This is a genomic window from Streptomyces sp. 8N706 (assembly GCF_052245415.1).
Taxonomy (GTDB): Bacteria; Actinomycetota; Actinomycetes; order Streptomycetales; family Streptomycetaceae; genus Streptomyces.
The window spans coordinates 1-55564 of record NZ_JBQQBW010000009.1; the positions used below are offsets into that span (position 1 = coordinate 1).

Genomic DNA, 55564 nt, shown 5'->3' on the forward strand with positions numbered 1-55564 from the left:
GAGTACGCCCAGTACGAGGACGACCCTCCGCCTTGCGATCGCACGCACCAGCCGCCGCGACCCCCGCCCTTCGGGCGGACGGCGCTACTTTCGAAACACGCTCTAGAACACCGCGCGGCGGAGTCCCGTCGGGAAGGGACGCCGGGCTCGGGCGTCAGCACTTCTTCTTCTGGCCGGAGGGCGTCGGAGAGGGGCCGGTCAGTGCGACCAGCGCCTGGTCGGCGTCCTTCTTCTCCGCCAGGGCCTCGAACCGGTCCCCGATGATCAGGTCGACGTCCTCGCCCTTGCGCTGGTCCGCCTGGGTGGAGGCGCCACCGAGCTGCGTGCCCAGCACCTTCATCCGCCCGTCGGCGACATCGGGCGCGCCGAGCAGTATCCCGGTGCCCTTGACCTTCTTGTCGTACGCCGCGGGCGCGTTGCCCACCTTGCCGACCTTGAAGCCGCGCTTCTTCAGCTCGTCCGCGGTCTGCTTGGCCAGACCGCTGCGCGCCGTGGCGTTGTAGACGTTGACGGTGATCTCGCCGGGCTGCGGCACGGGCTTGGCGGAGACCGTCGGAGCGGCCACCGGCCTGCATTCCGTACTGCCCGCCGCGCGGGTGGCGGTACCTCCGGAGAACACATCGATGAGCTGCAGCGTTCCCCACCCGACCAGCCCGAGGGCGGTCGCCGCGCCGATGACGGCGAACACGATCCGGCGGTGATTGCGGGGCCGGCGCATCCGCGGGTACCGGTCCCCCGTGATGCGGTACTTTCCGCCCATGCCTGGGGGAGTCAGCATGCTCATGGGCGCAGCGTAGCCCTGGCAGTCGCCTCTGCCTACTAAATGATCAACGCGTTGCGTGCAGCCCAACCCAAAAGGGTCAATAACCCTGAGGGAAGTGGCTCTGCCGCATCGCGGACCGGTCGCGTCAGTCCAGCTCGAGGACGCGTGCGTGCAGCACCTGGCGCTGCTGGAGCGCCGCCCGCACCGCGCGGTGGAGTCCGTCCTCCAGATAGAGGTCGCCCTGCCACTTCACGACATGGGCGAAGAGGTCCCCGTAGAACGTCGAGTCCTCGGCGAGCAGGGTCTCGAGGTCCAGCTGCCCCTTGGTGGTGACCAGTTGGTCGAGGCGTACCGGGCGTGGAGCGACATCCGCCCACTGGCGGGTGCTCTCCCGGCCGTGGTCGGGGTACGGCCGCCCGTTTCCGATGCGCTTGAAGATCACACGGAAAGCCTACCGGTCCTGACGCTCCGGGCGCAGCCATGGCGCAGAGTGCAAAGGTGGCGAACCGTGGCAAGAAGGCGGCGAGGGGTGGCGATGCCTGGGCGGAAGCCATACCTCCGCCGGCAGCGCGCTGAGAGGCGCGGCGGAGGCGACAGCCTCACGGACCGCCGTTCAGGCCCGGCCGCACGCTCGGTGACGGTTCGTCGGACTCCGTTCCGCTGTGCGGGTAGTGCCCGGCGGCTCGCGGTGCCGGGTGGCACGGCCTCGAAGCAGCGCTCTGGGCGTGTCGGTGCGAGTGCAGGCGTTGCGCGAGGGGGAGAGGGCGTAGTCGCAGGTGCGGCAGCGAAGGGATCGGCGCGGCGGGCCGTACGCCTGTCGCCCTGCGGCGTGACCTGTGGAGGCCGGCCGCATCCCGGCGGCACGGGCCGGTCCGCGTTGATGGGCCTGCGTTGACCCGCTCCGTACGCCTGCGGCCGAGGGGGCGTCAGGCGTGGTGGTCGTCAGTCGCGTGCGGAGCCGGTACCCGGTCTGACCGCTTCCAGCACGCTGACGCAGCGGCCGAGCAGTGCGATCAGGCTCTCCCGTTCCTCGTCGGTGAATTCGGCGGCGAGCGCCCGTTCGACCCGCACCGCACGAGCGTCCGCGTCGGCCATCACCGCGCGTCCCTCGTCCGTGAGCCGGGTCTCCAGGACGTTTCCGTGCCAGGCGTGGGGTGTGCGTTCGACCAGCCCGCGCTCCTGCAGATTCCTCAGCACCGTGTTCATCGTCGGCGGGGTGACGGCACACGCTCTGGCCAGTGCCGCGGCGGAGATACCCGGGTTCTCCGACAGGAACAGCAGCGCCGCGTACTGCGGCACCGTCAGGCCCGACGGCTTCAGCGCCGCGTGCTTGGTCGCGTTGAGGGCCTGCTCGGCGCGCTTGATGTACGAGCCGAGGCGTTCGGAGGCGGGCATCGTCATCCTCGCATCGTATTGACTCCCCCAGTCGTTAATACCTTGCCGACGATTAGAGCTCTAACTATCGTGTGTGTGCATCTGATCGCTCGACGCCCTCGGGAGAAGAGACCTCCATGCCCCGTGTTTCCCATCGCCGTTCCCTGGCCGCCCTGGGGCTGGCCCTGGCTACCGCTCTGTCCCTCGCACCGGCGGCACCGGCCGCCGCGGACGCCGGCTCACACCACCGCATCGGTCACCGGCACCCGTTCCGGACATCCACCGCCCATGTCCTGCCCGGCGACCGGGTCTATCCGGAGGGCATCGCCGCCGACCCGTACACCGGGGACCTGTTCGTCTCCTCGTACACCACCGGCACGATCTTCAGGATCGCCCCCGGGCACCGCGCCGCGGAGGTGTTCCTGCCCGCCGGTACGGACGGACGTACGACCGCCGGCGGGCTGAAGGTGGACCGCGCCGGGCGGCTGTGGGTGGCCGACCGGGGCGGAGTCTCCGTGTACGACGTCCGCACCCGCGGGCTGATCGCCCGGTTCGACGCCCCGGCGCAGGCGGAGGCGTGGGTCAACGACCTCGCCATCGCACCCGACGGGGCCGCCTACGTCACCGACAGCCGCCGGGAGCTGGTCTACCGGGTCACCCCCGCGCAGCTCCGAGATGCCGCGGAGACCGGCGGCCATGGACTGTTGCGGCCCCGCTTCGACCTGCGGGCTGTCGAGCCGCATACCGCCGACGCGTACACCCTCAACGGGATCGTCGCCGACCCTTCGGGCCGCTATCTGCTCACCGTGGACATGACCGGCGGGGATCTCTACCGCCTCGACACCGCCTCCGGAGCGATCCGCAAGGTGGCCCTGCACGGAGCCGACCTGACCCACGCCGACGGTCTCGAACTCCGGCACGGCACGCTCTGGGCGGCCCACAACGCCGGCAACACCATCAGCCGGTGGCGGATGTCCGAGGACGGAACGGCCGCTCGTGTGGTGCGGCAGGTCACCGACGCATCGCTGCAGACTCCGACGACGCTGGTCCGCCGGGACGGGCGGATTTTCGTGGTCCGCTCCCAGTTCGACAAGGGCGGCCCCATGGGTCCCGGCATGCCGGAGACCCCCTTCACCGTCGCGGCCGTGGACGGCATCTGAGCGCTCAAGTCCCGGCCACAGGGCGGGGGGCCGCGCTCAGGGCAGCAGCCGGGCGGCGCGCGTCCGGAGGTAACGCGCCTCCGGGATGCTGAGGGTGCGCTGAGCCGCCAAGTGGTAAGCGGCCCGCGCCTCTTCGGCGTCCCCCGCCTTCTCCAGCAGATGGGCGCGTACGGCATCGAGCCGATGATGGCCCGCCAGCCGGTCCGCGAGCCCGGCGACTTCCGCGAGACCGGCCCGGGGGCCGTGCACCATGGCGACGGCCACGGCCCTGCCGAGCTCCGCCATGGGCTCGGGGGAACGGCGGACGAGGATGTCGTACAGGGCGAGGATCTGCGGCCAGTCGGTGTCCGCCGCGCGCGCCGGTTCGTCATGCAGCGCAGCGATCGCGGCCTGCAGCTGGTACGCGCCTGCCGGTCCCTGGGACAGGGCCTCCTCCGCGAGGGCGGTGCCTTCCCGGATCGCCTGCCGGTCCCAGAGGGCCCGGTCCTGTTCGTCGAGCGGAATCAGTTCGCCGTGCGGGCCGGTGCGCGCCGGGCTCCGGGCGTCGGTGAGCAGCATCAGCGCCAGCAGCCCGCTCACGGAGCCCTCCCGGGGCAGGAGCCGACGTACGGCCCGGGTCACCCGGACCGCCTCCCGGGCCAGATCGGCGCGGTGCAGATCGCTGCCGGAGGTCGCCGTATAGCCCTCGTTGAAGATCAGGTAGAGGACCTGCAGCACGGCGGCGAGCCGCACGTCGCGGTCCTCGCGTCCCGGCTGCCGGAAGGGCACACCCCTGATCTTCTGCTTGGCCCTGCTGATCCGCTGCGCCATCGTCGCCTCCGGCACCAGATGCGCGCGAGCGATCTCGGCCGTCGTCAGACCGCCCACGGCACGCAGGGTGAGCGCGATCTGCGCGGCCGGGGTGAGGTCGGGGTGGCAGCACAGGAACAGCAGGGTGAGGGTGTCGTCCTCGGACGGGGCGCGGCTCTCACTGGGCGGTGGCGTCGTGAGGGCGTCCCGTGGCGTGAGGGACGCGGCCCGCACCTCGCGTCCGCGCCGCGCCTCCTCGCTCCGCAGCTGGTCCGTGAGACGACGGGAGGCCACCTTGATCAGCCAGCCGCGCGGATTGTCCGGGAGGCCTCGCTCCGGCCACTGCTCCGCTGCAGCAAGCAGGGCCTCCTGTACGGCGTCCTCGGCCAGGTCGAAGTGTCCGTACCGGCGGACCAGCGCGCCGAGGACCTGCGGCGCATGCAGGCGCAGCAGGTCCTCGACCTCGCTGGTACGTCTCACACATCGCCTCCGCCGTTGTCCGGGATGGGCCGGATGACCACCGGGTATTCGGGGGCGCCCTCGGGGACGGGGCACTGGGCGACGCGGGCGGCGATCTCGGTGACCCGCTCGAGGCTCTCGCAGTCCAGCACCCAGTATCCGGCGAGCAGTTCCTTCGTCTCGCCGTAGGGACCGTCGGTGATCACGGGGCGGCCGTCCTGGCCCGCGCTCACGAACCGGGTCTGCGCGGGCTCGGCCAGGCCGTTGCCGTCGACGAGCTCACCGGACTCGGAGAGGTCGTTGTTGATCTCCCCCATGAAGGCGAACATCGCCTGCAGGTCCTTCTCGCTCCAGGCCGGGCTGTGCGCGGAGGCCTTGCCGGCCATCGCGTCGTAGTCCGCCTGCGAGCCCTGAACCATCACCAGGTACTTCATGACTTCGCTCCCTCGGATGCGCTGTCGCCCCGTGCGGGCGACTCTCACAGGGGACGTCGCGACCGGTGACGCGATCTCGACACCTCGCGGAGGATTTCTCGGAACCACTCTCCGGGACTACTCCGGAGTACACCCGCCTCCCCGACAGATGGGCACGGCAGGGCCCCGGCTCCCGGGACCCGTCGCGGCGTGTCCGGCCCGCCGGGAGGCATGCGCCGGTGACGGCTCCGGCACCGCGGGCGGGGCCGGTCGAGGCGCGGTGGGCACCACCGGCACGGTCGGACGGGAGCCGAGGTGGTGGCGTGCTCCCGTACGGCCCCGGTGCCGGCCCTGGTGTCGGACGGGAGGGCTACGGTCTCGTCCATGAGACGCACGCGATGGGGGTCCGCGAGATGCATACGACGGGTATACGGCGGGTGACCGAGGAGGCCCCGGCCGGCATGACGCGCGCCGCGGACCTTCTGGAGCTCATGCGGCTGGCGGGCAGGCGTGGAGCGGTGCGAGCTGTTCTGGGCTGGCTGGGTCGGCGTACCGGCGGCGCGGTGGCGTTGGTGGCGGCCGACGGCTCGGTCCTCGCCTCGTCGCCGGACCGGCCGGGAGCCGCGGTGGCGGCCGCGGTCACGGAGCTGCACCGGCGCGGGATGCCCTCGGGCGTGGTCGGCGGGCCCGGAGGCCGGACCGTGCATGTGGTGACGCTCGGCCGGGAGCCGTATCTGACGCTGGACTGCCGTGACAGCCACCGGCACGGCACCCTGCTCGCCGACGCCGCGCGCGTCCTCGGTCTGTGCTGGCAGCTGGAGGAGGCCGAGCGCGCGGGGCGCCGGATGGAGTCGGTGGAGGCGCACAGCCGGGAGGCGGTACTGCATCTGCTGATGATCGGCAGCGTGGCCGCGGCGCACCGGATCGCGGGGGCGATGGGCCCCCGGCTGCCCAGCCCGGTGCGGGTGTACGTCGTGGAGTGCCAGGAACGGCGGCGGCCCACCGTCGCGGAGCGGCTGACACGGCTGGCGGACGGGCAGGCGTGGATCGTCCGGTGCCCGGTGCGGCTCAACCATCTCATCGCCCTCGTCCCGGCCGGGACCGACGAGTGGGAACGGACCATCGTCCAGGAGGTGCCCGAGTGCCGGGTCGGGGTGAGCGACGAGGTGGCACTGCGGGAGACATCGCTCGGTTACGAGCAGGCCTTCCACGCCCTGGCGGTGGCGCGCAGCGCACCGGACGGCCGGGCACGTTTCAGCCGGCACGTCGGCCTCGCTCCGCTGCTGGGGCCCGAAGGAGCGCGCTGGGCCGCGGAGTTGCTCCGCCCCTGCCTGGCGTACGAGCCGGCGCGGCAGGCCGACCCGGGGGCGGAGGAGCTGCTCGGGACACTCGGTTCCTGGCTGGCCTTCGGCACCATGGCGAGCCGGCATCTGAAGATCCACCGCAATACGCTCGCCGCCCGCCTACGGCTGATCCAGGGGCTGCTGGAGCTGGATCTCGCCGGGAGCCTGGCCGACCAGTCGGCGGCCTGGCTGGCGCTGCGGCTGAACACCCCGCACCCGCCGGAGACCGGCCGCCCCGCGGACCTGCCCACACTGCTCGCCGCCCCGGGCGCCCGGACCTGGGCGCGCGCCCAGCTCGGCCCGCTGGGGTCCGCCACCGGCACCGTACGGGCCTGGCTGCGCGCCGACGCCCGGCTGCCCGCGGCGGCGGCCGAACTCGGTATCTCGGCTCCCGGCGCGCGCAAACGCCTGGCCAGGGCGGAGGAGAAACTCGGGCGCTCGCTGCTGCATGCGCCGAGCGCCAAGTACGAGCTCTGGCTGGCGATGACGGCGTTGGGAGAGCTCTGAACCGGCGCCGGTCACGCCCACCACTGTGCAAGGAGAAACCAGAACGCCCTCCACAGTGCGGAAGGAAGCTCGCCCCGGTCCGGCAGCCCGTCTAACGTCCTTGCTGTGCGACGCAGTCGGCCCGTCGGGGAGCACGCCAGCCACGACCACGGGGGAGTCGCGGAGGCGTGCTCCCCGCCGGTACGGCCGTACCGGTCCTCGCAGTCGTCGTGCCCAGCTCCTCATCTCTTCTCCTTTCTTCCCGGCCTCCCGGACGGTGGGAACGGATGGGATCCCCGACGCCACCCGCACACGCACAGCCACCGTCGTCGTCGCACCGTGGTCTTCGCCCGGGCCCGCGGCCATGGCTTCGCTCATCCCCCGCCCCGCAGCCGGTGATCCGTACGGGCTTCCGCCGGAAGTCCCCTCTGGGTTCCGTGGGTTGGAGGTAGACGCCCAGCGAGGGGATGTCCAGCGCTTCGGCCAGGTGCCATCCGAGCGGGGCCGTGGTGGCCGAGAGCAGCAGCAGTTCGGTGTCCCGGCCGGTGGCGCGGGCCAGCCCCGTACCCAGCTCCCGGACGAAGTCGGCGGCTGCGCGCAGGAGCGCCCGTCTGCCGCCACCGGAGATGCCGCTCCCGGCGGGGTCCCCGCCCGGCCGGCCGCGCGGATCGGCCGGGAGCGGACACAGACGCAGCCCGGCGGAGTGCACGAGCGGGGCGAAGGACTCATCGGTGGCCAGGGCGACATCGTGTCCGGCTTCCCGGAGGCGGGCGCCGAGTCCGGTGTACGGGGCGACGTCCCCGTACGATCCGGCCGCCGCAAGGAGAATCTTCATGGCTGCTCCGGGGCGGGGCCGCGGCGTACGGCGTTGGCGTGCACCGCCGTCCGCAGGAAACCGGCGAGTCCCGGCCGTTGCTCGGACGGCGGGACGACCAGCGCGAAAGCGCGCGGGTCGGCGGCGAAGTCGTCGGCGATCCTGCCGTGCATATCGGTGGGGCATGGGGCGAACCAGCGCATGATGTGCTGCCGGTGCTCCTCGGCCACCTCCATCGCCGCCTCTCCGTCGGCGGGCTCGTCGGCGTCGAAGACCGCGGTCAGCCGGTGCCGCCACGCGGCGGCCTCGGCCATGATCCGTGCCCAGTCCTTCTTGGTGTGCGCCGCGGCCCTGGCCATGGAGCGCTGGTGCCCCTCGCTGTGCTGCCACTTCAGATGGGCGTCGGTGGCGTAACTGAGGTCGAAGGTGACCTCCCCGAAGACCTCGAACCGCTCCCGCGGAGTCAGCTCCACGCCGGTGCGCTGCACCTCCATGGCGCGCTCGGCGACGTCCAGCAGGCGTTGCAGCTTGGCCATCTGCTCGGTGAGCAGCCGGTGCCGGGCACGCAGCTGGTCCAGGGCGTTGGCCTGGGGGTCCTGGAGAATGGTGACGATCTCGTCGAGCGAGAAGCCCAGCTCGCGGTAGAAGAGAATTTGTTGCAGCCGGGCCAGGTCGGCGTCGCTGTAGAGGCGGTATCCGGCCGGGCTGCGGGCACTTGGCGGAAGCAGCCCCGCCTTGTCGTAGTGATGCAGAGTGCGCACGGTAATGCCCGCGAAACCGGAGACCTGCCCGACCGAGTACGCCATGGAACCGCCTCTCTCCTCGGCGTCCGTGCCCTCGTGGAGCGGACGCCCGGAAGAAGGCTGCACACTGACGCCGGGTGAGGGTCAATCCCCGCAGAGGACAAGGACGACGCCTGACGCCTCGACCGGATACGAGTCCGCTTCTGAAGAGGGTCGCCCGGGCCACGGTGATCCCTCCAGGGTCGGCCCGCTGCTCTCGACGAGAGCCCTGTGCGGTCCCGTCACCCTGCCGATCGGGCCGAGCCATGCGCCGTGGAGCTGCGCCATCCGGGGCGGCGCCTGCACGCCGCACCGCGGCAGGCCGTGCTGCTCTTCCTCGGAGCGGCAGATGTGGGTGTTGACGCGACCATGGGTGGGGCGCCCGGGGGAGCGGGAGGATGCGCGCCCGTGCGCGCACCTCACCGGCCGGTGCCCCGCAAGGTCGCCCAGCAGGTCGGTGGACGCCCTCGAGACCTCGGGCAGCCGGGCTGGGCTGTCGGTGGCTCTGCGGAGCGCCACGTCACTCCCCTACCGGGGCGCGATGACGGTACTGAGCGGGTCCGGGGCACGGTGGGGTCGCTCGCGGCAGCGCTCGTTCGGCGTCAGCGCTCCGATGGGCCGCAGAAGGGTGCAGAGTGGGGGTATGGGCCTCCGGCGTCGCCTTGCGGATCTGTGGCAGCCGTGGCAACCGGGTCACGCGCTCGTCGCGGTTCCGCTCGCGCTGATCGTTGCGATCACGGTCGTGGACGTCCTGGCCCCCGCCCACGTCCATCTCGGTCCCTTTCTGGTCGTCGCCCCCGCCATCACGCCCTGGTTGGCCGGGCCACGACTCACCGCGCTGGTCGGTGCCCTGGCCGTGGTGGCCCAGGCGATCATCGCGATTCTGCGCGACCGCGACGAGCTGTTCTCGACGAACCACCAGGTGCAGATTGCCGCCCTGACGATGATCTCGCTCCTCCTCGTGGTCTTCTCCCGCCAGCACGAGCGCCGCATCCGTGAGCTGGACCGGGTCCGGTCGGTGTCCGAAGCTACACAGCGGGTGGTTCTGCGGCCGCTGCCCCATCGGATGGGCCCGCTGCGGATCGCCTCCTCGTACGTGGCCGCCGAGGACGAAGCGCAGATCGGCGGGGACCTGTACGCGGCGACCCGCACCGGTGGCGGCGCGCGTCTGATCATCGGTGACGTCCGGGGCAAAGGCCTCACCTCCATCAGCGACGCCTCCGTTCTCATGGGCGCCTTCCGGGAAGCCGCACACCGGACCCCCACCCTGGTCGAACTCGCCGACACCCTGGAGAACAGCTTCTGCCGGCACCTGGCCGAGCACACCCATCACCCCGAGGCGGACGAGTTGCACGAGCACTTCGTCACCGCCCTGATGCTCGACATCCCCGATGAGGACCACCTGGTGCAGATGATCGACTGCGGACACCCTCCGCCCCTGCTGCTGCGCGGACACCGCGTGACCACCCTGCACGCCCGCCACCCCAAGCCCCCGCTGGGCATGTGCGGTTTGCCGAGGACCGGCTTCACGCTCGATCCGTTCACCTTCGAGGACGACGACACGCTCCTGCTCTACACCGACGGCGTCATCGAGGCGCGCGCCTCCGACCGGTCCTTCTATCCCCTCGCCGAGCGCGTCGCCCAATGGACCGGCAGCGGTCCCGAAGCACTGCTCCACCACATACGCGACGACCTCATCGCTCACGCCGGCGGGCGCCTGGGCGACGACGCGGCCATGGTGGTGATCCAACGCTCGCCCAAACTCCAGCCGGGCCACCACCTCAAGAAGATCATCCACCTCAACGGCGTCCCCCACCACGCCGACGAAGCACCGGAGACCGGAGCCACCGCGCACCCAGCTCGCCGCCAGGAATGATCACAGGCAGCGCCGGGTGTTTTGTCCACGGAGGTTCGTGAGGGGCTCGCGGCTGGTGTGTGCGACTGCAAGGCGGTGGGTGGCGGTGTGTGCCAGGCGCGTGGGCCGGGCGGGATGTGTCGGAGAGGGCCTGGGGCCGCCGATGCGTTCCCACGGGACCAACTGAGATGGCAGCTGTGCTCCCACTGACCAACTGAGACGAAAACTGAGACGGAGAACGACGAAGGCCCCGACCATGATCGGTCGGGGCCTTCGTCTGCCCTGCTGGGCGGGGGCGGAGGATACGAGATTCGAACTCGTGAGGGGTTGCCCCCAACACGCTTTCCAAGCGTGCGCCCTAGGCCTCTAGGCGAATCCTCCGCCGCAAACAATACAAGACCGGAAGGAGTGCTCGCGAACTCGTTCCCACCCCCTCCGATCCGCTAGGGTGGGGCTCAGCCCCTCACGCGGCGCTATCTCACCGAACTCCCCCAGGGCCGGAAGGCAGCAAGGGTAAGTGAGCTCTGGCGGGTGCGTGAGGGGCCCCTGTCGTTGGGGGCGGCTCGTTGTCAGTCGGGGCCGATATCGTCGTATGCGTGTCGTCCCTCGCGCTCTACCGCCGTTACCGCCCCGAGTCCTTCGCCGAGGTCATCGGGCAGGAGCATGTCACCGGTCCGCTGCAGCAGGCGCTGCGCAACAACCGGGTCAATCACGCCTATCTGTTCAGCGGCCCGCGCGGCTGCGGCAAGACGACCAGCGCCCGCATCCTCGCCCGCTGTCTGAACTGTGCGGAGGGCCCCACGCCCACGCCTTGCGGGGAGTGCCAGTCCTGCCATGACCTGGCGCGCAACGGGCCCGGTTCCATCGACGTCATCGAGATCGACGCCGCGTCCCACGGCGGTGTGGACGACGCGCGTGAGCTGCGCGAGAAGGCCTTCTTCGGGCCGGCTTCGAGCCGTTACAAGATCTACATCATCGATGAGGCGCACATGGTCACCTCAGCGGGCTTCAATGCCCTGCTGAAGGTGGTGGAGGAGCCGCCGGAGCATCTGAAGTTCATCTTCGCCACGACCGAGCCCGAGAAGGTCATCGGCACGATCCGGTCGCGGACTCATCACTACCCCTTCCGTCTCGTGCCGCCCGGCACACTCCGCGACTACCTCGGCGAGGTGTGCCGGCGAGAGGAGATCCCCGTCGAGGACGGTGTGCTCCCCCTGGTCGTACGGGCCGGGGCGGGCTCCGTGCGGGACTCCATGTCCGTCATGGACCAGCTTCTCGCCGGTGCGGCGGCGGACGGTGTGACATATGCCATGGCCACGGCCCTGCTCGGCTACACCGACGGCTCGTTGCTCGACAGCGTCGTCGACGCGTTCGCCGCGGGCGACGGCAGCGCCGCCTTCGAGGTCGTGGACCGCGTGATCGAGGGGGGCAACGACCCTCGGCGTTTCGTTGCCGATCTGCTCGAACGCCTTCGTGACCTGGTGATTCTCGCGGCCGTGCCGGACGCGGCGGAGAAGGGTCTGATCGACGCCCCGGCGGATGTCGTGGAGCGGATGCAGGCCCAGGCCTCGGTCTTCGGTCCGGCCGAGCTCAGCCGGGCGGCCGACCTGGTCAACGAAGGGTTGACCGAGATGCGTGGCGCCACGTCGCCGCGGCTGCAGCTGGAGCTGATCTGCGCGCGGTTGCTGCTGCCCGCGGCCTTCGACGACGTGCGCTCGGTGCAGGCCCGGCTGGAGCGCCTGGAGCGCGGGGCCCTGGCGGGCGGGCTGTCCGGGCCGGGCCCCGGCCCGGCGGTGGGGTACGTACCGGGGCCGGACGCCCACGATGCCGCCGCCTCGCCCTCCTCTCCCGCCATGCCCGTGGGCCCGGCGGGAGCCCGCGCAGCTCTGCCGGGACGGGCGGCCCAGGGCTCGGGCGGGCCGCAGGCGTCCCAGGGTGCGGCGCCGACTGCCCAGGCGCCGGCGGCCACCGACGCCGTGCCGGGGCACTCCGCGGAAGCCGGGTCCTCCGACGAAGCGGAGAACGGCGGGCCCGCGGGCGCGTGGCCTGCGGGGGCGCAGCCCGAAGCGCCGGGCACAGGCCCACGGCCGAGCGCGGCGCCGCAGACGGACGGCCCCGCGGCCGAGGCCCCCGCCGGGCAGCGGTCCGGAGCGTGGCCCGGCGCGGGAGGCCGAGGCACCGGGGCGGACAGTGGCCGCGGACCGGCCCAGCAGGAGTCCGCACCGGGCGGCGGCGCAGCCCCGCGCCCCGGCGCGTGGCCCACGAGCGCGCGGCCCGGTGCGCCCGGGAGCGGCGCGGCAGCACAGCCGGGCGGGTCCACGGGAGAGAACGGGGCAGCACCACGGCCGGGTGCCTGGCCGGCCGGGGGTACGCACTCCGGTTTCCCGGGCGGCGGACAGCAGCCCGGGGCAGGCAGCGGTCCCTTCAGCGGTGCGCCCGCTCCCGGCGGAGGAGCGCCACAGGCGGCGGGCGGTGCCGCACCGGGAGCGGCCCAGGGCGCCGTACAGATCCGGCAGATGTGGCCGGACATCCTCGAGGCGGTGAAGAACCGTCGTCGCTTCACCTGGATTCTGCTGAGCCAGAACGCCCAGGTGGCAGGGCTCGACGGCAGCACTCTCCAGCTCGCGTTCTCCAACGCGGGAGCCCGGGACAGCTTCGTCGGCGGCGGCAGCGAGGACGTACTGAGGCAGGCTCTGAGCGACTCACTTGGCGTGCAGTGGAAGGTCGAGGCGATCGTCGATCCCTCGGGTGGCGGTGGTGCGCAGGGCGGGGGACCGTCCGGTCCGGGCTTCGGCGGGGGCAGCGGCCCCACGGGTCCCCGTCCGAGCGCCCCCGCTCCGGCTCCGGTCCAGCCGCAGCAGCCGGTACGCCCCGAGGCGCCCGCCCCGGAGGCCTCCCCGCGGACCGCCGCGCCGGAAGCGAGGCCGCGCCCCGAGGCGCGGGCGCACCGCGAGCCCGAGCCCCCTCCGTTCTCCATCGAGGACGACATGCCGGCTGAGGACGACCCGGACCTCGACGACACGGCGCTGAGCGGCCACGATCTGATCGTCCGGGAGCTCGGCGCGACCGTCGTCGAGGAATTCATGCACGAGTAGGCGACGACAGGCCCGACAAAGTCCCGGAGCGGGCCCCGCAGGTACTGAGCGGAGCAGGTACTGAACAAACACGCGGGGGCTACGAGCGGGTCCTGAGCAGCGCGGGCGGGTGGACGCCTGGCACGTCTCGGCGGCCCGGCCGCCCTCTGCCGCCGGACCAGGGCTTCTTTCGTACGGCGTAGGGCGCGTTGCCCTGCGAGCACGTAGGCTCGGGCTACTGGAACAACATCGTCGAGTGCCAGGAGCGAAGCCGTGATTCCCGGTGGAGAGCAGCCCAATATGCAGCAGTTGCTGCAGCAGGCTCAGAAGATGCAGCAGGACCTCGCCGCGGCCCAGCAGGAACTGGCCGAGACCCCTGTCGAGGGTTCCTCGGGCGGCGGGCTCGTCAAGGCCACGGTCAGCGGAGCCGGTGAGCTCCAGGGCCTGGTCATCGACCCCAAGGCCGTGGATCCTGAGGACACGGAGACCCTCGCGGATCTCGTCCTCGCGGCTGTCCGTGACGCGAACAACGCCGCGCAGGAGCTCCAGCAGCAGAAGCTCGGCCCGCTCGCCGAGGGCCTCGGCGGAATGCCGGGACTGCCCTTCTGACCGGCCGCGGACAGGGCTCCGCGGCGGCAGTCGGCCGGTTCTGATCCGATCCTTAGTGCGGATCAACTAGCGTACGCAGCAGGAAAGAAGAAGGAGACGGCGTTCCGTGTACGAAGGCGTGGTCCAGGACCTCATCGACGAGTTGGGCAGGCTGCCCGGCGTCGGTCCCAAGAGCGCGCAGCGGATCACCTTCCACATCCTCCAGGCCGAGCCGGCCGACGTCCGTCGGCTCGCCCACGCGCTGACCGAGGTCAAGGCCAAGGTCCGGTTCTGTGCCGTCTGCGGCAATGTCGCGCAGGAGGAACAGTGCCGGGTCTGCCAGGACCCGCGCCGCGACCGGGCGGTCATCTGCGTCGTCGAGGAGCCGAAGGACGTCGTCGCGATCGAGCGGACCCGTGAGTTCCGCGGCCGTTACCACGTGCTCGGCGGGGCGATCAGCCCCATCGAGGGCGTGGGCCCGGACGACCTGCGGATCAGGGAACTGCTGGCCCGGCTCGCCGACGGCGCCGTCACCGAGCTGATCCTGGCCACCGACCCGAATCTCGAGGGGGAGGCCACCGCCACCTACCTCGCGCGCATGGTCAAGCCCATGGGTCTGAAGGTCACGCGACTGGCCAGCGGGCTCCCCGTCGGGGGAGACCTGGAGTATGCCGACGAGGTCACGCTGGGCCGTGCCTTCGAAGGGAGACGACTTCTCGATGTCTGACGCCACGCTCCACGACACCCAGCCGGACCCGGACGACTTCGCCGTTCAGATCGCAGACCAGGTCGAGAGCTTCATCGTCGCGGTCACGGAAGTGGCGAAGGGCGACGAGCCCGGCAGCGCGATCCCGTATCTCCTGCTGGAGGTGTCCCAGCTGCTCCTGGCGGGCGGCCGGCTGGGCGCGCACGAGGACATCGTTCCCGACGAGCGGTACGAGGCGGACGCGGGCCCGGAGCCTGACGACGTCGACGAGCTGCGTGAGCGCTTCGCCCAGCTGCTCGACCCCGCCGATGTGTACTCCGAGGTGTTCGACCCCTACGTTCCGCGCAGCGAGCCGGTGGCCTGCCGGATCTCCGACGACCTCGCGGACATCATCACCGATCTGCGGCACGGCATGGCCCACTACCGGGCGGGCCGGGTGACCGAGGCCCTGTGGTGGTGGCAGTTCTCGTACTTCTCCAACTGGGGCCCCACTGCCTCCGCCGCCCTGCGCGCCCTTCAGTCGCTGCTGGCCCACATCCGCACGGAGAGCCCGCTGGACGAGCTGGACGGCCTGGACACGGACACGGTCGCGGCGTCGGACGACGGGTCGCTGGAGGAGGAGGCGGGGCGGGTGATGGCCCAGGAGATCGCCGCCCCACTGGGCATGCGCACCGCCCGCCGTTGACGGCAGTCGGCTGAGCCCGTGACGGTCCGGAGCCCCCGGCTGAGGCCCGTACGACCCGGTGCGCCCGTAGGCCGAGCCCTGTGACGGCCGGAGCCCCGGTGGGCCGGGCCCGGAGCTCTCCTGCTGAGGCCCGTACTGCCCGGAACACCCGGATCCGGCCCTGTGACGGCCCGGAGCACCCTGAACCGCGCCCCCTCGTTCCTGGCCGGCTGGGCCACGTCACAGCGCGGAGCCCCGGCCGGCCGTACTCGGGCGGCCCGGAGCCGAGCCCGCCGCGTACCCCGGATGCGTGCGCCCATCGCACACGCCGGTGTGAACTGGGTTACGTTTCCGTGTGCTCTGTCCCCGAGCGGGCAGGGGCCTTCCCGGAGCGGGCCCGGGAAGCAGAGGGCCTCGGATGATCACGTAGTGAGCTTCGTGTCTCACGATGCGATATCACGATGGCCTTTCCCACCTGCTCGTTAGACTGAGCCGACCGAAGGATCCTGATTCGGGGTCCCCGGAAGACAGAGTTACGAGGAGCGCACGTGGGCCTTGTCGTGCAGAAGTACGGCGGCTCCTCCGTTGCGGATGCCGAAGGCATCAAGCGCGTCGCCAAGCGGATCGTCGAAGCCAAGAGGAGCGGCCACCAGGTGGTCGTCGTGGTTTCGGCGATGGGTGACACGACGGACGAGTTGATCGATCTCGCCGCGCAGGTATCCCCCATTCCTGCCGGGCGTGAGTTCGACATGCTGCTGACCGCCGGAGAGCGGATCTCCATGGCGCTGCTGGCGATGGCGATCAAAAACCTCGGTCACGAGGCGCAGTCGTTCACCGGCAGCCAGGCCGGAGTCATCACCGACTCGGTCCACAACAAAGCGCGGATCATCGATGTCACGCCGGGCCGTATCCAGCAGTCCGTCGACGAGGGCAATATCGCCATCGTCGCCGGTTTCCAGGGTGTGTCCCAGGACAAGAAGGACATCACCACCCTCGGCCGCGGCGGTTCCGACACCACCGCGGTGGCCCTCGCCGCCGCGCTGAACGCCGAGGTGTGCGAGATCTACACCGATGTCGACGGTGTCTTCACCGCCGACCCGCGGGTCGTGACGAAGGCCCGCAAGATCGATTGGATCTCGTTCGGGGACATGCTGGAGCTCGCCAGCTCCGGCTCCAAGGTGCTGCTGCACCGCTGCGTCGAGTACGCACGCCGATACAACATTCCGATCCACGTCCGGTCGTCGTTCTCCGGCCTCCGGGGCACGTGGGTCAGCAACGAACCGCGAGGGGACGACCAGCCGATGGAGCAGGCGATCATTTCGGGGGTTGCCCACGACACGTCCGAGGCCAAGGTCACGGTCGTCGGGGTGCCGGACAAGCCGGGCGAGGCCGCGACGATCTTCCGTGCGATCGCCGATGCGGAGATCAACATCGACATGGTGGTGCAGAACGTCTCGGCCGCGTCGACCGGTCTGACCGACATCTCCTTCACCCTGCCGAAGACCGAGGGCCGTAAGGCGATCGCGGCGCTGGAGCGGACGAAGAGCGCCATAGGGTTCGAATCGCTGCGCTACGACGACCAGATCGCCAAGATCTCGCTGGTCGGCGCGGGCATGAAGACCAACCCGGGCGTCACGGCGGGCTTCTTCGAGGCCCTCTCCAACGCCGGGGTCAATATCGAGTTGATCTCCACCTCGGAGATCCGGATCTCCGTCGTCACCCGTGCCGACGAGGTCAACGAGGCCGTCCGTGCGGTGCACTCCGCCTTCGGCCTGGACAGCGAGAGCGACGAAGCCGTCGTGTACGGAGGTACCGGCCGATGACTGCCGCCCCTGCGGGCCGTAAGCCCACCCTGGCCGTCGTCGGCGCCACCGGCGCCGTCGGCACCGTGATGCTCGGCATCCTCTCGGAGCGCGCCGATGTCTGGGGCGAAATCCGCCTCATCGCCTCGCCCCGCTCGGCCGGCAAGAAGCTGGTCGTCCGCGGCGAGGAGGTCGAGGTCGTTGCGCTGAGCGAGGAGGCCTTCGAGGGCGTCGACGTCGCGATGTTCGACGTCCCGGACGAGGTGTCGGCACACTGGGCGCCGATCGCCGCCGCCAAGGGCGCGGTCGCCGTCGACAACTCCGGCGCCTTCCGGATGGACCCCGACGTCCCGCTGGTCGTTCCCGAGGTGAACGCCCACGCGGCCAGGGTCCGCCCGCGCGGCATCATCTCCAACCCCAACTGCACGACGCTCTCGATGATCGTCGCGATGGGTGCGCTGCACTCCGAGTGGGGTCTGTCCGAGCTGATCGTCTCCTCGTACCAGGCCGTTTCCGGCTCGGGCAAGGAGGGCGTCGACACCCTGCGCGACCAGATCGCCAAGGTGGCGGGTACGGACCTGGGCACGCACCCCGGCGATGTACGCCGGGCGGTGGGCGAGTTCGGTCCGTACCCGGCGCCGATCGCGCTCAATGTGGTGCCGTTCGCGGGTTCGCTCAAGGACGACGGCTGGACTTCCGAGGAGCTCAAGGTCCGCAACGAGTCCCGCAAGATCCTCGGGCTGCCGGACCTGCGGGTCACCGCGACGTGTGTCCGTGTCCCCGTCGTCACGACGCACTCGCTGACCGTGCACGCGCGGTTCGAGAGCGAGGTCACGGTCGCCAAGGCGCACGAGATCCTGTCCGGCGCGCCCGGCGTGGTGCTGTGCGACAACCCCGCCGAGGGTGAGTTCCCGACCCCCGCGGACGTCGTCGGTACGGACCCGACCTGGGTCGGCCGGGTCCGGCGCTCCATGGACGACCCGCACGCGCTGGAACTCTTCGTGTGCGGCGACAACCTCCGCAAGGGCGCTGCGCTGAACACCGCTCAGATCGCGGAAGTTGTCGCGGCCGAGTTCGGCTCCGCGTAGCGGATCAGCGGCACCTCCGCGCACCATGTGAAGATTATGTGATCAAGTCGTTGGTCCATACCGCTTGAACTGGACCAACGATCTGTTCGACTATTCGCTCCCCACCCACTGCAACCGCGCAGTGGGTGGGGAGCGTCTTTGCTGCCATCGCTCGAAGTCGCTATGACAAATGGGGAATTTGGGAAGAACGGTGCGCATGAGGGCATTCAGAGCTTTGTCAAAAGCGGTTGCTCACGCGTACAACCCTGACGGGGGGAAGCGTGTCCAACAGGCGTGGCAGAGGTATTCGGCATGGCAGCGACCCATGGGGGCGGCGCAGCGGTCCTGCGTCCGCTCCGTCCCCGCGCGACCGGCGGCATGCCGGTGATCGCGCCGATGCCGGCCGCCCGTCCCACGCGTCTTCCGTCGCAGCGCGAGGGCTCTGACGAGGCGATGGCAGCGGGCACCACAGTCGACCACCTCACCGAGACCTACCGCGCCCACTACCGGTCGCTGCTCGGGCTGGCGGCTCTCCTTCTCGACGACACGGCCTCGTGCGAGGACGTCGTCCAGGAAGCCTTCATCCGGGTGCATTCCGCACGCAAGAGGGTCCGTGATCCGGAGAAGACCCTCGCGTATCTCCGGCAGACCGTCGTCAACCTGTCCCGCTCCGCACTGCGCCGCCGCATCCTCGGGCTGAAGCTGCTCTCCAAGCCGATGCCCGACATGGCCAGTGCCGAGGAGGGTGCGTACGAACAGCTGGAGCGCGACCAATTGATCAAGGCAATGCGCGGACTGCAGCGCCGGCAGCGCGAGGTCCTCGTGCTGCGCTACTTCGCCGATATGACCGAGGCACAGGTCGCCGAGACGCTCGGCATATCGCTCGGCTCGGTCAAGGCGTACGGATCGCGGGGGATCGCGGCGCTGCGCGTCGCCATGGAGGCCCCGGCATGAGTGACAAGAACCACGGACCGGACAGGCTGCCCGAGCCGCCCGGGCCGGACGGCCCCGAGGGCCCGGACGGGCTGGGCGGGGACGAACAGGCACTGAGGCGGCTGTTGCACACCGCCGTCGAGGAGATCGAGCCCGCACCGGACGCACTGGAGCAACTACGGCACGCCGTCCCGGCCCGCCGCGCCCGCAAGCGTCAGGCCCTCGTCGGCGCGGCGGCCGCGGTGATCCTCGCCGGTACGGCGGTGCCCGCGCTCGTCCATGTCGCGCGGAGCGACGGCGTGACCGAGGCTCATCCGGCCAACGCCGGGCACAGCGAGCGGACCCATGGGGGCGCCGAGGGCACCCAGTCCGAGACCGAGGACGGCACGAAGGAGCGCCGGCCGTCCGGCAAGGAGACCAAGGGCGGAGAGCGCGGCAAGGGCGGAACGAAGGACGACACCTCCCGGCAGCCGGGCGGCAGCACGGCCGGCGGCGGAGTCGATCCGTCCGAGACCATGGCGGCCACGTCGCCGACCTGCGCCCGCAACCAGCTGGCCGGCGGCATCGCCTCACCCGGCACGATGGACGGCTCGAGCGCCGTCTACGGCTCGTTCCAGGTCACCAACACCTCAGGAACCGCCTGCACGGTGGACGGCGGCGGGCAGGTCGTCGCAGCCGCACAGGGCGCCGCCGACAGTACGCGCATCTCCGTCCTCGACCACACGGCCGGAGACCCGGCCACCGGTCTGCCGGATCCGGCCACCCAGCCGCAGCAGGTGATCCTCCAGCCCGGCGTCGCGTACGAGGTCAAGTTCGCCTGGATCCCCGCGGACGGCGGGTCGGGCGGCTGTCCCGCCCCGGGCTCCTCACCCGACCCCGGCAGCTCCGGGAGCGCGGGAGAGCCTGAAGGACAGTCCGCGGCCGAGACGTCCGCCGACGAACCGGGCACCCAGCCCTCGGGCAGCGTGGAGCTCAGCCATACGCCACAGGCCGGAGACCCGGCCGCGGCGAACGCCACGATCACCAATGTCTGCGCGGGCACGATCTACCGCACGGGAGCGCTGGCGACGGCCTGAACTCGCCCTCCTCGGAGTCCGGTCGGACCACAGGAGGGGAGCGGCACGGGGCGGATCCATCGCCAGGGATCCGTCCCGCGGCCGTTGTCCGTGCGGTCCACAGCGGCGCGCGCCGCGTCGGTGGTTGGTGTGTCCGGGGGAGTGGTGGGAGACGTGCCCGGGCGGGCCGCTGGTTGGTGCGCCGGTCCCGGGCCGGGCTCTGGTGCCCGGGCCCCGCCCCGGGTTCTGGGCCCGGGCTCTGCTGCCCGCACGGCCCCGGGCGGGCGGCGGATCTCGTCGGTGGTTGGTGCATCCCGGGTGTCGGCCGCCACGTCCGCCTCGGCAAGTGCCGCCCTGTCCGGCTCGGCGATCCTTGGCGGATCTGGGGCATCGGTGGTGGGCGTGAGCGCACCCGGGGGCTCGGTGGTGGGCGCGCCCGGGGCGTCGGTGGTGGGGCGCATCCGCCTTGTCGATCGGCACGCTCGCCCCGTCCATCGCCGGTGCCTCGGTCGCACCCGGGGTCGGTCACCCCGCCCCTGGCCATACCCCGGAGGCCGCTGCTCCGCCCATGGCCCGTACCGTGGTGGTGTGTACCGATTCCTGCTGACCCCCCGCTGGTGGGGGATCAACCTCTTCGTCGTGCTCGGCGTGCCCTTCTGTCTCTTCATGGGCAGCTGGCAGCTCGGCCGTTTCGAGGCACGTGTGGAATCCCACCAGGAGCAGCAGCGGGACAGCGACGACCATGTGAGGGACGCCGCCGCGCCCTTGGCCGACCTGCTGCCGGTCACCAAGGCGACCTCCGGCAGGCTCGCCACCGCCACCGGTCGCTACGCCACCCAACTGCTCGTCCCGGACCGTCGATTGGGCGACAAACGCGGCTTCTACGTCCTCACCCTGCTGCGAACGGAAAGAGGCGACGCCCTCCCGGTCGTACGCGGCTGGCTCCCCGGGAACGCCGACCCCGCCACGGTCCCCCGGCCGCCGCGCGGCACGGTCACCGTCACCGGTGCGCTCCAAGCCTCGGAGAACCAGGGCACCGACGGGGTGCACACCGGAGGTCTCCCCGACGGACAGCTCGGCATGATCAGCGCAGCATCTCTCGTCAACCTGGTGCCGTACCGCGTGTACGACGCGTGGATCACCCTCCCCGAGGGCCGGACGCAGGGCGCGCTGCGCCCGGTGCCCCCTGCCGCCCCTCAGGGCACCGGCTTGGACCTCAAGGCGTTCCAGAACCTCGGGTACACCGGCGAGTGGTTCGTCTTTGCGGGCTTCGTCGTCTTCATGTGGTTCCGCCTCCTCCGCCGGGAGGCCGAGGCTCAGCGCGATCTGGCCCTGGGCCTCCTCCCGGAGCAGCCGGAACCCGAGAGCCCCGAACCCTCCACGCGGTCCGAGCCGGCCCCCGCTCAGTCCACCTCGGGCCCGGGCACTTAGTGCCGCGTCAGCCAGGGTTCACTCCGCTCGCTGCCCTGGCACGGCCTTTCCCTGAGCTACCTTCCCCGGCCGGAGGCTGGGGGAGGACTCCCAACCGCGTTGCTCGACCGGCCGCGTAGGCCCTCCCCTGGCCTTCGGCAATGGGCCCCCCAGAGGCCGATCCGGCGCTTGCAGCCGACCGCACCAGGTCACCTCGCCACCGGGCAAACCGTGACTAACGCGGCACCGGTAAGCCCTGCCTGGCCGATCGTGTCGGGCCCGCGATGCCTGGGGCAGCCCCCGCCGGGCTGGGCAACTACGGCACCTCCGCTGCGTTTGTCGGAGGAGCACTCCTCGGCCTTCGGCATGGGGCCCAGTACGAGGCGGTCCCGCCGGATTCCGTACGTGGGCCCCACCCCCGTGCGATGCTCCCCCAGTCTTCGGCTGGGTGGGGGTGCCCCCGGCCGAGGGCTGGGGGAGTGCCCCACATCCGACGCCGCAGGCTCGTCCCTCTGAAGACCGCCCGGCCAGGGCCTGAGCGCGAACCCGACCACACCCGGCGCTCGGGTTGGGCTCCGGAATTCAGCGAACGAACCGATCCGGCTCAGCACGCACGGAGATCCAAGGCCTCAGCCCGCCCGCAGGTACCTCTCCGCGAAGTCGATCTCGAGCCGCAGCTGCTTGATCCGCTCCTCCACCACCAGAGACCCGTGGCCCGCCTCGTACCGGTACACCTCGTGCGGCGCCCCTCTCTCCTCCAGCCTTCGGACGTAGTTCTCCACCTGGCGGATGGGGCATCGTGGGTCGTTCACTCCCGCCGAGATGTAGACCGGGGCCCGCACCTGGTCCACATAGGTCAGCGGTGACGAGGCCTCGAACCGCTCCGGCACCTCCTCCGGCGTCCCGCCCAGCAGCGTGCGGTCCATGGCCTTCAGCGCCTCCATCTCGTCGTGGTAGGCGGTGACATAGTCGGCAACCGGTACGGCCGCCAGCCCCAGTGCCCATGCGTCCGGCTGTGTCCCCAGCCCCAGCAGCGTCAGATATCCGCCCCAGGAACCGCCCGCCAGCACCAGCCGCTCAGGGTCGGAGAGCCCGGACTCCACCGCCCACTCGCGTACCGCCGCGATGTCCTCGAGCTCGATCAGCCCCACCCGGTGCTTCAGCGCATCCGTCCACTCCCGGCCGTACCCGGTGGAGCCGCGGTAGTTGACCCGAACCACCGCGAAGCCGTGGTCCACCCAGGCCGCCGGGCCCGCCGCGAAGGCGTCGCTGTCGTGCCAGGTCGGCCCACCGTGGATATCGAAGACGGTCGGGAACGGCCCCTCCCCGTCCGGCTTCTGTACGAGGGCGTGCACACGGCCGCCCGGACCATCCACCCACACGTCGGTGACAGGCACCGACTCCGGAGCCTTCATCCCCGGCGGGTCCAGAACCGCCCGCCCCGTCGTCGACCGGACCACCGGAGGCAGTGCCGCCGAGGACCAGAGGAACTCCACCGACCCGTCCGGGCGGGGCGTCGCCCCCGAGACCGTCCCGGGTGGTGTCTCCAGCAGCGTCAGCTCATGGGAGGCCGGCTCGTACCGCCAGAGCTTGCTGCGCGCCTGGTGGCTCTGCTCGATCAGCAGTGCCGGGCCATCCGGAGACGCTCCCGCCCCGCCCGCCTCGCGGGAGGACGTCCGCTCGGACGGCGGTGGGAACCACTCCGCGTCGATGTCCCCGGGTAGGTCGATGGCGAGGGCGGTCTCCTCGCCGCTCACCGGATCCCAGATCATCGGCTCCCAGCGCCCGCTCCGCTGGTGCCCGACCAACATCCGGGAGTCGCCGTCGAACGGGGCGAAGCCCAGGCAGCTGAGGCCGAGTTCCTCCGTGCCGCCCTTGGTGTCGTCCAGCTCTGCGACAACGGTGCCGTCCAGGCGTAGAACGCGCAGGGCCGAGTGCATCGCGTCCCCGTGCTCCGTGTGCTCCACCGCGATCAGCGTGCCGTCGTGGGACAGGTCGGCGACGCCCGCCGACTCCCGGTGCCGGTAGATTTCCACGGGCTCGGCACCGGGCCGTAGCACATGGACCGTCGACCCCTCCTCGTCCGTGGACCGTCCGACAACCGCCGTGCCGTCCCGGCCCAGCGCCAGCCCGGCCGGATAGGAGGGTTCGAGCCCCGGCGTGGCGGGCTCGTCCTCACCGCCGCCGAAGGGCTGCCTCAGCCATACGCCGAACTCGTCCCCGTCAGTGTCGCTGAACCACCAGATCCAGGCGCCGTCCGGCGACAGCAGGCCGTCCGTCGTGCCGTTCGGCCGCTTCGTGGCCTGTCGTTGCTCGCCCGTGGAGCGGTCCCACGCGTACAGCTCGTAGGTCCCCGTCGCGTTGGAGACGAACAGCGACCGGTCCGGTGCGTCCTCCGCCCAGTCCGGCAGCCCGACCCGCGGTGCCCTGAAGCGCTTCTCCCAGTCGGGCATCGGTCGCGGGGAGCCAGTGGTGTCGTCAGTCATGGCCCCATTCTGCGCAGATCCGCCGACAACGCGGTGCCGAGGCCCCCAACCTGTGGATAACTCCCGCGCCCGGCCCCCGTCCTGCCCTCGCGGCGTCCCCGCGACACCCGGGAGCGGCTCGGCCCGGAAGCGCCGAGCCCCGTCCACGATGTGATGCCGTTCCGCCGGTCTGCCTTCTCCGGTGGAGTGACAGGCCTATTGCGCCGACCACGGTCACGGCCGGGCTCCGAGGCCGTCCCAGCCGGGCCCGAAGGCCGCGCGAGGCGAGCGAAACCGAGGTGGACACAGAGAGCGACCGTATTCCTGCAGTGGGTGTCGAGGAAAGGTGATCACGCCCGGCCGGGCGCTCCACGCCTGTCGTTCTCGCAGGTCAAGAGGGAGAGGGGTCGCCGTGGGGCGATGATCCTCAGCAGGTGAGAAGCTGGACTCAGGGGAGCCGTCCACCGGGGAGTGAGCCCGATGGGAACCAGCATGCATGTGGTCTGGAGCAAGAAGGACCCTGGCAAGGTCGTCTACGAGACGTACGCGATCGTGACCACCGAGAAGGGCGACAGCCCCCAGGCGGCAGTCCGCAGCCGCAAGCACGAGGTCGTCGTACGGAGCCGGACGCACGCTGCGGAGATCGCGGCCGAGCACGGATACGAGCTCTTCGGGGAGGGCGAAGCCTGGGAGAGCCTGCCCGAGGAGTGACGCGTAGGGCGGGGCAGGGTGCCGGGCTGTGCCGCGGCGGTGTCCGGACGCCCGCCGACGCCGCACGGCGGCACCGCCGCATAGCCCGAAGCGCGGCGCCCCTACGTGTCCGAACGCCGTGGCGGTGTGTCAGCCGGGAAACGGCCTGCCGCCCGCAAGGACATGACGTACCGCGCGCAAGGCGTGCAAGTCCTCGAGCGGGTTGCCGTCCACGACCAGAACGTCGGCCCGGTAGCCCTCGGCGATCCGTCCGGTCTCGGAGGCGATTCCCAGGGCGCGGGCGGCATCCGTGGTGGCCATGTCGATGATCTTTGCATGCGGAATGCCCAGGTATGTATAGAACTCCAGGCTGTTGACGAATCCGTCGAATGCGGCGCGGGTCACTCCGGCGTCCGTGCCCGCGATCATGGGCACCTCGAGCTCGGCCATCCAGCGCATGGAGGAGAACAACTCCTCGGCCCTCTCCTCACCCACCCGCCGTGCAAACGCTCGCCAGTTGGGGCTGGTGGCCGTGCACACCTGGATCCCGTCGGCCTTTATCCTCTCGGCAAGGTCCTCGCGCAGATCGAAGCCGCCGTCTGCGGCCATCCACGTGCAGTGCTCGATGGTACGGACCCCGGCATCCACGGCCGCCTCGATGCCCGCGGTCCCGTGCGCGTGGACGGCAACGGGCAGTCCGGACCGCCCCGCCTCCTCCACGACGATACGCAGCTCGTCGGCGCCGAACTGGGAGTCCCAGATCGCCGGACCGCCTTTGGTGAGTCCGCCGCCGGTCGCCATCACCTTGATGACGTCCGCTCCCGCGCGTGCGTTGCGCCGCACCAGGTCACGGACGGCGTTCTCACCCTCGACTTCGCCCCCGAAGAACCAGCAGTGGCCACCGGGAGAGGTCAACGGTGTCATGGCGGAAAGGATCCGTGGCCCCGGCAGCTCCCCTTGCGCCACCGCGTCGCGCAGGCGTACGGAAAGCCCGTTCCGGTCGCCCAGATCCCTCACTGTGGTCACTCCGGTACCGAGCAGCTGCCGTGCCCGGACAGCCATGCCGTCCAGCAGGGCGTCGTCGGTGCCGCTCCGGACGCTCGCGACCGGATCCTCGCTCGCATCGAAGATCAAATGAGTATGGCAGTCGATGAGCCCTGGCAGCAGGGTGGCATCCGGGAACGACAGTGTGGCCGGCCCGGCGTCGGCGAACCGGTCGACGGCGGTACGAGGGCCGACGGCGGCGATCCTTCCGCCACGGACGAGGACAGCGCCGTCCTCGAGACACTGGCCGTCGGGGCCTGTGATGACGCGTCCGGCTTTGATCAATATCTCTGCCATGCTGCCACTTCTGTTGGTATGCAGTGTCGACCGTTCGGTCACTTTCTCGGGGGCTTCCGGTCACCGCCGCGCTTCACGTCATCGCCGTCATCGCCGCGCTTCAAGCGCCTGGGAGACGGCGACCAGTTGGCGCGCGTCGGCGTCAAGGCTGTCCTCGCTCGGCAGTGCCACACCGAACGCCGGTGAGTCAGCGGCCACACCGGACGCCTGGGCCTGGAGCGCCGACGGCAGAATTTCGGCCACGGACTCGGGTGGAGACTCCTCGCGGACGCCGAGCCGGGCCAGATGGGGGCTGAGGCGTACGAGACCGTCCCGGCATTCGATGACCCGGCGGTAATAGCGACGGTGCATGGCGCGTATATGCAGAAGCTCCCGCCACCGGGTGGTCGGCGAACGGTTCAGCGCGTCCTCGGGAAATGCGTCGTGCAGGGCGGTCCACAGTGGCCGCAGGGCCTGGTAGGCACGACGGTGCTGCCACCAGATCCGCAAGCCGGCCAGCCGTGTGGCCACACCGGAGTAACTCACCCCGACGACGAACAGAGGAATCGCGAGGGCGAGCAGCGCAGCGGCGCCCTTCCTCAGCCCTTCGGGGAAGTCGCCACCGCCCCACTGGACCACGTTGCTCAGCACACGGATCGCGTTGGCGACCACCATGCCGGCCAGGGAAACGGCCGTCAGCCTGAGCCCTGTGGACAAGGGACGCTCGGAGATACCTGCGTACCTCCAGGTCCACCTCAAAGTCGCCGCGAACGCATATACCAGGTACAGCCCGGCTGCTGTGAAGAACACCGCGACCGGTGTGACGCTCATGTCCGCCGTGGCATGGGCACGTCCGCGAACGGAGCTCGGCGTCGCCACGGTGGCCCAGGTGAGGACAGCCACGACAACGGCGAGCAGCACGGCTTCGAGCAGGGCGCGACGGTTTGCCCGCCGGCGGTCCGCCGCCGAGTAGAGGTAGAAGCACAACAGCCAGTAGACGGCACCGAGCAGGAGCGCGTTCGCGATCAGTCTGGCGGCTCCGAGACCCAACAGGGCGTCCACAGCACGGGCCTCGGCCCGCAGCCCCAAGGAGAAGGAAGCCGCCACGAACGCCATGCAGAGGGTGACCGCGAGGAGAACACGGTCGCGGGGCGCTCTGCAGAGCTGGTACACCTTCCACAGCACGCCGAGGTCGAGCAGCCCGGCGACCAGAATCAGACGCAGGGTCACAGCCACCCCCACCGGTCGCCGAGGGCCCGCTGGACGCGGTTGAGGGACCGGTCGCTCGCCGTGCGCGGGGCCACGTGGTCGAGCACGGAGGCCCACTCCAGAATGATGGTGGCGACAAGCTCCGCCTCGCGCTCCCGCTCGTCGTCGTACGAGGTCCGGCGGAGTGCTCGCCGGATCGCCTGCAGCGAGAGAGCGGGCATCTCCTGCCAGAAGCGGTCGTCTGCATCGTCGCTCCGGTGATCAGCGAGGATGTGGCCGACCTCGTGCAGGATGATGTGGTCCTGGTGGGGCTTGGTGGTTTCCTTCTGGAACAGGATGTAGTCAGCCGCCTCCGCGGCTATCCACGCCCCGTAAGGCCCGGGCACCGGCAGGGAGTAGGGCACCAGCCGGATCGGCCGGCCTCGGCGCTCCCCGAGAACACGGCATACCTTGTCCACTTGCAGGGGTGGCTGGATGTCGAGAGCCTGCAGTTCCCTCTTGCAGCGCCGCCGTAGCTGCCGTTCCTTCAACCGGCCCTCACCTGATAATCGAAGCGATCCGTGCAAGGCGGATTCCCCCTGTCGCATGTCAACTACTGCCCGGTTCAGTCATCTCCGGTCGATTGTTCTGCTTGTTTCCCCTTGAGCTGGTAGGCCGGACTTCATGAACCTGTTGGCCCATCACATTTCATGTGGCCCGCACGCATTGACGCGCGTAAAGATACCCTGCGGTTCGTCCTCACCACAGGGGCTGTGGATGGGCTCCGCTCGAGGCTGTTCATCGGACCGCGATCGAACGCGGCCGACCTGTCGGTGGCCGGACTCTGCCGCGAGTGGATGGCGCAATGCGCCAGCTCCAGGGGTGTGCGACCGAACGCGAGGCCGACCTGTGGCCGGCGTGGAGGGCAGAGTGTCGTCGCCCTGCCCTTCTGGGAGGAGCTCGACGTCGAAGCCGATCACCGCGGGCGACCACGTCGGCAGCTCACTCCTGAGCTGGACCTGCGCGACCGGTACGGCGGGGCGTAATATGCACTCTTTGGGTGTAATGGGATCATTAGGTCGATTGTTCACGCCAAGCTGTGCAGGTTGATGAACGTCGTGACAGGAGCCCGTGTGAACAGATCGCTTGCGTGGGTCAGCGAGGTGGATCCGCCGTGACTGCCGGGTCGACCGGCAAGGGCGGGGTGGACCGGTCCGAAGGATTCGGTGAGCGGTTGTTGGGCGTGCTCCTGGACCGGGCGCATGAGATGCCGCCGCAGCTGATCGCCCCGCTGATTGCGGAAGAGGTGGCCGGAGTCGGTGGGCGTGACGTCTCGATCCTCCTGCAGGACTACGGTCAGCTGACGCTGGTGCCGCTGCCGGGCACTGGGCTGACCGTCGGCGAACCCGAGCCCATCAGCGCCTCCCATGCCGGCACAGCCTTTCTGCGCGCGACCCCCGTCGAGGTGTCGCATGCCGACGGCGTTCGGATGTACCTCCCGTTGCTGGACGGCAGCGACCAGGTGGGAGTCATGGCCCTCACCCTGGACACCGTCGATGACGACGACCGGCGGCTCCTGCGCAGGCTCGCCGGCCTGGTGGCCGACATGCTGGTCACCAAGCACGGCTACACCGACCGGTTCTTCCAGGCCCGGCGCCTGGAGCCGATGAGCGTGGCCGCGGAGATCCAGTGGTCTCTGCTGCCCCCGCTGGCAATGTCCGTGCCGCAGGTCGCCGTGGCCGGAATCCTCGAGCCCGCCTACCAGGTCGCCGGCGACAGCTTCGACTACGCCCTCAACGACGACATCCTGCACATGGCGACGATCGACGCGATGGGCCACGGCCTGGACGCGGCCACGATGGCAACCGTCGCCATCGGCGCCTACCGCCACGCCAGACGCGCCGACATCGGACTGGCCGAGATCTACACCTTCATGGACCGCGCGATCGCCGAGCAGTTCGGACCCGACCACTTCGTCACCGCGCAGATGATGCGCCTTAACATCGCAACGGGCCACCTGCAATGGGTCAACGCCGGCCATCCCGCACCACTGCTGATCCGCACCCACGAGGTCGTCCAGCAACTGGAGAGTGCGACCACCCTGCCGGTCGGCTTCGGCGGTGAACAGCCGCAGGTCAGCGAGCTGGCCCTCCAGCGCGGCGACAGAGTTCTGTGCTTCACCGACGGCCTGATCGAGGAGCGCGAAGCCGGCGGGGAGCAGTTCGGCGAGGAACAGCTCATCGACTGGGTCAACCGCATCGAGCGGACGCAGGAGGGAGTGCGGGCGGTGGTGCGCTCCCTCTCTCACGCCCTGAAGGAGGAACGGGGCGGCAGAACCAGCGACGACGCGACCCTCTTCCTCATCGAGTGGCGCGGGGGCGAAGCCGACCACCTCGCCACCCTGAAATAAGCTGGGAATACACGCACACGGGCGGCGCCGAGACCCGGAGTCGACCGGCCGAGCGACGCCGACAGGGCAGCGACACGCGACCGCAGCCGCTCAGCCGGCGTACTGCACACCGGCCGCTGGAACGCGTGCACCACCCGCACCGGCCGCGTACTCGTGCTTCGTGACCCTCTCCTGCGGGTTGCGGGTTGAGTGGGGTCAAGCTGCGCGGGCTGTGGATCCGTCCCGCTGCCCCGATCGCGACGGCCTGCTGAGCGTGCACGTCGGCGAATGCCTGTGCGCACAAGGGGAATCGTATGTTCTGCACACTCATCTTGGCCGTTGAAGAGGCGACTTGGCCGGATCACTGCAGGCTCCAGGTGGCCGCGCGATCCCGGGCCGTCTCGTTTTGGAGCGCGCGGGAGTACGGTGGGGAGGACGAGGGTTCGTCGTGCCCACCTGACTGGGCATCTCCAGCACGCCACCCATCCACCAAGGGCAGCCCGTGACCCCGGCCGCGCCTCATCCCAGCGGCCTTCCCGAGGTCAAGGAGCCCGGCATGTCACTCAGCCCCGCCCCGCCCACTAGGGCGATCCCGCCGAACACCGCCCCGCCGCCCCCTGGCTACGACGGGACCTCCCCCTTCCCACCGGACGGTCCGGCGCCCGCGCGCGGCGGCGGGGAGCGACTGTACGTCACGGTGACGGCGGTGATCGTCGTCCTGCCGTTCCTGGCGCTCGGCGTCGCCGGCTGGCTGCTCTGGGGCAGCCTCATCCACCCCGTCGACATCCTGCTGGCCGCCGCCCTCTACACGATCACTGGCCTCGGCGTCACGGTCGGCTTCCACCGCGGCCTCACCCACGGCGGCTACCGGGCCGTCCGCCCCGTGCGCATCGCGCTCGCCGTTGCCGGGTCGATGAGTTTCCAGGGCGACGTCATCGGCTGGGTCGCCACGCACCGCCGTCATCACGCCTTCACCGACCGGCCCGGCGACCCGCACTCCCCGTACCGCTACGGCACGCATCTGCGCGGCCAGTTGCGTGGGCTGCTGCACGCCCACGTCGGCTGGCTGTTCCGCAACGACCGCACGCCGGCCGAGCGTTATGCGCCCGACCTGCTCGCCGACCGCGACATCCGGGGCGTCGCCCGCGCCTTCCCGGCGCTGTGCGTCCTTACGCTCGCCCTGCCGTTCGCGGCGGGCTGGGCCATCGGCGGCACCTGGGTGTACGGCGTCACCGCCCTGCTGTGGGCGGGACTTGTCCGCATAGCGCTGCTCCACCATGTGACGTGGAGCGTCAACTCGCTGTGCCACGTGATCGGTGAGCGTCCGTTCCGCACCCGGCGCCACGACCGGGCCACCAACCTGTGGCCGTTGGCTCTGCTCTCCTTCGGCGAGAGCTGGCACAACCTCCACCACGCCGACCCCACCAGCGCCCGCCACGGCGTCGACCGCGGCCAGATCGACCCGTCGGCCGCCGTCATCCGCCTCCTCGAACGTCTCAACTGGGTGTACGACGTGCGCTGGCCCGCACCGGCCCGTGTCGCCGCCCGCCGCGCCTGACCGGGATTTCCGACCTCCGCATGGCAGTTGGCAGGAGCCTTCATGACCACCGCACTGCAATCCCCGCTTCCCTCCCACCCTCTCCTCCGCCTGCGCCTGGCGCCCCACGGCGTCCTGCCCAGGCCCATCGACGGGGCATGGTGGCCCCGTTCGCACGACCTGATCGCCGAACTTCCCCGGCTGCTCGGCGGGTTGCCGCTCGCGTGGGGTCACATCAGCAGCGTCATGGTGAACGGGGCGATGTGGTCCGCGACGCCCGGCCGGATCCTCGTCTTCAACCAGGTCGTACGACTGCGCAGGACCCTGGCGGCATCCGCCCCGCACACCGTCATCCTCCTCTCCCCCGGCCAGGGGCGCTGGGATCTGCTGGTCGTGCCTCCGGATACGACTGAGGAGGCCGCGGAACCGCTCATGGCAGCCGCGGCGGGCGGTCACGGCTGATTCGAGGCTTGGCCGCTCCGAGCGATACCCGGTGGAGGGCGACGCGTTCCGCGGGGTATGTGGTGAACCCGCGGATCAGACGTGTCGCGGCGACGGATGAAATCAGCAGGACACCGACGGCCAGGGCCGTGACGATGACGGCCGCATCCCATGACCAGGCGGCTGGGTCGGCCGGCAGTGGCCACGTGCGACGAGGAATTGCCGTCCTCGACCGCCCGAACCTCCGCCGGGTCCTGTGGCAGGTCGGCCGCCGGGCTGCCGTGGAGGGTCTGTTTCGCCGTCATGAGCGCGGGGCGTGGTGGCCGCGGTCCCGTGACATCGCCGCCGAGCTTCCCACTCTGATCGCCGCACTGACCGAGCACCTCGGGCCCGGTCACGCGCGTCGGCCTGGACGCCGGAGCCTGGGAACAACCGCCGACGCGACGGGTCGTCGACGACCGCGTCGTGCACATCGACTCCTTCCCGGTCGGTGACGACACCATCATCACCACCCGGGGCGATCAGCAGACCACTTCTCTCTGCTCGTGGTCCCGCCGCACGCGCCGTCCGACGCCGCACGCGCCGCGATGGCCGAAGCCGTCCGCGCCGACAACGTCACGCAGGCCGAACAGATCCTCGTCGACACCGGCATCGACCGGGAACACCCGGCCGCTACGGAAGACCGTCGGACCGGCCGTGAATAGCCGGAGACGCGACGGTGGTCAGCCGCGGTGGTCCTCGGGCCGGGCCGGTGCCGGGATGGTCGTGGTGTCGAAGTCGCCCGCGATGATCCGCGCGGCGAGGTCCGACAGGCGCAGGTGATGGGCGCGCGCGTACGACCGGAACGCGGCGAAGGCGTCGTCGACGGAGGTGTTCCAGCGCTCCGCCAGTACGCCCTTGACCTGTTCGATCAGGATGCGGCTGGTCAGCGCGGTCTCCAGCTGGCTGTTCTCGATGTGCGACTGTTCCAGCGTGCGCTGCTGCAGGATCGCGATGCTGGCCACGTCGGCGAGTGCCTGGGCGAGCGCGATGTCGTCGTCGCCGAGGCGCTGCGGCGTGTTCTGGAAGAGGTTGAGCGCGCCGACGATCCGGTCGCGCAGGCGCAGCGGTATGGCGTGTGTGGTCACGTATCCCGTCTCGTGGGCCCGTGCGGCGAAGCGCGGCCAGCCGACGGTCGCCTCCGCCCGCGTCAGGTCGATGTTCGTCCGGGCGGTGCCGGTGCGGTAGCACTCGACGCACGGGCCCTGGTCGTGCTGGAGCGCGAACAGTTCCAACAGGCGTGTGTGCTCGTCGGAGGCGGCGATGATCTGCAGTTCACCCTGCGCGTCCGCGAGCAGGATCCCGGCCGCCGAGACGTCGAGCAGTTCGACGCAGCGCGCGGACAGCCGGTGCAGAAGGTCGATGACGTCGAAGTCCTCGACGAGGGAGTCCGCTACCTCCACGAAGATCTCGGCCAGACGTCGTTCGCGGGCCATGCCGATCATCCCTTTCCACTGTCGGGCGAATACGGCCCGCTCACATCGTCGTCGAAACGGAGCCTGCGGGCGACCACATCCGCCGCAACCTCGCCGAGGGGACGCTCACTGCCGTAGGCGTAGGCACGCAGGCGCAGGAGTGCCTCCTCCATGGCCACGCCGAGCTGGACGCTGATCATCCCCGTCGCCTGGTGCACGACCGCGCGGTGCAGCCCCGACGGCCGCTCCAGGTACACGCCGAGCCCGGAGACGTTCCCCTCCCCCCTCCGGCTTCCGCGCCGGTCCCCGTTCAGGAAAGCGCCGGTCAGCACCGCCGCCAGGGCGGTGGTGTCCGCGTACTGCTGCTCACTCATCCGCCGGTCTCCGTTGCACAGCACGGTCAGTACGCCGACCCGGATGGCCCCGATGCCCAGCGGGAAGCAGCACACACCATGGACGCCCATCTCGCGCGCGGCCGGCAGGAGCGCGGGCCACCGCTCGGGGCGCACCCGGTCCAGGTCCGGCTCCACGACGGGCGAACCGGTGCGGACCGCGTCCGGCCCCGGGCCTTCGCCCAGCGTGAACTGGAGTTCCTCGAACCGCGCGCTCAGCTCGGGGTGCCACCAGAGCGGCTCGGCCGTCCGGTCGGCGCCCACGAGCAGCGACAGCGAGACCCCCTCGGCGCGCAGCGCCCGCGCGCACGCCTGCGCCGGATCGCCGGCCCCGCCCAGGCGCAGCGACCGCAGGACGTCCGCCATGCCGTCGCTGATCACCGTGCTCCGTTCCGCGGCGGCCGGGGCACTTCGGGGTGAGGCACCGCCCGGATTCCGCCGTACATTACGTAGCTCGGTCCGTCGCCGCGCGGTAGGCGGGTACGCCCTTCCAGGCGTCCTGGGCACTCGCGTACCGCGGGAAACGCCCCAGCAGACCACCGGCCTGGAACACGAGACCTGCACCCGGCCGGGTATGGACGACGCGCACCCATCCGAGCCGCTCGTGGCAGTCGTCCCACGCCGCGCGCAGCGGGGCCAGGACGCTGCCGTCCATGAACGTCACGCCGCGCAGGTCGACGATGAGGAACAGGCGGCCGGTGCCGTGGCGGGCGTCCTCCAGGTCACGCGCGAAGGCCGGCGCGGTCGTCAGGTCCAGCTCGCCGTAGGCCCGGACCACGCGGCACTCATCGAACAGGTCGGGATGCGGGCCCATTCGCCCCATCTCCTCTGTTGGTGGGGTGGCTTTCGCCTTGCGCAGGGCCTCTGTTGCGCGGAACGGGACTGTACGGAGAGGGCCGGGGTCACGGGCGGCCGTACGGCCAGCGTACTGCCGTGGAGGGAGCGGCCGACCGCCCTTCTCCGGTTTCCTTGGGGGGTGGTCGAAGGTGTCGTCCATGGTCGGTTCCTGACGGGTTCGAGGACGAAAGGTGCAAGGGAGCGGCGGGGGCGGAGGCCGTTGCCCCCACTGGGGTTACGGCGGTTGGAGATCGAGCCCGGTCTTGGCGACGAGGCCCTCGATGAGGCGGGGGCGGTACAGCATGGTTTGAGCCGGGTCTTCACCAGCGTGGTGAGCTGGTCGATGCTCTGTTCGGTGAGGTTGGCCAGCGACCTCTTCAGGTGCGACCACACACCCTCGACGGGTTGAGTTCCGGTGCTGGACAGGAGCATGAGAAGGGTTCTGAAAAGCGGCTGACGGGACTTTCCGTTTTGTTCTGCCCCATCCTCCTCAACTTCCCCAACTCCCTTATGTTCCTCTCCAGTAGCCCTACCTCTGTGTATGAGGGCTCATGCATAGTGGGTCCGCCTCAACCAAGGCCCTCGACCGCAGATAAGGAGCTGAAGAACCACCCATGGCGTGTCAGCAGTGTGGCGGCCTCGAGAGAACGTTGTCCGGGAGGCCCTGCGCATGCCGCTTCGCCACACCGGAGTCGCCGGCCGGGAAGACCTGGACCGCAGACCCGTGGATCATCAAGGAGACCCTGTACGGCCGGTGGACCACTCTCTCGCGCGCTCGGCGGGCAGGCGTTGCAGCGGGCGCGGCGCTTGCACTGTCGGGCCTGGGAGTGCTTCTTGCCTCCTCACTCTTCTCCGGCTCGGACACTCGCTCGGACGAGACAGCGGCGGACACCGAGCCCCGTGATGCGCCGAAGCCGAGCCTGATCCTGCCGACGGCCTTCCCTGACGAGCCCACCCCGACGCCCAGCAGCTCCTCGCCTTCCTCCAGCCACTCGTCCAAGCCTTCCCGCCGAGCGCACGCTCCTGGCCCCAAGCCGACGAAGAATCCTCCCGCGCCGGCCGGCCCCGTCACCTACACGGCCTGGGCCGGCCACGGCTGCCACTCCTCGGAGCATGGCAACTACGGCGAGGTGAACCACTATGAGAACGGCATCGAGGGCTGGTACATCGTCGACTCCGGGGGTTACGACGGCGGCTCGTGCAGCGGCAACTTCGGCGCGGTGCCGATGTCAGGCAGCAGCTCGGAAGACAGCGACAACGTCGTGCTGTGGTGGTGGTCGGTGGGCCGCGACTCCGACAAGTGCGCGATCTCGGTGTATGTGCCCAGCAGCGACAACAGCCGTGATGTAGCGGGCAACCCCACGACGTACCAGGTGTTCTCCCACCCGGACGACTGGGACACGGTGTACTCGGCTTTCCAGATCGACCAGACTGCCACCCGCGGGCGGTTGGTGGACGCGGGCACATACCGGGTGCAGGACGGTTACATCGGGGTGAAGATGCTCGACCGCGGCGAGAACTGGGACGACGAGGGCCCGACGTACGCCCACCACGCGGCGTCCCAGATGAAGGTCACCTGCCGGGGGACGTGACGCATCGGTCACACCTGCAGCGAACATATCCGCGGCCTCGAACTCGCACCTGTTCTCGCCGAGCGCGTTCCTCGGCGGTCAGACCACCCCATCGGGATACCGCATGCCCACGGCATAGCCGCCAGCACGTCAGCTGTCAGCGACGCAGACAGGCCATAACCCCCGCGCTTGAAGCTTTCTGGTCACGCAGAGAGACACGCAGACGAAACAGGTGAGGCACCTACTGAAAGTAGTAGGTGCCTCACCTGGTACTTCACTGTCGGGGTGGCGGGATTTGAACCCACGACCTCTTCGTCCCGAACTACGGGCGGGACGGTCGCTGAGGTCTGCTCAGCCGCTCAGTCGGCCATCTGGGACCGGTGACGGTCGCTTGCGGTCGTCGTGGTTGCTGTACTTCGCTGCTGTACCGCGAAGCGGTCTGACCACCGCTTGACAAGTTCGAACCCAGCTCGGCGTAACCTACTGGAGCCCGGCCCCTTGAGGGCGGCTTCTGGTCGTGCTGTAGATGGGCCTTGCAACCGGGCCTGCGGAGCAGTTATCTACTTATTAACGGGCTCGGGATGCGCCTTATAAAGTGTGCACACAATGTGTGGCACCTGGCCCTCGAAGCGTCTCTCCTGAATTATCTCGGCGTGCGGCCACGTTGAGTAGAAGGAGTCTGCGCCAGGCTCCGCAAGCTCTACGGAGAACTGATAGCCGAACGGCTCGGCTGCGAGCACATATTCAGGGATCTCCATGATGTCGGTGAACTGACTTATCTCACATGGTCGGTTAATGGCCCTGCCATCCCCTGCCCTGATTGCGCTGGTCAACAGCATCTCGGTTCCTTTGAACTTTGCCGTTGGGGGCTGCCTCTCCTTTGTTGGGAACATGCGTCTGCCCAGGGTCTTGAGGAAGGAATGCCCAGAGGCGTGGTAACTGTAGTGAGCCTTGAAATCAGGTTGAGCTAGGAGGTTCCAGTAGACGTCGCCTTTAGGGCTGCGGCAGATGCGGAATATCTGAAAGAGCGTGTCGCTGTCCCGCACAGCGATTGCGAAATCTTCTGTGCATTTCTTTGCTTCAAACCAAAGGTCACCCATAGAGTCAGGCTAGCCGTTATTCCTAATCTGCGCGCTTCGAGACGGTTGGCCAGATGCCTGGCCTCTGAGTCCATCAGGAGGGCGGCGGAGCGGGTTTGGCCGGTGTCCTGCCCGGTTTGGGGTCGAGCATGATCAGGGGGCCGTACGCTGGCTGGCAACTCGGGCAGGCTGTGATCCTGCCCGGAATTTGAACGAGTGGCCCCCTGGTCTTGCTCGACGCGGGACCCGAACCGGGGAGTGTGGGTAAAGCCGTGGAGCCGCCCGTCCCCACCCCCGGCCTGGTATTTCGCCCCCTTGTGGGCGCGGGCGGGCGACGCCGCGCGGCCCCACTGGCGTAGACATGGTGGGAGCCGGGCGGCGGCGTCCGGCCGGCGCCGCCGCGCTGTGCGCGGCACCTCTGACCTCTGCGTCAGGCAGCATCGCTGTTCAGGAGGCCGGGAACGCAGACGCCTGAGCGTCAACTGTGGTGTTCTCCCGAGCTTCCACCGCGGCATCCCGGTGCCGGTGCCCTGGTGTCTTTGCAGTCTTCTGGGGGCACTCGGGCGCATGGCGCAAGGGGAGGAAGCCATCCCGTGTGGCTGCGCTGCGTGGCGGCGGCTACGTCGCCAATGATCCTCGCTCGCCGAACGAACCCCGTGTCGGCAGCGAGCGAAGCGAGCCTTGATGATGTAGGGAAACTCTGTCCGCGCCGCCGCTGATTCCTCGCGCTGCTGGTCAGTCGGTGGGTGCGACGAAGCAGAGAGCGGATGTCTGTTGGCCTTCGCCGTAGGTGTGGATGGTGCTTCCGATGATCTGGCAGCCGAGCCGCTCGTAGAGGCGGATCGCAGCAGCGTCCTTGGTCATGACATCGCCGACGAGAGCGAGTTTACGCCTTCGGGCGTACGAGGCGGCTTCCCGGGCGAGACCTTCACCGACAGCCTTCCTGCGCGCCTGTGGCAATACGAAGAGCCTTGCAAGGACGACGACTTGACCCTCTGATACCTGCGCTTGCTTCAGGTAGAGCGAGACGGCTTCTTCGCCCTGCGGCCGGCTGACCGCGACATGGCCGACGACTTGTCCCGCCATCTCGGCTACCCACGCTTCGAGCAGCTCCGGCGGACTCAGCCATCCCTGCGGGTCCTCCACACCTTCTACGGGGTAACCGTCGGCGGCATGGACTGTCACGAGCCCGGCGGCAGCAGCGGGGAGATCCTCGTCAGTGCGAGTCCGGATGATCACGTTCGGCTCGGTTGTTGCGTCAGCATTCACGGCGAACTCCTCTTCTCATTCGACCGGGATGTTGTAACTGAGTCCGTTCATGTCGGCGCGCATTACGAACTTAGTCACCTCGTAGGGTTCGCCGTCCTGGTCGATGCTCGTGTGCATCACCTCGATGACGGGCACGCCGGGAGACACATTCAGGTATCCGACTTCGTCCGGTGTGGGCATGCGTGCCGTGATCTCATCGCTGATACGGGCCATCACGTGGCCCTTGTCCTCGAAGACTCCGTGGATTCCGTACTGGTGAGGGACCTCCGCTTGAAGGAGGCCCGTTCCCTGGGCGATGCGCCATGGGATCCACGTCGTCACGCGATAGACGGGGTCTGCATCCGCGTAGAACACATTCTCTCGACGCACTACGGACTTGGTCTTGTCGGAGACCTTGAGCCGGTCCGCTAGGGCCTTGTCCGGCTTGATGCGCTCGATGCCAAGGACTTCGAACCTTCCGACCTTGCCCTGCTTCGCGCACTCCACAAGGAACGGCGACAGTCCCGATTCGCGGTACTTCGGTGAGTATCTATCGCTGCCCAGGCGAATGAGGGGCTGCTTCACGCGAACGAACACGCCTCGACCATGCTCAGCGACTACCAGCCCTTCTTGGGCAAGGATCTTCAGGGCTTCGTCGACTGTGTTGCGGACGGCCCCGAACCGCTCCGCAAGCCTGCGCTGGGACGGGAGCTTCGCTCCAGGCGCATGCTGCCCGCTTTCGATCTCTTTGCGGAGTTGATCCGCAATCCGTCGACTCAGCGGCCTTCGATCTTCGGCCTGGTCGGTCATCACTACCTCTCCTAGTGGCTGGCGCCAGTTTACGTCCTGGCTTGAGCCAGTTCCACGCAAGGGCTTGACGTCACTGGCTTGAGCCAGTTCTACTGGCGCAAGCCAGTTCAACTGGCGTGCGCCACTTGCCAGTTGGATCAACCCTCCGAGCAAGGAGTAAGACAGACATGCGTCAGATCCCCGTGGACACCGCCGTGATGACGGTGATGCTCATCCAGGCTCCCGAGCCGAAGGTCAAGAACCGGGAGACCGGTGAGGTCGCGAAGGACAAGCAGTCGGGCAAGGTTCTGTACAACGTGAATGTGGCCGTGATCGTGGACGGTCGGCCGGACGCGGTGACGGTCGTGGTTGCCGAGGACGGCATTCAGCCGGACCTGTTCCCCGGTGTGCCGGTGGCTCTGCCCGGTCTGGTGGCCCGCCCGTGGGAGAACGACTTCGGGCACGGCATCAGCTACCGCGCCACCGCTGTGATGGCCGCGCAGGTCCCGGCCGCCGCCAACGGCCAGGGCTGACCCGCCATGTCCGGGGCAACGCTCTTAGTCCTGGTGGTGATAGTCACCGCCCTGCTCCTGGTGGCCCGCGTCAAGGCACCCGCTATGTACTGGACGCTGGTCGGTCTCCCGGCCGCCCTCTACCGGGTCCTGTCCTCCTACCGGGCGACGATGGAAGCCTGCGAACTGACCGTTGCCCCGCCCTGGTGGAAGGTCTTCGCCCACAAGCTGTCGGCCGGCGAGCAGGTGGCCCGTCCCGGAATCCCGAGGATTCGCGGGATCCGTCCCACTAGCACCGGTCTCCGTCTTCGTCTGCGGCTTGCTGCGGGGCTGGCACCAGAAGACGTGGTCAAGTCGGCCGAACGGCTGCGCCACGCCTGGGGCATCTACTCGGTCCACGTCTCCGAGATCAAACCCGGCGTGGTCGACCTGCGCCTGACCGGCTTCGACATCCTCAACCGCGTGCGGATGCCGCGCCGGCTGCCTACCGGACCGCTGTCCGCGACGGTCGCCCTGCGGGAAGACGGCCTGCCCTACGTCCGCAACTACCAGGACATCCCGCACGCCCTCACGCTCGGTGCGAACAAGTCCGGCAAGTCGATGTTCCAGCGCTGCCTGATCAAAGGTCTCGCGCCGCTTGATGTCGCCCTGGTCGGCATCGACTGCAAACGCGGCGTGGAACAGTCGCCCTTCGCCCCCCGGCTGTCGGCGCTCGCTATCACTCCGGATGAGGCCGATGGGTTGCTGGATGCCCTGGTCGTGGAGATGGAAGAGCGCTTCGACCTGCTGTGCCTGCACCAGGGCATCGCCCCGGGCACGGCGCTGGAAGACATTACCTCCGACATCTGGGGCCTGCCGCGGAAGCTGCGCCCGGTGCCGATCGTGGTGCTGATCGATGAGATCGCCGAACTGTTCCTGATCACCTCCAAGGCAGACACGGCCCGCCGGGACCGCATGGTCACCCAGCTCGTACGCCTCGCGCAGCTGGCCCGCGCGGTCGGCATCTACCTCGAGGTGTGCGGGCAGCGCTTCGGCTCCGAACTCGGCAAGGGCGCAACCGCCCTGCGTGCCCAGCTCACCGGCCGCGTGGTGCACCGCTGCAACGACCAGCAGACCGCAGAAATGGGCCTGGGCGACATCAACGAACTCGCCGTCTTCGCCGCAACGAACATCGCCCCCGACCGGGCGGGAACCGCCATCGCCGGCGACTCCTCGGGCGGCTGGTCCCGCATCCGCACCCCCAAGACGACGCTCGGTGAAGTCGCCGCGGTGTGCCGCGAGTTCGCGCACCTCACCCCGCACATCCCCGCCCTGGACCCGTTCCGCCCGCAGACCTCGACCGTCGCACCGGCGGCCGTACCGATCGCGGCTCCCAGCGGCCCGTAGTTCCTCGCTCCACACGGTCGGCGTGACCGTCTCGCGCCAGGTCCCTACCCCCGCCATGCCCGAAACCGAAGGGAGAGAACTCGTGAGCATCATCCCGTTGCCGGAACCCGCACCCAAGCGGCTCGACCCGCTGGAATCCGCGCTGCTCTCCGCGTGGAACAACTCGCCGGACGTCATGGACGACTACCACGACGAAGAGCCCGAGGACCCGTCCGGCTCCGCTCAGGACCAGTGACCGCCGTGACTGCCAAGAAGAACACCACCCGCAAACCGGCTGTAGCCAAGTGCCCCGACTGCGACGGCAAGGGCGAGACCACCGAGACCGTACGCGTCGGCTCCCGCAAGTCCCGCGAGACCGCTGACCGGCAGGCCGCCCTGTGCCTGACCTGCTTCGGCACCGGCCACGCCCCCAACTAATCCCCGCCGGGACCGGGCGGCAGGACCTGTGAGCCCCGCCCGGCCCCGGCCCCAACTCCCTTGTGAAGGAGGTGAAGACCCGTGACCCGCTCGATCCGCCCCGACGCCGTACTGGTGCAAGCCGTGATCGCAGGGGCGCTGTCCTTCGCCCACCTGCACGACATCGCCGCCGCCGCGGGGCAAGACGGCTGGAAAGCCTGGGCCTACCCCATCAGCGTCGACCTGCTGCTGGTCGCGGCCTGGCGAAGACTGCGCATCCTGCGCACCGACGGCGGACCGACTCGTGCCGCGTGGACCTGGTTCACCGTCGCCCTGGCCGCATCCCTCGGCGCCAACGTCGCGACCGCGGGCCTGCTCGACCTGAACGCCGTGCCCGACTGGCTGCGCATCCTGGTGGCCGGCTGGCCCGCCCTCGCCTTCCTCGGCGGCACCCTCCTCGTCCACACCCCCGAGCACCCGCAATCCGAGACGGCTCCCGACACCCAACCGGCCCCGGACGTCGCCGTCATCCGCGACGAACCCGCCCCGGTCCCGGCTCCCGAGCCCGATCCGGTTCCGGCCCTGCCGCCCGCTATCCCGGTGCCCGCTGCCCTCTTGGCGCACGCCCGCAAGATCGCCGAAGCACACCACACCGCCACCGGCAGCCCGATCGACCACGACACGCTGCGCGCCCGCCTCGGCGTCGCCCCGCAGCTCGCCGACGCCATCGCCCACCAACTCACCGGAAAGGACTGACCAGCCGTGAACGTAGAACTGCCCCTGGTCCTCGTAGTCGCCCTCGTCGGCTACTTCGGGATCAAGCTCATGCGCCCGCCCACCTGGCTGATCGTCGTGCTGCTCCTCGGCGGCTTCCTCCTCGCCGACACCTTCCTCGCCCCCGCGATCGAGTCCGGCACCAAGACCGGTGTCGACGTCGTCAACGGCACCACCAAGTGACCTGACCCGGAAGGGAGAACCACCGTGACACGCCCCGACGCACAGCTCCGCGCCGGACACGTGCCGGCCGACCTGATCCCCCCGGGCACCGACCCCCGGTCCGTGGTCATCGTCCACACCACGCCCCGCTCATGGACGGGTCCAGTGGTCTTGATCCTCGTGGCCGCCGCCGGCGTCTCCGGCCTGGTCTACCTCACCACCGTCGCCGTGCTGTCCCTGGTCCAAGTCGCCGCCACCACAGCGGCAGCGATCAAGACGGCCGTTCCCACGCTGATCGGCGGAGGTGGACTGATCACCCTCGCCGTCAAGGTCCCCAAAAAGCCCAGCAAGTGACCGGCCCCCGGAGCGGCTTCAACCACCAAGTTTCGCCCGCTCCGGGAGCCGTGACCCAACCGATCTCACAACCGGAGGGAACTCCATCATGACCCAACCCACACACACCGCCGATCGGATCTGCCCGAACTGCGATGGCTTCCCGTCTGTCGCCGTTACCCTCGGCGGCCGCGACCGTGCCGGACACCTGCGCACCATCACCGCGCACTGCCCGGCCTGCCACGGCACCGGCACCGCACCTGTCTGGCTCGTCACCACGCGCCGCCCGGCTGTCGGCCGGCTCGGTGTGACCTCCTTTGGGCGGGAGGCAGGCCGATGATGCGCCGTTCCGCCACTTCCCGCGCCACCTCGATCCACCTGTTCTGCGGTGCCGGTGGGGACTCCGACGGGTTCCGCCGTGCCGGGTTCGATGTGGTGCTGGGTGCCAATCACTGGGCACGCGCGGTCGAGACGCACGCGGCTAACTTCCCCGAGGCCGAACACCTCTGCGTGGATCTGGACCACTACGACATGCGGCGTCTTCCCAAGGCCCGTGTCCTGGTCGGCTCTCCGATCTGCACCGAGGGCAGCCCCGCCGACGGCATCAGCCGCCCCAAGCCTCCGCCCACCCCCGGCCAGCTGGATCTGTTGGAAGAAGGACCGATCCAGGACGCCGCCTGGGAGCGGACCCGGGCCACGGCCTACGACATCCTGCGCGCTGCCGAGGTCCACAACTTCGACGCTGTCGTGTGCGAGAACGTCCCCCGGTTCGCGACCGCCTGGCCGCTGTTCTCCTGGTGGCTGCACGCCTGGGAAATCCTCGGCTTCCGCCACCAGATCGTCTCCGTCACCGCCGCCCACATCGGCGCCGACGACAACCCGCACGCCCCGCAGTGGCGGGACCGCATCTTCATCATCTTCACCCGCCGCGAGCTGCGGGCACCCAACCTCGATGTCCGCCCGCCCGCCTGGTGCCCGGCCTGCGAGCAGGACGTGCAGGCCGTCCAGTCCTGGCGCAACGGCCGGAAGATCGGCAAGTACCGGCAGCAGTACGACTTCCGCTGCCCCAACACCGTCTGCCGCCACCGGATCACCGAGCCGTACGTACGGCCCGCCGCCAGCGCGATCAACTGGTCGGACCCCGGTATCCGGATCGGCGACCGGCCCACCAAGGGCATGAAACCCCTGGCCGCCTCCACCCTCCGCAAGATCCGCCTCGGGCTGGAAAAGCACCGGGTGCCGTCCGTGGTCACCGTCAACCACAGCGACCAGGGCGACGGCCGCGCGTTCCCTGCTCTGTCTGCTCCGCTGCCCACCCGCACGGTACGGATCGGCGACGGCATCGCCATCCCGCCCCTGCTCGTCCCCGTCGGCGGCAGCTGGAACACGGACGCCGCAGCCGTCACCGTGCCCATGCGCACCCGCACCACCCGCGAGAGTGAAGCACTGCTGCTGCCCGCTCCGTTCATCACCGAGCACCGCGGCGGCGGCTCCACCACCCGGGGAGTCGGTGACCCGCTGGCCGCGATCACCGCCGGAGGCAATCACCACGGTCTCGTCATTCCGTACCGCAGGGGCGGGCCGACCACGACCGGGACGCCGCTGCACACCATCGCCACCCGCGAGTCAGCCGGCTTAGTCCTCGGCGCCGACCCCACCCCGCAGCAGATCGACGTGGAGGACTGCTACTTCCGCATGCTGTCCGCCCGCGAGCACCTGCGCGCCCAGCGCTTCACCGACGACTACACCGTCCTGGGCCATGGGGGAGAGCAGACCAAGCAGGCCGGTAACGCTGTGCCCGCCAACGTCGCCCAGTGGATCGCCTCCGCCTTGCTGGAGGTGCTCTGATGCCCCACACCCCCGAACTGGCCCCCGCGCCCGAGGTCCTGGCGCTGACGCTGTGGCAGCCCTGGGCGAGCGCGATCGCCTACGGAACCAAGCGGATCGAGAACCGCACCTGGCCGACCGAACACCGCGGCCTGGTCCTCATCCATGCCGGACACACGACCGACCCGAACGCCCATGACGCGCCGATGGCCCGGCCGTTCCTGCGCCGTCCCTTCCCGCGGGGCGCGATCGTCGCGGTGGCCCGTCTGGAGGACTGCCACACCGATGACGGCTGGTGCACGCTCTGGTCCGTCCGTGGCCGCTACCACTGGCGACTCACCGACGTGACGCCGCTCGCCGCCCCGCTGTCCTGCCCCGGCGCCCGCGGTCTGTGGCCCCCTCCGCCCGGCCTGCTCGCCGCACCGCTGCTCGCCGACGCGCTGGAGGCGGCCCGTGGCTGACACGCTCGATCCGACCACCCTGGGCGACCTGCTCAGGGTGGCCTCGGCCCCCGACTTCGACCGCTGGCAAGACCAGATCAAAAAGACGGGAGGATGCGCCCAACCCATCCACCTCACCGGCTGGTCCCTGACCCGAGACAAGAACACCGGGCAGGTCCTGCACACCTACTCCACCCAGGACGAGCCCGGCGGCCGGCTCCGGATCGCCTGCGGCAACCGCCGCGCCTCCCGCTGCCAGCCCTGCGCCTACCTCTACGCAGGTGACGCTTACCGCCTGGTGCGCGCGGGCCTGTCCGGCGACGACGCCATGAACATCCCTACCACGGTCCGCGAGCGTCCTCGCGTCTTCACGACGCTGACCGCCCCGTCGTTCGGACGGGTGCACAACATCCCCGACACTGGCCGCTGCCGCTGCGGCACCCGCCACACCGAGGACGATCCCGCGCTCGGCACGGCACTCGACCCCGCGACCTATGACTACGCCGGTGCGGCGCTGTTCAACAACCACGCGGGGGAGTTGTGGCACCGGTTCGTCAACCGGCTCCGCCGTGAACTCGCCGCTGCGGCCGGACTCACGCAGAAGGCGTTTAAAGAGTCGGCCCGGCTGTCGTTCAACAAGGTCGCGGAGTTCCAAAAGCGCGGTGCGATCCACTTCCATGCGGTCATCCGCATCGACGGACCGGAAGGACCCGACAGCACGCCCCCGGCGTGGGCCACCCTCGAACTGCTCACCGACGCGATCCGCGAGGCCCGGAAGCATCCGTACACCACGGTGACCGTGCCAGCAGTCGACGGGCATCCCGCGCGCACGCTGTGCTGGGGCAAGAAACTCGACGTCCGGCCCATCACCGCATTCGACTCGGATGACATCACCGAACAGAAGGTCGCCGCCTACGTCGCCAAGTACGCCACCAAAGCAGCCGAGACCACCGGAACGCTCGACCGCCGCGTCGGCGAACTCGCCGAACTCGACCAGCACCGCGTTCCCGACCACGCACGCCGCCTCATCCGCGCCTGCTGGGACCTCGATCCGTTGTACCCGGACCGCAAGCTGTGGGCCTGGGCGCACATGCTCGGCTTCCGCGGCCACTTCCTCACCAAGTCCCGCCGCTACTCCTCGACCTTCGCCGAACGGCGTCAGGTCCGTGCCGACTACCGCGCCTCCGAGCAACGCCAGGCACTCGGCCTGCCTGAGCCGGAAACGACCCTTGTCCTCGCCGACTGGCGCTACGCCGGCCACGGGCACACCCCCGGCGAATCCGCCCTCGCCGCATCCATCGCCGAAGACATCCGCATCAACCGAGAAACCGCCCGCGAAGCCATGCAAGACCAACGCGCGCTGGAAGGAGCCGCCGCATGACGACAGCAGTGATCCAACGGAAGTGGCACACCACGGCAGAGGTCGCCGAGATGCTCGGCTTCGGCCTCTCCAAAACCAAAATGCTGATTCTCACCGGAGAGATCCGCTCAGTGAAGGAGGGGCGTGACCGCCGCATCCTGCCGCGCTGGGTGGATGAGTACGTGGAGCGCCGCGCCCGTGAGGTCGAAGAAGAGTGGTCAGCGTGAGCGGCAAGCGCGGCAACGGTGAGGGTTCGATCTACCCATACAAGAACGGCTTCGCCGCCTACGCCTGGGTGACCAAGCCGGATGGCAAGCGCGCTCGCAAGTACGTCTATGGCAAGACCCGTGCGGAAGTGCACGACAAGTGGATCAAGCTGCACACAGAAGCCAAGATAGGGCCGGTTGCGACCAGCGCTCCCACCCTGGCGCAGTACCTCACGTACTGGATCAACGAGGTGGTGGAACCCAATCTCCGGCCGTTGACCGCCGCCACATATGAGACTGCCGTCCGCCTGTACATCGTGCCCTTCCTCGGTCCTAAGCGTCTCGACAGGCTGACCGTCCAGGACATGCGAGGCTGGCTGAACAAGCTCGCGGATACCTGTCAGTGCTGTGCACAGGGCAAGGACGCCAAGCGCCCGGATGACAAGCAGCGCTGCTGCGCCAAGGGGAAGTGCTGTCGACAGACCCTCTCCAAGCGCTCTGTCAACGACGCCCGCACCATCCTCCGAAGCGGGCTGACCAACGCCATGGTGGAAGAGCGGATCTCCAAGAACGTGGCCCAGCTCGTCAAGGTCCAGCGGGCTCGCCGCAAGAAGCCGAACCCGTGGTCGGTCGAGGAAGCCTGTGCCTTCTTGGAGAACGCTCAGACCTGGCGTGACAACCTGTACGCCGCGTACGTCCTGGTCCTCGTCCTTGGGCTCCGTAAGGGTGAGGTTATCGGCCTCACCTGGTCAGATGTGAACCCCGACGCGGGTGAGCTGCGCATTCAGCACCAGCTGCAGCGGGTCCGCCGGCGCCTGCTTCACACGGACACGGCCAAAACCGAGGCGTCCGAGGCCGTGCTGCCGCTGCCGGATATCTGCCTGACCGCGCTGCGGCTCCGACAGAAGGCGCAGGCAGCAGCGAGGACCCTGGCAGGGGACCTGTGGACAGACTCGGACCTCGTTTTCACGACGCGGTACGGCACCCCGATCGAGCCACGGAACTTCACCCGGGAGTTCAACCGCCGCTGTGATCGCGCCGGTGCCCGCCTCATCCGTGTGCACGACACTCGCCACACCTGTGCGTCGCTGCTGGCCGCACTCGATGTGCACCCTCGGATCGCGATGCAGATCCTTCGGCACTCGGAAATCGCGGTCACGATGGAGGTCTACACCCACGTGCCGTCTGCGGATACTCGGCGGGCGCTCCGCAAGCTCGGCAAGGCGCTCGGTGGCAAGCAAGGGAAGAAAGGCAAGGACAAGCCGAAGCAGCAGCCAGACGCCGACGATCAACAGGAGTCGTAGCGGTTGCTGTATTCCGCTGCTGTACAAACACTCAGAGGCCCTACCCGGATCCCCGGATAGGGCCTCTGACCTGTGTCGGGGTGGCGGGATTTGAACCCACGACCTCTTCGTCCCGAACGAAGCGCGCTGCCAAGCTGCGCTACACCCCGAAGCAACGAGCTCTACTTTAGCGGACCCGTCGCCGCAGACGAAATCCGGTTAAGGGGCCGCAACAGGTGCGGGGCCGGCTCTGAGGTGCGGTGAGGAGGCGGTCGCCTAGCGGGCAGACCGGGGGTCGGCGGTGTTGAGGAAGGCCGGCACGGCTGTTCCGGTGAGGCCCGGGGCAGGTGCGTACGAGCTCTGGATGCGGCCGGGGAGACCTCGGCGCGCGTCGGGCGTGACCACCGTCACAGTCATCGGGGCGGCCGTGGCGGTTCAGGCCGGCCCCGCGGCGTGATCAGTCCCGCGGCGTCAGGGTCAGCAGCGTCGCCTCCGGGGGGCAGGCGAAGCGCACCGGGGTGTAGCGGTTGGTGCCGCACCCGGCCGAGACATGGAGGTACGAGGTGTGGCCCTCCGCACGGTGCGTCGACAGGCCCTTGACCCGCTTCGTGTCCAGGTCGCAGTTGGTGACCAGGGCCCCGTGGAAGGGGATGCAGAGCTGGCCGCCATGGGTGTGCCCGGCGAGGATCAGCGGGTAACGGTCCGCGGTGAAGGCGTCGAGGACGCGCAGGTACGGGGCGTGCACCAGGGCGAGGGAGAGGTCGGCGTCCTCCGCGGGGCCGCCGGCGACCTCCGCGTACCGGTCCCGCTTGATGTGGGGGTCGTCCAGGCCGGTCAGGGCGACCTCGATGCTGTCGAGGCCGCCGAGCTTGAGCCGGCCCCGGCTGTTCGAGAGGCCGACCCATCCTGCCGCGTCGAACCCGTCGCGCAGACGCTCCCACGGGTTGCGCTCGACGCCGATCGCGGGGTCGTTCTTGCCGTTGAGACCGTGATGGCCGCGGGCCTTCTCCAGCAGATAGCGCCCCGGATTGCGCAGCCTGGGCGCGTAGTAGTCGTTCGAGCCGAAGACATACGCTCCCGGGAACTCCAGCAGCGGGCCGAGCGCGTCGAGTACCTCCGGGATGCCCTCCTTGTCGGAGAGGTTGTCACCGGTGTTGACGACGACGTCGGGGCGCAGCCCCGCGAGGGACTGCAACCACCGCTGCTTTTTGCGCTGCCCGCGGACCATGTGGATGTCGGAGACCTGGAGTACGCGCAGCGGCCGCATTCCGCGCGGCAGCATGGGCACGGTGACCCGGCGGAGCCGGAACGAGTGGGCCTCGAAGCCCGCGGCGTAGCCGATGCCCGCCGCGCCGACTGCCGTGATTCCGAGAGGTACTGCGTATCGCGCGCGCATGGCTCCCATCGTCGCAGACGGCGCCGCCAACGGGCAGTCCGGGCGGGCCGTGCGGGGAGTGGGGGAGTGGGACGCGCAGCGCCGAGGAGCCGCACGGGCGCAGCGCCAGGTAATGCGGTGGGCGCCGTATCCCGCCTCCTGGCAGACTCGACCGCATGACCATTGTCAAGCCTGCTTCGCACACCTCATTTTTGTTGATCATGGACAGCGCGATCGTGTTTGGTGAGCGCTGTGGGCACGTTTCCCCAGGTCAGGTGCCATGTGTGCGCCTGGACGGCCATTCGAGGGTCAGCCGAGATAGGGCTTCTCGCGACGCTCCAGGAAGTGTCGGATACGGAGCTGCTGCGTGTGGTGCATGGGCAGCGTGTCCAGCTCCTCCGGTGGGATGAACCGCAGCTCCGTGGACTCGTGAGAGATCGCGAGCTGGCCGCCGACTACGCGCGCGGTGAAGCAGACATTGAACTGCCGCCGGACCTCGCCGTCGGTGTAAGCGATGACGTGGCGAGGGTCGGTGTAGGTGCCCACAAGACCGGTGATCTCTACGTCCAGACCCGTCTCCTCCTTGACCTCCCGGACGGCGGTGCCCGGCAGGGAGTCGGTCATCTCCATGCCGCCACCGGGTAGTGCCCAGAGGTCGTTGTCCCGGCGGCGTTGGAGGAGGATGCGCCCCTCCTCGTCGGTGACGACGGCCGAAGCGGCCACCACGAGACTGTTTGGTTCGGGGGAGTCGGGGTCGTCGTAGTACTCGGTCCGTGCCATAGGTCACTCTTCCCGTACCGGCGTGGCTGTCGCCCATACTGGGTCGAAGCTGTTGGCGTAGGTGTCGAAGATCCCACCGGAGCTGTTGCGGCGGAGATGCCAGACCGGGGACCCGTACGCGTTCACGCCCCATACATGGGCATTGGCCAGCAGCTGGTCATCCGCTCGGTAGATGGAGTTGTAGAGCGTCGTGCCATGGGTCCGGATCTCAATCCCAGGTACGTCGACCAGAGGCTGGTAGTGCATGAGGGCGAGACGGCAGCGGGACTCGATGCCGTGGCCGAACCGTTCCTCCTGGCCGCGCTGCTGAACATTCCCACTGTCGGCGTCGCCCACAGCGATCCTCACCGCGCATCCCTTTGCGGCTCGCTCCCGAAGAAGGTCATTGAGGCGGGGATACGCCTCGTGCAGGAAGACGGCTGCGTACACCAGCACGTCGATGCGCTCCCGTGCTTGCGCCAGCAAGTCGACGAACACGGACACCGGGACGTCGGCGCGCTGTTCGTACAGAGCCACCAGTTCGGGACTCACAGCGCGTGCCGAGCGAGCCTGGCGCAGAGCTGGCCAAAGAGCGTGCACGTCTTCTCCTAACGTCTCTGCCGCCAGCAAGGCTGTCGCGCGGCGGGGCGTTCGGCCGAGATTGACCCACCGCTCAACGGACTTGGGGTCCACCTGTGCCTTCGCTGCGAGGGCGGCATGGGTCCACCCTCCGGCTGCCATAGCGGCTCGTAGCCTCTCGTTCCCCATCGCAGTCTCTCCATGGGAGTCGGGACGTTGGTAGGGACGTTGTACCCCTTCCGGGACGTCCCAAAGTGGGCTTTGGACGAGGTACCCCCGTCCCGGGGACCGGCGTGATCCTCGCTGCATGAGCGACAAGGGAGCCCCGGAAGTGGGCACGCTGGCGCTGGATGCCAAGAGCGGCCGAGTGGGCCGGGTGATGGATCGCCAAGGCCCTTACGTACAGCTGAGACCCCCGCAGGGCGGTACCGAGTGGGAGGCCCTCGCCGCGGACGTGCGACGCGCCGATGCCAACGAGCAACTGCGCGCTCGCGTAGCCGAGATCAACGCCAACAGTCGGGGGCTTCTGTGACGCGTGCTGCCTTCCGCTACGTCCACTGGACCATGGGGCGAGAGACGGCACCGGAAGCCCCAGAGATGGTGCATGAGATGGAGTGCACCACATGCAACGCCGAGTCCGGCGCGCAGGACGACTTCGAGGCGGCGCGTGACTGGGCGTTCGCGCACACAGGAGGCAATCCCTCGCATCGGGGCTACCGCGAGATCGTGACGAGATTCTGGCGCATGACCCCGGAGGGCGGGGGAGGCACGTGAGGCAACGCATATTCAGCCTGCTGATCATCACCTTCTGGGCCGCGCTCATGGTGCCGTTGGCGATGCTCGGTGACCCCTCTGCCTGCTGAGCGAAGACATGTGAAAGACCGGACCACCCCTCGCCTGGACAGCATCCGGGGTGATCCGGTTGAGAGCCCTCGCGGACCCCGGTGCCGATGGTACCGGGGCCGCTGTCATGCCTGGTCGCTGGCAGTCTCAGGTCACGGTGCCCAACCTCGCTTGGAGGAAGGGAAGTTCAGTGCAGGGCGATCCGATGGGTCCTGACTTCGACGGCGAAGGCCTGGAACCGGACAGCTGGATGTGGGTGCGTGGGGTGGACTACGTGGCGGGCTGGCGGGAAGCACAGGATGCAGCCACGGGGCTGGCGGACGCGTTGGCTGCTGTGGGAGTGGATACGACAGGGATGACGGCTCGGGCGGACACCAACTCTGATGGTGATGGAGTAGTCCGCTTGCGGCTGTCGGCGGCCATGGTGCGAGAGGTAGTGCGGTTGGTGCGCGACGATCCGACGGGATGCCGGCGTCTGCATTGATCGGTTGCCGGAAGGTCTGGCTGACACCAACCAGAACGGCGTCGGTCGGTGGCTCGTCGCGAGGTGGGGCTGTGGGCGCTTAGCTTGGCTGCTGCGGCATACCGACTCCGGGCACGCACCGGGCACGGGTACCGGAAGAATGGCGGCTGTGAATGACACAGTCTCCGTGGCCCTGATTACCTCCGTGTCCACACTGACTGCTGCTGGGCTGGCAGGTGTGGTCTCGGCCTGGGTAACCAGTAGACAACTGAGACATCAGGATGACCTGGCGCGTGAGGAACGGGCTGAGCGGCGGGCGATAGACCATCGGGAGATGCGTCGTGAGGCGTACGAGCGGTTCCTGTCTCAGTCCGACGCGGCTTACCGAGTCCTGGACGATGGGTGGTTTGCCCGACCGTTCACGGAATCACCTCGGTGGGAAGCAGGATTCAGTGCGCGCCGTGCCCTGGATGAGGCATACATCCGGGTCTCGCTCATGGGCCCTGAAGACGTCGCAGAGCGGGGAACCGAAGTGGTCCGCAGCATAGGCGATGAGTTTCGGTTGCACGCGCGCATCGTGAGCTCCCACTCGAGTACTACGAGCAGTGCTGCCGAACTCGAACCTTCAGCCCGCGCGGAAGCGCTCCGTGGTCGATTCACCAGCAGCGGGAGGTTCATCGTCGTAGCGCGTCGGGCACTGGGAAGCGAGCTGTCGGCGACGCCTGATATGGAGCCCAGCGCGTCAACACTCGACGGAGTGGATTGACTCCAAACACAGTGCGGGGTCCCCAACTATCAACCCCTGCGGAGGGTCGCCCTTTCATGACTTTCCGTAGTCTTCCTATCTTTATGTACGCATGCGCTAGGCGTGCCAAGCTTTCCCTTGTCGGACGGAAAGGAGAATGGTGGATACTGAACAGCAAGCAACAAATCGTGTAAGTGATGCCGAGGGGGTAGAAACCGGGCGCTCTGCCTTAGCCAAGGCTTCGGTTCTTATGGGTGCAGTTGGGACGCTCCTTGCGGGCGCTGCTGCAATCATTGCAGCCTTCTCTGGAGGCGAGAACGCTCCCAGCGTCGATGTGGATAGCACTGGTGGTCCACCGGGGTCCGCAGCGGCTTCATCTCTTCCGCTACTCACTGAATCCGCTGGCCCGTCGAGGGGGGCGGAGCAATCAGCGGCGCAGACTCAGGCGGGTTCCGTGGTTGACCGTTCTTCGATTGATCTACCTGACGAATATGCATTGAACCTAAGCGATAGTCCGTTACGTCCAGTAGCGCATGAAAATGGGAACCCCAGGGATGTTGAATTGGTGAACGGCAAGTTCATGACTCTGAATGGTGCGGAATTTGCATACGCCCGTCCTGGCCGCGAACTTTCGTACGCGGAATGTGCGAATAATACACGCTACATTCGATGGCGATACATCGATGAAATCTCTAAGGGTGACCAGATCTGCGTTAAATCTCAGGATGGGCTTGTTGCAGGAATTCGGATAACTGACGTTTCAGTCGATGTGGAGAGTAGACGTCTCGGGCTCGACTTGACGCTCTGGGTCGGTGAGGCGTAGGCGCAGCGCCTCGCGGGCTCTAATCGACCGCACACGACCGGTGGCCGGGACCGCGCCAGGGCCGATCAGCTCGGCGCAATGATCGGGAGGAGCAGAGGGGGACGGGGGACGAGGGAGCGACGTAGTGCCCGCGTGTGGCATGCGTCTGACCAACGAGAAGGCCAGCCCTGGCGGATGACGCCGTTGAGCTGGCCTTCGTTCTGTGCCCCGGCAAGATTCGAACCTGCGACACCCGCTTTAGGAGCGAGGTTGGGCGGTTGCTGGTGTGGGCTGCGAAGACGTGGCTTGGAGCAAGGCCCCGAGTCTGCACCGTTGTTGCCGCCGAGTCCCCGTGAGTCCCCGCCCTTTCTGGCACAGGAGTGGCACGGTTGTGGTGGTGAGACAGCCGACCCTTGTCGCACCCTGGGTCGCTCTTCTAATCAGTACCGTCATCATCGAGTGAAATGCGCGCCTTCTCGATGAAGTCATCTATCGCATTGTCCAACTTCATCCAGCGTTCGCGGCCCTTCTCGAACCTAACTGAGATGGGGTCTCCGCCGATAAGCCCGTTGTCGACGGTCATGGTTGAATCCATGACGTCGTGAGAGCAATCGCATACAGTGCTTGCCGCTTGGCTCATCATCCCAGGTCCAGCCAGCTTCACTCGCGTTGAGAGCTTCAGTAGCTCCGTCCAGAGCCGGTGGGATTCATTCCATAGGGCCTCGATATCGGCGTTTCTCGAGCCTCTGAGCGCAAGGTTCAGTCCCTCCTCGTCTGTTGGTACCGGGGCGAGGAAGAAGCGGGCAGCGTGCGCCTCCTGAGCTGATGCTGTGGTTATGAACTCCTCGTAAACCACTTGCCGCGAGTCACGGCGTTGTCGCCGGTGCTCGCCTCTCGCCGTAATCTTCGCTTGTTCCTGCGCGGCCCACCCCGTAGCGAGTGCCGCCCCCGTCGTGGCTACCGCCCCCGCCAACGCTCCCAGTACTGCTGCCACCCCTGCGTCCATCGAACGCAGATTAGCGGCGAATCGCGTCGTGCACTATTACTCTTGCCTTACCTACCATTCTCTCCTGCTCCCATCCCGTCCGCCGTCGACCCACACACCGTGGAGCGGGCGTGGTTCATGGCGTCCAGGTGGAGCGCGCCAATGTACGAACGACCTGGACGCCATGGGCCGCGTCTGCTCGGCTCTGCCTGGGTCGCTGGTGGACGGGATGGGAGCCCACCACGCTCGCCACGATGTGCCCGCGGCCGGGAACGGCGCCCCCTCCATCCCGGTGCCGGCCGATCCCCCGCCGGAGGCATCGTCTGTGACCGGCGGCCGTGCATGTCGGGTGCTCGACTCATGCCGCCGGGCCTATCCACATGTGGGCGCGCGTCGGCGCAGCCGGGGGCGGAGCGGGCCGAAGGCAGGAGCGGCGCCCCAGAGCGGAGCCGGGAAGCGCGTCCGGCGGAGCGGAGCGCAGCCGGGGCTTGAGTATGTGAAGACAGGTTTCGACAGTTGGCCGGTCAGGCTCGGGCGGAGGTTGCGCTCCGGGGGCTGTCGGCGGTGATGCGGTACGAGAGTTGGGCGCGGGCGCCGCTGGCGCGGAGCTCTTCGAGGAGGAGCGGCGCATCGTCGTTGCCGTGGGTGACTCGCAGGGTGTGGACCACGGGGGTCGCGTCGGGGAGCTCCAGGGCTGTGCGTTCGTCGGGGAGAGGCATGCGTGCGCGGACCGTTTCGGACCACCAGAGCTCGTGCCCGGCTTTGGTGAGCAGGGTGTAGATCGCCGCGGGTTCGGTGTCCGGTGCGGCGGCGAGAGATGTGCCTTCAGCCGTGGCGAACGGGATCAGCGTGCGGTGCAGCAGGCGGGTTCCGGTGTCGGGGTCACACAGCAGTCGGTCGCACCCGAACAGTGCGTCGTCCTCGGCCAGTTGAAGAAGCGGCGCGGTGACCGCTGTGGTCTTGGTGCGGTACACGGACGGTTCCTGCTCCTGTTCCCACACCGTACCGGTGTTGGTGGTGAAGCGGCCTGAGCCGTTGTGGCCGATGGCGCGGTCGATGGTCAGCACGGGTGCGGCGTTGGCGCGGACGAACGAGCCCTTTCCGTGGATGACTTCGATCAGACCTTCCGAGCGGAGGGCGGCGACGGCGTTGCGGACTGTGGGTCGGCTGACCTTGTAGCGCTCGATGAGCTGGGTCTCCGAAGGGAGTGGAGCGCCGGGCGGGAATTCGCCGGACGTGATCGCTTCGCGGATGGCGGCGGCGACCTGCTGGTAGAGCGCCCCGGGGCGCTGGATCTCTCCCATGCCGGAATCTCACTTGTTCGTTCTCGTCACTCTTCCCAACGTCACTCGTCAGCATAAGCGCTTGCGCCGAGGTCCACCAGGATGCAAGTCACC

Annotated in this window: 55 protein-coding genes, 2 tRNA genes, 1 other RNA gene and 3 pseudogenes; 35 read left to right on the top strand and 26 right to left on the bottom strand. The window is 69.2% G+C overall.

Features of this window, described 5'->3' with window-relative positions:
- Window positions 1-154 precede the first annotated feature (154 nt).
- From ACTWQE_RS05785 to ACTWQE_RS05795, 3 genes are all read right to left on the bottom strand, one after another.
- Window positions 155-784, bottom strand: a complete 630-nt coding sequence (locus ACTWQE_RS05785; protein ID WP_443327714.1) for a LytR C-terminal domain-containing protein — start codon at window positions 782-784, stop codon at window positions 155-157.
- Window positions 785-908: 124 nt separating this feature from the next.
- Window positions 909-1205 carry a type II toxin-antitoxin system VapB family antitoxin gene (locus tag ACTWQE_RS05790; protein ID WP_003999914.1) on the bottom strand — a complete coding sequence of 99 codons (297 nt, stop codon included), beginning with the start codon at window positions 1203-1205 and terminating at the stop codon, window positions 909-911.
- 500 nt (window positions 1206-1705) lie between these two features.
- The gene (locus tag ACTWQE_RS05795) at window positions 1706-2164 is read right to left on the bottom strand and encodes a MarR family winged helix-turn-helix transcriptional regulator (protein ID WP_443327715.1); all 459 of its coding nucleotides are present in this window, start codon (window positions 2162-2164) and stop codon (window positions 1706-1708) included.
- A 110-nt stretch (window positions 2165-2274) separates the two neighbouring features.
- Between ACTWQE_RS05795 and ACTWQE_RS05800 the strand changes: the two genes are divergently transcribed.
- Window positions 2275-3297 carry an SMP-30/gluconolactonase/LRE family protein gene (locus ACTWQE_RS05800; protein WP_443327716.1) on the top strand — a complete coding sequence of 341 codons (1023 nt, stop codon included), beginning with the start codon at window positions 2275-2277 and terminating at the stop codon, window positions 3295-3297.
- Window positions 3298-3333: 36 nt separating this feature from the next.
- Here ACTWQE_RS05800 and ACTWQE_RS05805 read toward each other — a convergent pair whose 3' ends face one another.
- Both ACTWQE_RS05805 and ACTWQE_RS05810 read right to left on the bottom strand, forming a co-directional pair.
- Window positions 3334-4566, bottom strand: a complete 1233-nt coding sequence (locus tag ACTWQE_RS05805; protein ID WP_443327717.1) for an RNA polymerase sigma factor — start codon at window positions 4564-4566, stop codon at window positions 3334-3336.
- Entirely contained in the window at window positions 4563-4979 is a 417-nt protein-coding gene (locus tag ACTWQE_RS05810) for a YciI family protein (protein WP_443327718.1), read from the bottom strand. Before ACTWQE_RS05810 ends, ACTWQE_RS05805 begins: the two co-directional genes overlap by 4 nt.
- 440 nt (window positions 4980-5419) lie before the next feature.
- On the opposite strand from ACTWQE_RS05810, the gene ACTWQE_RS05815 reads away from it, so the two are divergent.
- On the top strand, window positions 5420-6808 hold the full coding sequence (locus ACTWQE_RS05815) for a PucR family transcriptional regulator (protein ID WP_443327719.1): 1389 nt from the start codon (window positions 5420-5422) through the stop codon (window positions 6806-6808).
- A 337-nt stretch (window positions 6809-7145) separates the two neighbouring features.
- Here the strand turns inward: ACTWQE_RS05815 and ACTWQE_RS05820 are convergent.
- Window positions 7146-7622: pseudogene (locus ACTWQE_RS05820) on the bottom strand (glycosyltransferase); the annotation flags it as partial.
- Window positions 7619-8407, bottom strand: a complete 789-nt coding sequence (locus ACTWQE_RS05825) for a MerR family transcriptional regulator (RefSeq protein WP_443327720.1) — start codon at window positions 8405-8407, stop codon at window positions 7619-7621. The gene ACTWQE_RS05825 and the pseudogene ACTWQE_RS05820, both read right to left, overlap by 4 nt.
- Window positions 8408-9026: 619 nt before the next feature.
- On the opposite strand from ACTWQE_RS05825, the gene ACTWQE_RS05830 reads away from it, so the two are divergent.
- Window positions 9027-10259: a PP2C family protein-serine/threonine phosphatase gene (locus tag ACTWQE_RS05830; protein ID WP_443327721.1), complete on the top strand. Its 1233-nt coding sequence runs from the start codon at window positions 9027-9029 to the stop codon at window positions 10257-10259.
- 275 nt (window positions 10260-10534) lie between these two features.
- Here the strand turns inward: ACTWQE_RS05830 and ACTWQE_RS05835 are convergent.
- Window positions 10535-10619 (bottom strand) — tRNA-Ser (locus ACTWQE_RS05835).
- A 74-nt stretch (window positions 10620-10693) separates the two neighbouring features.
- Here ACTWQE_RS05835 and ffs point away from each other — a divergent pair.
- The 10 genes from ffs (at window position 10694) to ACTWQE_RS05885 (ending at window position 21558) form a co-directional block, all read left to right on the top strand.
- An RNA gene (ffs, locus tag ACTWQE_RS05840) (signal recognition particle sRNA small type) lies at window positions 10694-10788 on the top strand.
- Window positions 10789-10834: 46 nt separating this feature from the next.
- Window positions 10835-13333 (top strand): DNA polymerase III subunit gamma and tau, encoded by a 2499-nt coding sequence (locus ACTWQE_RS05845; protein WP_443327722.1) that lies wholly within the window; start codon window positions 10835-10837, stop codon window positions 13331-13333.
- 279 nt (window positions 13334-13612) lie between these two features.
- Window positions 13613-13921 (top strand): YbaB/EbfC family nucleoid-associated protein, encoded by a 309-nt coding sequence (locus tag ACTWQE_RS05850; RefSeq protein ID WP_443327803.1) that lies wholly within the window; start codon window positions 13613-13615, stop codon window positions 13919-13921.
- A 106-nt stretch (window positions 13922-14027) separates the two neighbouring features.
- Window positions 14028-14627 (top strand): recombination mediator RecR, encoded by a 600-nt coding sequence (gene recR / locus ACTWQE_RS05855; protein WP_443327723.1) that lies wholly within the window; start codon window positions 14028-14030, stop codon window positions 14625-14627.
- A complete protein-coding gene (locus ACTWQE_RS05860; protein WP_443327724.1) occupies window positions 14620-15291 on the top strand; it encodes a DUF5063 domain-containing protein in 672 nt (223 codons plus the stop codon). The genes recR and ACTWQE_RS05860 overlap by 8 nt, the downstream gene beginning before the upstream one ends.
- 527 nt (window positions 15292-15818) lie before the next feature.
- Window positions 15819-17093 carry an aspartate kinase gene (locus tag ACTWQE_RS05865; RefSeq protein WP_443327725.1) on the top strand — a complete coding sequence of 425 codons (1275 nt, stop codon included), beginning with the start codon at window positions 15819-15821 and terminating at the stop codon, window positions 17091-17093.
- Complete coding sequence (locus tag ACTWQE_RS05870) at window positions 17090-18160, top strand: aspartate-semialdehyde dehydrogenase (protein WP_443327726.1); 1071 nt, start codon at window positions 17090-17092, stop codon at window positions 18158-18160. Before ACTWQE_RS05865 ends, ACTWQE_RS05870 begins: the two co-directional genes overlap by 4 nt.
- Window positions 18161-18517: 357 nt before the next feature.
- Window positions 18518-19093: a SigE family RNA polymerase sigma factor gene (locus ACTWQE_RS05875; protein ID WP_443327804.1), complete on the top strand. Its 576-nt coding sequence runs from the start codon at window positions 18518-18520 to the stop codon at window positions 19091-19093.
- Window positions 19090-20148, top strand: a complete 1059-nt coding sequence (locus ACTWQE_RS05880; protein ID WP_443327727.1) for a hypothetical protein — start codon at window positions 19090-19092, stop codon at window positions 20146-20148. The genes ACTWQE_RS05875 and ACTWQE_RS05880 overlap by 4 nt, the downstream gene beginning before the upstream one ends.
- Before the next feature lie 567 nt (window positions 20149-20715).
- Complete coding sequence (locus ACTWQE_RS05885; RefSeq protein ID WP_443327728.1) at window positions 20716-21558, top strand: SURF1 family protein; 843 nt, start codon at window positions 20716-20718, stop codon at window positions 21556-21558.
- Window positions 21559-22166: 608 nt separating this feature from the next.
- Here the strand turns inward: ACTWQE_RS05885 and ACTWQE_RS05890 are convergent.
- Window positions 22167-23990, bottom strand: a complete 1824-nt coding sequence (locus ACTWQE_RS05890) for a S9 family peptidase (RefSeq protein ID WP_443327805.1) — start codon at window positions 23988-23990, stop codon at window positions 22167-22169.
- Between the two features lie 492 nt (window positions 23991-24482).
- On the opposite strand from ACTWQE_RS05890, the gene ACTWQE_RS05895 reads away from it, so the two are divergent.
- Window positions 24483-24713, top strand: coding sequence for a hypothetical protein (locus ACTWQE_RS05895; RefSeq protein WP_443327729.1), 231 nt, complete (start codon window positions 24483-24485; stop codon window positions 24711-24713).
- 129 nt (window positions 24714-24842) lie between these two features.
- Here the strand turns inward: ACTWQE_RS05895 and ACTWQE_RS05900 are convergent, their stop codons facing one another.
- From ACTWQE_RS05900 to ACTWQE_RS05910, 3 genes are all read right to left on the bottom strand, one after another.
- Window positions 24843-26033, bottom strand: a complete 1191-nt coding sequence (locus ACTWQE_RS05900) for an amidohydrolase family protein (RefSeq protein ID WP_443327730.1) — start codon at window positions 26031-26033, stop codon at window positions 24843-24845.
- 87 nt (window positions 26034-26120) lie between these two features.
- Window positions 26121-27242 carry an MAB_1171c family putative transporter gene (locus ACTWQE_RS05905; RefSeq protein WP_443327731.1) on the bottom strand — a complete coding sequence of 374 codons (1122 nt, stop codon included), beginning with the start codon at window positions 27240-27242 and terminating at the stop codon, window positions 26121-26123.
- Entirely contained in the window at window positions 27239-27751 is a 513-nt protein-coding gene (locus ACTWQE_RS05910; RefSeq protein WP_443327732.1) for a hypothetical protein, read from the bottom strand. Before ACTWQE_RS05910 ends, ACTWQE_RS05905 begins: the two co-directional genes overlap by 4 nt.
- A gap of 623 nt (window positions 27752-28374) precedes the next feature.
- Here ACTWQE_RS05910 and ACTWQE_RS05915 point away from each other — a divergent pair.
- The 4 genes and pseudogenes from ACTWQE_RS05915 to ACTWQE_RS05930 all read left to right on the top strand — a co-directional run bounded on the left by ACTWQE_RS05915 (window position 28375) and on the right by ACTWQE_RS05930 (window position 32271).
- A complete protein-coding gene (locus ACTWQE_RS05915) occupies window positions 28375-29610 on the top strand; it encodes a PP2C family protein-serine/threonine phosphatase (RefSeq protein WP_443327733.1) in 1236 nt (411 codons plus the stop codon).
- Between the two features lie 535 nt (window positions 29611-30145).
- The gene (locus ACTWQE_RS05920; protein ID WP_443327734.1) at window positions 30146-31147 is read left to right on the top strand and encodes an acyl-CoA desaturase; all 1002 of its coding nucleotides are present in this window, start codon (window positions 30146-30148) and stop codon (window positions 31145-31147) included.
- A gap of 42 nt (window positions 31148-31189) precedes the next feature.
- Entirely contained in the window at window positions 31190-31588 is a 399-nt protein-coding gene (locus ACTWQE_RS05925) for a DUF5994 family protein (RefSeq protein ID WP_443327735.1), read from the top strand.
- A gap of 197 nt (window positions 31589-31785) precedes the next feature.
- Window positions 31786-32271 (top strand): annotated as a pseudogene (locus ACTWQE_RS05930) (DUF5994 family protein).
- Between the two features lie 18 nt (window positions 32272-32289).
- Here the strand turns inward: ACTWQE_RS05930 and ACTWQE_RS05935 are convergent.
- The 4 genes and pseudogenes from ACTWQE_RS05935 to ACTWQE_RS05950 form a co-directional block, all read right to left on the bottom strand.
- Window positions 32290-33051 carry a GAF domain-containing protein gene (locus ACTWQE_RS05935; RefSeq protein ID WP_443327736.1) on the bottom strand — a complete coding sequence of 254 codons (762 nt, stop codon included), beginning with the start codon at window positions 33049-33051 and terminating at the stop codon, window positions 32290-32292.
- On the bottom strand, window positions 33048-33794 hold the full coding sequence (locus ACTWQE_RS05940) for a GAF and ANTAR domain-containing protein (protein WP_443327737.1): 747 nt from the start codon (window positions 33792-33794) through the stop codon (window positions 33048-33050). The genes ACTWQE_RS05935 and ACTWQE_RS05940 overlap by 4 nt, the downstream gene beginning before the upstream one ends.
- Before the next feature lie 64 nt (window positions 33795-33858).
- Complete coding sequence (locus ACTWQE_RS05945) at window positions 33859-34227, bottom strand: STAS domain-containing protein (RefSeq protein WP_443327738.1); 369 nt, start codon at window positions 34225-34227, stop codon at window positions 33859-33861.
- Between the two features lie 258 nt (window positions 34228-34485).
- A pseudogene (locus ACTWQE_RS05950) lies at window positions 34486-34655 on the bottom strand (IS630 family transposase); the annotation flags it as partial.
- A gap of 209 nt (window positions 34656-34864) precedes the next feature.
- Between ACTWQE_RS05950 and ACTWQE_RS05955 the strand changes: the two are divergent.
- Window positions 34865-35842 (top strand): hypothetical protein, encoded by a 978-nt coding sequence (locus ACTWQE_RS05955; protein ID WP_443327739.1) that lies wholly within the window; start codon window positions 34865-34867, stop codon window positions 35840-35842.
- A gap of 539 nt (window positions 35843-36381) precedes the next feature.
- Here ACTWQE_RS05955 and ACTWQE_RS05960 read toward each other — a convergent pair.
- From ACTWQE_RS05960 to ACTWQE_RS05970, 3 genes are all read right to left on the bottom strand, one after another.
- The gene (locus ACTWQE_RS05960; protein WP_443327740.1) at window positions 36382-36921 is read right to left on the bottom strand and encodes a hypothetical protein; all 540 of its coding nucleotides are present in this window, start codon (window positions 36919-36921) and stop codon (window positions 36382-36384) included.
- Window positions 36922-37635: 714 nt separating this feature from the next.
- Window positions 37636-38169, bottom strand: coding sequence for a GNAT family N-acetyltransferase (locus ACTWQE_RS05965; RefSeq protein WP_443327741.1), 534 nt, complete (start codon window positions 38167-38169; stop codon window positions 37636-37638).
- Window positions 38170-38184: 15 nt separating this feature from the next.
- The gene (locus tag ACTWQE_RS05970) at window positions 38185-38958 is read right to left on the bottom strand and encodes a GntR family transcriptional regulator (protein WP_443327742.1); all 774 of its coding nucleotides are present in this window, start codon (window positions 38956-38958) and stop codon (window positions 38185-38187) included.
- Between the two features lie 167 nt (window positions 38959-39125).
- Between ACTWQE_RS05970 and ACTWQE_RS05975 the strand changes: the two genes are divergently transcribed.
- The 13 genes from ACTWQE_RS05975 to ACTWQE_RS06035 all read left to right on the top strand — a co-directional run bounded on the left by ACTWQE_RS05975 (window position 39126) and on the right by ACTWQE_RS06035 (window position 47637).
- A complete protein-coding gene (locus ACTWQE_RS05975) occupies window positions 39126-39470 on the top strand; it encodes an SCO3933 family regulatory protein (RefSeq protein WP_398992725.1) in 345 nt (114 codons plus the stop codon).
- Between the two features lie 6 nt (window positions 39471-39476).
- Window positions 39477-40835 (top strand): FtsK/SpoIIIE domain-containing protein, encoded by a 1359-nt coding sequence (locus tag ACTWQE_RS05980; protein WP_443327743.1) that lies wholly within the window; start codon window positions 39477-39479, stop codon window positions 40833-40835.
- Window positions 40836-40917: 82 nt separating this feature from the next.
- Window positions 40918-41070 carry a hypothetical protein gene (locus ACTWQE_RS05985; RefSeq protein WP_443327744.1) on the top strand — a complete coding sequence of 51 codons (153 nt, stop codon included), beginning with the start codon at window positions 40918-40920 and terminating at the stop codon, window positions 41068-41070.
- 5 nt (window positions 41071-41075) lie between these two features.
- Entirely contained in the window at window positions 41076-41252 is a 177-nt protein-coding gene (locus ACTWQE_RS05990) for a hypothetical protein (RefSeq protein WP_443327745.1), read from the top strand.
- A gap of 81 nt (window positions 41253-41333) precedes the next feature.
- Window positions 41334-41987 (top strand): DUF2637 domain-containing protein, encoded by a 654-nt coding sequence (locus tag ACTWQE_RS05995; RefSeq protein WP_443327746.1) that lies wholly within the window; start codon window positions 41334-41336, stop codon window positions 41985-41987.
- Between the two features lie 6 nt (window positions 41988-41993).
- A complete protein-coding gene (locus ACTWQE_RS06000; RefSeq protein WP_307661086.1) occupies window positions 41994-42188 on the top strand; it encodes a hypothetical protein in 195 nt (64 codons plus the stop codon).
- A 24-nt stretch (window positions 42189-42212) separates the two neighbouring features.
- The gene (locus tag ACTWQE_RS06005; RefSeq protein WP_443327747.1) at window positions 42213-42521 is read left to right on the top strand and encodes a hypothetical protein; all 309 of its coding nucleotides are present in this window, start codon (window positions 42213-42215) and stop codon (window positions 42519-42521) included.
- Window positions 42522-42609: 88 nt separating this feature from the next.
- A complete protein-coding gene (locus tag ACTWQE_RS06010; RefSeq protein WP_443327748.1) occupies window positions 42610-42840 on the top strand; it encodes a hypothetical protein in 231 nt (76 codons plus the stop codon).
- Window positions 42837-44348, top strand: coding sequence for a DNA cytosine methyltransferase (locus ACTWQE_RS06015; protein ID WP_443327749.1), 1512 nt, complete (start codon window positions 42837-42839; stop codon window positions 44346-44348). Before ACTWQE_RS06010 ends, ACTWQE_RS06015 begins: the two co-directional genes overlap by 4 nt.
- On the top strand, window positions 44348-44788 hold the full coding sequence (locus ACTWQE_RS06020) for an ASCH domain-containing protein (RefSeq protein WP_443327750.1): 441 nt from the start codon (window positions 44348-44350) through the stop codon (window positions 44786-44788). Before ACTWQE_RS06015 ends, ACTWQE_RS06020 begins: the two co-directional genes overlap by 1 nt.
- Window positions 44781-46148: a replication initiator protein RepSA gene (gene repSA, locus ACTWQE_RS06025; RefSeq protein WP_443327751.1), complete on the top strand. Its 1368-nt coding sequence runs from the start codon at window positions 44781-44783 to the stop codon at window positions 46146-46148. Before ACTWQE_RS06020 ends, repSA begins: the two co-directional genes overlap by 8 nt.
- Window positions 46145-46354, top strand: coding sequence for an excisionase family DNA-binding protein (locus tag ACTWQE_RS06030; protein ID WP_443327752.1), 210 nt, complete (start codon window positions 46145-46147; stop codon window positions 46352-46354). Before repSA ends, ACTWQE_RS06030 begins: the two co-directional genes overlap by 4 nt.
- On the top strand, window positions 46342-47637 hold the full coding sequence (locus tag ACTWQE_RS06035) for a site-specific integrase (protein WP_443327753.1): 1296 nt from the start codon (window positions 46342-46344) through the stop codon (window positions 47635-47637). Before ACTWQE_RS06030 ends, ACTWQE_RS06035 begins: the two co-directional genes overlap by 13 nt.
- A gap of 75 nt (window positions 47638-47712) precedes the next feature.
- On the opposite strand, the gene ACTWQE_RS06040 is transcribed toward ACTWQE_RS06035, so the two are convergent.
- From ACTWQE_RS06040 to ACTWQE_RS06060, 5 genes are all read right to left on the bottom strand, one after another.
- Window positions 47713-47786, bottom strand: a tRNA-Pro gene (locus ACTWQE_RS06040).
- Between the two features lie 106 nt (window positions 47787-47892).
- On the bottom strand, window positions 47893-48033 hold the full coding sequence (locus tag ACTWQE_RS06045; RefSeq protein ID WP_443327754.1) for a hypothetical protein: 141 nt from the start codon (window positions 48031-48033) through the stop codon (window positions 47893-47895).
- Between the two features lie 40 nt (window positions 48034-48073).
- A complete protein-coding gene (locus ACTWQE_RS06050; protein WP_443327755.1) occupies window positions 48074-49012 on the bottom strand; it encodes a metallophosphoesterase in 939 nt (312 codons plus the stop codon).
- Window positions 49013-49300: 288 nt separating this feature from the next.
- Window positions 49301-49771 carry an NUDIX domain-containing protein gene (locus ACTWQE_RS06055; RefSeq protein ID WP_443327756.1) on the bottom strand — a complete coding sequence of 157 codons (471 nt, stop codon included), beginning with the start codon at window positions 49769-49771 and terminating at the stop codon, window positions 49301-49303.
- Window positions 49772-49774: 3 nt separating this feature from the next.
- Window positions 49775-50518: a helix-turn-helix domain-containing protein gene (locus ACTWQE_RS06060; protein ID WP_443327757.1), complete on the bottom strand. Its 744-nt coding sequence runs from the start codon at window positions 50516-50518 to the stop codon at window positions 49775-49777.
- A gap of 118 nt (window positions 50519-50636) precedes the next feature.
- Between ACTWQE_RS06060 and ACTWQE_RS06065 the strand changes: the two genes are divergently transcribed.
- The 3 genes from ACTWQE_RS06065 to ACTWQE_RS06075 all read left to right on the top strand — a co-directional run bounded on the left by ACTWQE_RS06065 (window position 50637) and on the right by ACTWQE_RS06075 (window position 53203).
- A complete protein-coding gene (locus tag ACTWQE_RS06065) occupies window positions 50637-50861 on the top strand; it encodes a hypothetical protein (RefSeq protein ID WP_443327758.1) in 225 nt (74 codons plus the stop codon).
- Entirely contained in the window at window positions 50858-51103 is a 246-nt protein-coding gene (locus ACTWQE_RS06070) for a DUF7848 domain-containing protein (RefSeq protein WP_443327759.1), read from the top strand. The genes ACTWQE_RS06065 and ACTWQE_RS06070 overlap by 4 nt, the downstream gene beginning before the upstream one ends.
- Before the next feature lie 1437 nt (window positions 51104-52540).
- The gene (locus ACTWQE_RS06075; protein WP_443327760.1) at window positions 52541-53203 is read left to right on the top strand and encodes a hypothetical protein; all 663 of its coding nucleotides are present in this window, start codon (window positions 52541-52543) and stop codon (window positions 53201-53203) included.
- Between the two features lie 415 nt (window positions 53204-53618).
- On the opposite strand, the gene ACTWQE_RS06080 is transcribed toward ACTWQE_RS06075, so the two are convergent.
- Entirely contained in the window at window positions 53619-54188 is a 570-nt protein-coding gene (locus tag ACTWQE_RS06080; RefSeq protein WP_443327761.1) for a hypothetical protein, read from the bottom strand.
- 503 nt (window positions 54189-54691) lie between these two features.
- Window positions 54692-55471 (bottom strand): GntR family transcriptional regulator, encoded by a 780-nt coding sequence (locus ACTWQE_RS06085; protein ID WP_443327762.1) that lies wholly within the window; start codon window positions 55469-55471, stop codon window positions 54692-54694.
- Between the last annotated feature and the right edge of the window lie 93 nt (window positions 55472-55564).

Coding starts and splice junctions, on each gene's coding strand:
- ACTWQE_RS05785 (WP_443327714.1), bottom strand. CDS start 784: ATGAGCATGCTGACTCCCCCAGGCATGGGCGGAAAGTACCGCATCACG.
- ACTWQE_RS05795 (WP_443327715.1), bottom strand. CDS start 2,164: ATGACGATGCCCGCCTCCGAACGCCTCGGCTCGTACATCAAGCGCGCC.
- ACTWQE_RS05800 (WP_443327716.1), top strand. CDS start 2,275: ATGCCCCGTGTTTCCCATCGCCGTTCCCTGGCCGCCCTGGGGCTGGCC.
- ACTWQE_RS05810 (WP_443327718.1), bottom strand. CDS start 4,979: ATGAAGTACCTGGTGATGGTTCAGGGCTCGCAGGCGGACTACGACGCG.
- ACTWQE_RS05815 (WP_443327719.1), top strand. CDS start 5,420: ATGACGCGCGCCGCGGACCTTCTGGAGCTCATGCGGCTGGCGGGCAGG.
- ACTWQE_RS05825 (WP_443327720.1), bottom strand. CDS start 8,407: ATGGCGTACTCGGTCGGGCAGGTCTCCGGTTTCGCGGGCATTACCGTG.
- ACTWQE_RS05830 (WP_443327721.1), top strand. CDS start 9,027: ATGGGCCTCCGGCGTCGCCTTGCGGATCTGTGGCAGCCGTGGCAACCG.
- ACTWQE_RS05850 (WP_443327803.1), top strand. CDS start 13,613: ATGCAGCAGTTGCTGCAGCAGGCTCAGAAGATGCAGCAGGACCTCGCC.
- ACTWQE_RS05860 (WP_443327724.1), top strand. CDS start 14,620: ATGTCTGACGCCACGCTCCACGACACCCAGCCGGACCCGGACGACTTC.
- ACTWQE_RS05870 (WP_443327726.1), top strand. CDS start 17,090: ATGACTGCCGCCCCTGCGGGCCGTAAGCCCACCCTGGCCGTCGTCGGC.
- ACTWQE_RS05875 (WP_443327804.1), top strand. CDS start 18,518: ATGCCGGTGATCGCGCCGATGCCGGCCGCCCGTCCCACGCGTCTTCCG.
- ACTWQE_RS05880 (WP_443327727.1), top strand. CDS start 19,090: ATGAGTGACAAGAACCACGGACCGGACAGGCTGCCCGAGCCGCCCGGG.
- ACTWQE_RS05890 (WP_443327805.1), bottom strand. CDS start 23,990: ATGCCCGACTGGGAGAAGCGCTTCAGGGCACCGCGGGTCGGGCTGCCG.
- ACTWQE_RS05895 (WP_443327729.1), top strand. CDS start 24,483: ATGGGAACCAGCATGCATGTGGTCTGGAGCAAGAAGGACCCTGGCAAG.
- ACTWQE_RS05900 (WP_443327730.1), bottom strand. CDS start 26,033: ATGGCAGAGATATTGATCAAAGCCGGACGCGTCATCACAGGCCCCGAC.
- ACTWQE_RS05920 (WP_443327734.1), top strand. CDS start 30,146: ATGTCACTCAGCCCCGCCCCGCCCACTAGGGCGATCCCGCCGAACACC.
- ACTWQE_RS05925 (WP_443327735.1), top strand. CDS start 31,190: ATGACCACCGCACTGCAATCCCCGCTTCCCTCCCACCCTCTCCTCCGC.
- ACTWQE_RS05935 (WP_443327736.1), bottom strand. CDS start 33,051: ATGATCGGCATGGCCCGCGAACGACGTCTGGCCGAGATCTTCGTGGAG.
- ACTWQE_RS05945 (WP_443327738.1), bottom strand. CDS start 34,227: ATGGGCCCGCATCCCGACCTGTTCGATGAGTGCCGCGTGGTCCGGGCC.
- ACTWQE_RS05955 (WP_443327739.1), top strand. CDS start 34,865: ATGGCGTGTCAGCAGTGTGGCGGCCTCGAGAGAACGTTGTCCGGGAGG.
- ACTWQE_RS05960 (WP_443327740.1), bottom strand. CDS start 36,921: ATGGGTGACCTTTGGTTTGAAGCAAAGAAATGCACAGAAGATTTCGCA.
- ACTWQE_RS05970 (WP_443327742.1), bottom strand. CDS start 38,958: ATGACCGACCAGGCCGAAGATCGAAGGCCGCTGAGTCGACGGATTGCG.
- ACTWQE_RS05975 (WP_398992725.1), top strand. CDS start 39,126: ATGCGTCAGATCCCCGTGGACACCGCCGTGATGACGGTGATGCTCATC.
- ACTWQE_RS05980 (WP_443327743.1), top strand. CDS start 39,477: ATGTCCGGGGCAACGCTCTTAGTCCTGGTGGTGATAGTCACCGCCCTG.
- ACTWQE_RS06010 (WP_443327748.1), top strand. CDS start 42,610: ATGACCCAACCCACACACACCGCCGATCGGATCTGCCCGAACTGCGAT.
- ACTWQE_RS06015 (WP_443327749.1), top strand. CDS start 42,837: ATGATGCGCCGTTCCGCCACTTCCCGCGCCACCTCGATCCACCTGTTC.
- ACTWQE_RS06020 (WP_443327750.1), top strand. CDS start 44,348: ATGCCCCACACCCCCGAACTGGCCCCCGCGCCCGAGGTCCTGGCGCTG.
- ACTWQE_RS06030 (WP_443327752.1), top strand. CDS start 46,145: ATGACGACAGCAGTGATCCAACGGAAGTGGCACACCACGGCAGAGGTC.
- ACTWQE_RS06045 (WP_443327754.1), bottom strand. CDS start 48,033: ATGACTGTGACGGTGGTCACGCCCGACGCGCGCCGAGGTCTCCCCGGC.
- ACTWQE_RS06050 (WP_443327755.1), bottom strand. CDS start 49,012: ATGCGCGCGCGATACGCAGTACCTCTCGGAATCACGGCAGTCGGCGCG.
- ACTWQE_RS06055 (WP_443327756.1), bottom strand. CDS start 49,771: ATGGCACGGACCGAGTACTACGACGACCCCGACTCCCCCGAACCAAAC.
- ACTWQE_RS06060 (WP_443327757.1), bottom strand. CDS start 50,518: ATGGGGAACGAGAGGCTACGAGCCGCTATGGCAGCCGGAGGGTGGACC.
- ACTWQE_RS06065 (WP_443327758.1), top strand. CDS start 50,637: ATGAGCGACAAGGGAGCCCCGGAAGTGGGCACGCTGGCGCTGGATGCC.
- ACTWQE_RS06080 (WP_443327761.1), bottom strand. CDS start 54,188: ATGGACGCAGGGGTGGCAGCAGTACTGGGAGCGTTGGCGGGGGCGGTA.
- ACTWQE_RS06085 (WP_443327762.1), bottom strand. CDS start 55,471: ATGGGAGAGATCCAGCGCCCCGGGGCGCTCTACCAGCAGGTCGCCGCC.